This is a genomic window from Oceanobacillus halotolerans (genome assembly GCF_010993955.1).
Classification (GTDB): Bacteria; Bacillota; Bacilli; order Bacillales; family Amphibacillaceae; genus Oceanibacillus_A; species Oceanibacillus_A halotolerans.
Window position 1 is genome coordinate 1 of the sequence record NZ_WIXL01000011.1, and the last position, 57671, is coordinate 57671.

General features: G+C 37.1%; 55 protein-coding genes, 1 rRNA gene, 2 riboswitches and 1 other annotated feature (1 of these 59 running past the window's edge). Of the genes, 23 read left to right on the forward strand and 33 right to left on the reverse strand.

From position 1 onward, the window contains the following. Both GHC26_RS11990 and GHC26_RS11995 read right to left on the reverse strand, forming a co-directional pair. Positions 1–60: ribosomal RNA gene (locus GHC26_RS11990) — 16S ribosomal RNA — on the reverse strand; the annotation flags it as partial. A gap of 432 nt (positions 61–492) precedes the next feature. Beyond that, the gene (locus GHC26_RS11995) at positions 493–801 is read right to left on the reverse strand and encodes a rhodanese-like domain-containing protein (RefSeq protein WP_163971512.1); all 309 of its coding nucleotides are present in this window, start codon (positions 799–801) and stop codon (positions 493–495) included. Positions 802–919: 118 nt separating this feature from the next. Here GHC26_RS11995 and GHC26_RS12000 point away from each other — a divergent pair, with 118 nt between their 5' ends. Together GHC26_RS12000 and GHC26_RS12005 are read left to right on the forward strand one after the other, a co-directional pair. After that, on the forward strand, positions 920–1681 hold the full coding sequence (locus GHC26_RS12000) for a hypothetical protein (RefSeq protein ID WP_226376932.1): 762 nt from the start codon (positions 920–922) through the stop codon (positions 1679–1681). Between the two features lie 910 nt (positions 1682–2591). Next, positions 2592–3011: a hypothetical protein gene (locus tag GHC26_RS12005; RefSeq protein ID WP_163971513.1), complete on the forward strand. Its 420-nt coding sequence runs from the start codon at positions 2592–2594 to the stop codon at positions 3009–3011. Positions 3012–3249: 238 nt separating this feature from the next. Here the strand turns inward: GHC26_RS12005 and leuS are convergent, their stop codons facing one another. Then, the gene (gene leuS, locus GHC26_RS12010; protein WP_163971514.1) at positions 3250–5664 is read right to left on the reverse strand and encodes a leucine--tRNA ligase; all 2415 of its coding nucleotides are present in this window, start codon (positions 5662–5664) and stop codon (positions 3250–3252) included. Between the two features lie 208 nt (positions 5665–5872). Beyond that, positions 5873–6089 (reverse strand) — a binding site (T-box leader). A 454-nt stretch (positions 6090–6543) separates the two neighbouring features. On the opposite strand from leuS, the gene GHC26_RS12015 reads away from it, so the two are divergent. Further along, positions 6544–7113: a class I SAM-dependent methyltransferase gene (locus tag GHC26_RS12015; protein WP_163971515.1), complete on the forward strand. Its 570-nt coding sequence runs from the start codon at positions 6544–6546 to the stop codon at positions 7111–7113. Positions 7114–7344: 231 nt separating this feature from the next. Here the strand turns inward: GHC26_RS12015 and GHC26_RS12020 are convergent, their stop codons facing one another. Continuing rightward, positions 7345–8409, reverse strand: a complete 1065-nt coding sequence (locus GHC26_RS12020) for a tetraprenyl-beta-curcumene synthase family protein (protein ID WP_163971603.1) — start codon at positions 8407–8409, stop codon at positions 7345–7347. A gap of 90 nt (positions 8410–8499) precedes the next feature. Between GHC26_RS12020 and GHC26_RS12025 the strand changes: the two genes are divergently transcribed. Continuing rightward, complete coding sequence (locus GHC26_RS12025) at positions 8500–9018, forward strand: gamma carbonic anhydrase (protein ID WP_163971516.1); 519 nt, start codon at positions 8500–8502, stop codon at positions 9016–9018. A 244-nt stretch (positions 9019–9262) separates the two neighbouring features. Beyond that, the gene (locus tag GHC26_RS12030; protein ID WP_226376933.1) at positions 9263–10120 is read left to right on the forward strand and encodes a C39 family peptidase; all 858 of its coding nucleotides are present in this window, start codon (positions 9263–9265) and stop codon (positions 10118–10120) included. 339 nt (positions 10121–10459) lie between these two features. Here GHC26_RS12030 and asnB read toward each other — a convergent pair whose 3' ends face one another. Both asnB and metK read right to left on the reverse strand, forming a co-directional pair. Further along, positions 10460–12373 carry an asparagine synthase (glutamine-hydrolyzing) gene (asnB, locus tag GHC26_RS12035; protein WP_163971517.1) on the reverse strand — a complete coding sequence of 638 codons (1914 nt, stop codon included), beginning with the start codon at positions 12371–12373 and terminating at the stop codon, positions 10460–10462. A gap of 244 nt (positions 12374–12617) precedes the next feature. Then, on the reverse strand, positions 12618–13820 hold the full coding sequence (gene metK / locus GHC26_RS12040) for a methionine adenosyltransferase (RefSeq protein ID WP_163971518.1): 1203 nt from the start codon (positions 13818–13820) through the stop codon (positions 12618–12620). A 159-nt stretch (positions 13821–13979) separates the two neighbouring features. After that, positions 13980–14085: riboswitch (SAM riboswitch) on the reverse strand. 206 nt (positions 14086–14291) lie between these two features. Between metK and pckA the strand changes: the two genes are divergently transcribed. Continuing rightward, on the forward strand, positions 14292–15878 hold the full coding sequence (gene pckA, locus GHC26_RS12045) for a phosphoenolpyruvate carboxykinase (ATP) (RefSeq protein ID WP_163971519.1): 1587 nt from the start codon (positions 14292–14294) through the stop codon (positions 15876–15878). A gap of 491 nt (positions 15879–16369) precedes the next feature. On the opposite strand, the gene ytkD is transcribed toward pckA, so the two are convergent. From ytkD to GHC26_RS12065, 4 genes are all read right to left on the reverse strand, one after another. Next, a complete protein-coding gene (gene ytkD, locus GHC26_RS12050) occupies positions 16370–16852 on the reverse strand; it encodes an RNA deprotection pyrophosphohydrolase (protein WP_163971520.1) in 483 nt (160 codons plus the stop codon). A 121-nt stretch (positions 16853–16973) separates the two neighbouring features. Beyond that, positions 16974–17294 carry a hydrolase gene (locus GHC26_RS12055; RefSeq protein ID WP_163971521.1) on the reverse strand — a complete coding sequence of 107 codons (321 nt, stop codon included), beginning with the start codon at positions 17292–17294 and terminating at the stop codon, positions 16974–16976. A 123-nt stretch (positions 17295–17417) separates the two neighbouring features. Continuing rightward, positions 17418–18230, reverse strand: a complete 813-nt coding sequence (locus GHC26_RS12060; RefSeq protein WP_163971522.1) for an ABC transporter ATP-binding protein — start codon at positions 18228–18230, stop codon at positions 17418–17420. Positions 18231–18383: 153 nt separating this feature from the next. Beyond that, on the reverse strand, positions 18384–19349 hold the full coding sequence (locus GHC26_RS12065) for an iron-hydroxamate ABC transporter substrate-binding protein (RefSeq protein ID WP_163971523.1): 966 nt from the start codon (positions 19347–19349) through the stop codon (positions 18384–18386). 114 nt (positions 19350–19463) lie between these two features. Between GHC26_RS12065 and GHC26_RS12070 the strand changes: the two genes are divergently transcribed. The 3 genes from GHC26_RS12070 to GHC26_RS12080 are packed head-to-tail and all read left to right on the forward strand — an operon-like array spanning position 19464 to position 22528. Further along, on the forward strand, positions 19464–20477 hold the full coding sequence (locus GHC26_RS12070; RefSeq protein ID WP_163971524.1) for a FecCD family ABC transporter permease: 1014 nt from the start codon (positions 19464–19466) through the stop codon (positions 20475–20477). Positions 20478–20479: 2 nt separating this feature from the next. Further along, on the forward strand, positions 20480–21502 hold the full coding sequence (locus GHC26_RS12075) for a FecCD family ABC transporter permease (protein WP_163971525.1): 1023 nt from the start codon (positions 20480–20482) through the stop codon (positions 21500–21502). Between the two features lie 18 nt (positions 21503–21520). After that, on the forward strand, positions 21521–22528 hold the full coding sequence (locus GHC26_RS12080; protein WP_163971526.1) for an NAD(P)/FAD-dependent oxidoreductase: 1008 nt from the start codon (positions 21521–21523) through the stop codon (positions 22526–22528). Positions 22529–22990: 462 nt separating this feature from the next. Here GHC26_RS12080 and GHC26_RS12085 read toward each other — a convergent pair whose 3' ends face one another. The 5 genes from GHC26_RS12085 to GHC26_RS12105 form a co-directional block, all read right to left on the reverse strand. Then, positions 22991–24460, reverse strand: a complete 1470-nt coding sequence (locus tag GHC26_RS12085) for an o-succinylbenzoate--CoA ligase (protein WP_163971527.1) — start codon at positions 24458–24460, stop codon at positions 22991–22993. A gap of 156 nt (positions 24461–24616) precedes the next feature. Next, positions 24617–25435 (reverse strand): 1,4-dihydroxy-2-naphthoyl-CoA synthase, encoded by an 819-nt coding sequence (menB, locus tag GHC26_RS12090; protein ID WP_163971528.1) that lies wholly within the window; start codon positions 25433–25435, stop codon positions 24617–24619. Between the two features lie 37 nt (positions 25436–25472). Continuing rightward, positions 25473–26276 (reverse strand): 2-succinyl-6-hydroxy-2,4-cyclohexadiene-1-carboxylate synthase, encoded by an 804-nt coding sequence (gene menH, locus GHC26_RS12095; RefSeq protein ID WP_163971529.1) that lies wholly within the window; start codon positions 26274–26276, stop codon positions 25473–25475. An 11-nt stretch (positions 26277–26287) separates the two neighbouring features. Next, positions 26288–28024: a 2-succinyl-5-enolpyruvyl-6-hydroxy-3-cyclohexene-1-carboxylic-acid synthase gene (menD, locus tag GHC26_RS12100; RefSeq protein WP_163971530.1), complete on the reverse strand. Its 1737-nt coding sequence runs from the start codon at positions 28022–28024 to the stop codon at positions 26288–26290. A gap of 2 nt (positions 28025–28026) precedes the next feature. Then, entirely contained in the window at positions 28027–29412 is a 1386-nt protein-coding gene (locus GHC26_RS12105) for an isochorismate synthase (protein ID WP_163971531.1), read from the reverse strand. 187 nt (positions 29413–29599) lie between these two features. On the opposite strand from GHC26_RS12105, the gene GHC26_RS12110 reads away from it, so the two are divergent. Both GHC26_RS12110 and GHC26_RS12115 read left to right on the forward strand, forming a co-directional pair. Beyond that, positions 29600–30541 carry a 1,4-dihydroxy-2-naphthoate polyprenyltransferase gene (locus GHC26_RS12110; protein ID WP_163971532.1) on the forward strand — a complete coding sequence of 314 codons (942 nt, stop codon included), beginning with the start codon at positions 29600–29602 and terminating at the stop codon, positions 30539–30541. Positions 30542–30555: 14 nt separating this feature from the next. Next, a complete protein-coding gene (locus GHC26_RS12115) occupies positions 30556–30951 on the forward strand; it encodes a hotdog fold thioesterase (protein WP_163971533.1) in 396 nt (131 codons plus the stop codon). 1048 nt (positions 30952–31999) lie between these two features. Here the strand turns inward: GHC26_RS12115 and GHC26_RS12120 are convergent. Both GHC26_RS12120 and GHC26_RS12125 read right to left on the reverse strand, forming a co-directional pair. Continuing rightward, complete coding sequence (locus GHC26_RS12120) at positions 32000–32584, reverse strand: ECF transporter S component (protein ID WP_163971605.1); 585 nt, start codon at positions 32582–32584, stop codon at positions 32000–32002. Positions 32585–32755: 171 nt separating this feature from the next. Next, positions 32756–32901, reverse strand: a riboswitch (FMN riboswitch). 259 nt (positions 32902–33160) lie between these two features. Further along, a complete protein-coding gene (locus tag GHC26_RS12125; protein WP_163971534.1) occupies positions 33161–34219 on the reverse strand; it encodes a M20/M25/M40 family metallo-hydrolase in 1059 nt (352 codons plus the stop codon). Positions 34220–34420: 201 nt separating this feature from the next. Between GHC26_RS12125 and GHC26_RS12130 the strand changes: the two genes are divergently transcribed. Together GHC26_RS12130 and GHC26_RS12135 are read left to right on the forward strand one after the other, a co-directional pair. Beyond that, entirely contained in the window at positions 34421–34984 is a 564-nt protein-coding gene (locus tag GHC26_RS12130) for a thioredoxin family protein (protein WP_163971535.1), read from the forward strand. A 324-nt stretch (positions 34985–35308) separates the two neighbouring features. After that, positions 35309–36313 (forward strand): potassium channel family protein, encoded by a 1005-nt coding sequence (locus GHC26_RS12135; RefSeq protein WP_318937005.1) that lies wholly within the window; start codon positions 35309–35311, stop codon positions 36311–36313. Here the strand turns inward: GHC26_RS12135 and GHC26_RS12140 are convergent. Beyond that, entirely contained in the window at positions 36293–36706 is a 414-nt protein-coding gene (locus tag GHC26_RS12140) for a YugN family protein (protein WP_163971536.1), read from the reverse strand. The two genes, GHC26_RS12135 and GHC26_RS12140, sit on opposite strands and share 21 nt — an antisense overlap. A gap of 109 nt (positions 36707–36815) precedes the next feature. Here GHC26_RS12140 and yugI point away from each other — a divergent pair, with 109 nt between their 5' ends. The 3 genes from yugI to GHC26_RS12155 all read left to right on the forward strand — a co-directional run bounded on the left by yugI (position 36816) and on the right by GHC26_RS12155 (position 40419). Continuing rightward, positions 36816–37190, forward strand: coding sequence for a S1 domain-containing post-transcriptional regulator GSP13 (yugI, locus tag GHC26_RS12145; protein ID WP_163971537.1), 375 nt, complete (start codon positions 36816–36818; stop codon positions 37188–37190). Positions 37191–37353: 163 nt separating this feature from the next. Beyond that, a complete protein-coding gene (locus tag GHC26_RS12150; RefSeq protein ID WP_163971538.1) occupies positions 37354–38703 on the forward strand; it encodes a glucose-6-phosphate isomerase in 1350 nt (449 codons plus the stop codon). A gap of 534 nt (positions 38704–39237) precedes the next feature. Then, complete coding sequence (locus GHC26_RS12155) at positions 39238–40419, forward strand: MalY/PatB family protein (RefSeq protein ID WP_163971539.1); 1182 nt, start codon at positions 39238–39240, stop codon at positions 40417–40419. Positions 40420–41015: 596 nt separating this feature from the next. Here the strand turns inward: GHC26_RS12155 and GHC26_RS12160 are convergent. Then, the gene (locus GHC26_RS12160; RefSeq protein WP_163971540.1) at positions 41016–41588 is read right to left on the reverse strand and encodes a superoxide dismutase family protein; all 573 of its coding nucleotides are present in this window, start codon (positions 41586–41588) and stop codon (positions 41016–41018) included. A gap of 91 nt (positions 41589–41679) precedes the next feature. Next, positions 41680–41874, reverse strand: coding sequence for a hypothetical protein (locus GHC26_RS12165; RefSeq protein ID WP_163971541.1), 195 nt, complete (start codon positions 41872–41874; stop codon positions 41680–41682). 122 nt (positions 41875–41996) lie between these two features. Between GHC26_RS12165 and GHC26_RS12170 the strand changes: the two genes are divergently transcribed. Beyond that, positions 41997–42389: a kinase-associated lipoprotein B gene (locus tag GHC26_RS12170; protein ID WP_163971542.1), complete on the forward strand. Its 393-nt coding sequence runs from the start codon at positions 41997–41999 to the stop codon at positions 42387–42389. A 49-nt stretch (positions 42390–42438) separates the two neighbouring features. Here the strand turns inward: GHC26_RS12170 and GHC26_RS12175 are convergent, their stop codons facing one another. Then, positions 42439–42702 carry a phosphocarrier protein HPr gene (locus tag GHC26_RS12175; protein ID WP_163971543.1) on the reverse strand — a complete coding sequence of 88 codons (264 nt, stop codon included), beginning with the start codon at positions 42700–42702 and terminating at the stop codon, positions 42439–42441. Between the two features lie 264 nt (positions 42703–42966). On the opposite strand from GHC26_RS12175, the gene deoD reads away from it, so the two are divergent. The 3 genes from deoD to GHC26_RS12190 all read left to right on the forward strand — a co-directional run bounded on the left by deoD (position 42967) and on the right by GHC26_RS12190 (position 44996). Further along, positions 42967–43674 (forward strand): purine-nucleoside phosphorylase, encoded by a 708-nt coding sequence (gene deoD, locus GHC26_RS12180; RefSeq protein WP_163971544.1) that lies wholly within the window; start codon positions 42967–42969, stop codon positions 43672–43674. Between the two features lie 126 nt (positions 43675–43800). Next, entirely contained in the window at positions 43801–44397 is a 597-nt protein-coding gene (locus GHC26_RS12185) for a biotin transporter BioY (protein ID WP_163971545.1), read from the forward strand. Positions 44398–44522: 125 nt separating this feature from the next. Further along, positions 44523–44996, forward strand: coding sequence for a divergent PAP2 family protein (locus tag GHC26_RS12190; protein WP_163971546.1), 474 nt, complete (start codon positions 44523–44525; stop codon positions 44994–44996). 256 nt (positions 44997–45252) lie between these two features. On the opposite strand, the gene GHC26_RS12195 is transcribed toward GHC26_RS12190, so the two are convergent. The 3 genes from GHC26_RS12195 to GHC26_RS12205 all read right to left on the reverse strand — a co-directional run bounded on the left by GHC26_RS12195 (position 45253) and on the right by GHC26_RS12205 (position 47684). Further along, positions 45253–45948 carry a 3D domain-containing protein gene (locus tag GHC26_RS12195; protein WP_318937006.1) on the reverse strand — a complete coding sequence of 232 codons (696 nt, stop codon included), beginning with the start codon at positions 45946–45948 and terminating at the stop codon, positions 45253–45255. 73 nt (positions 45949–46021) lie between these two features. Then, positions 46022–46333 (reverse strand): YuiB family protein, encoded by a 312-nt coding sequence (locus GHC26_RS12200; protein WP_163971547.1) that lies wholly within the window; start codon positions 46331–46333, stop codon positions 46022–46024. Positions 46334–46466: 133 nt separating this feature from the next. After that, positions 46467–47684, reverse strand: a complete 1218-nt coding sequence (locus GHC26_RS12205; protein ID WP_163971548.1) for an NAD(P)/FAD-dependent oxidoreductase — start codon at positions 47682–47684, stop codon at positions 46467–46469. A 463-nt stretch (positions 47685–48147) separates the two neighbouring features. Here GHC26_RS12205 and GHC26_RS12210 point away from each other — a divergent pair, with 463 nt between their 5' ends. After that, positions 48148–49131: an NAD(P)/FAD-dependent oxidoreductase gene (locus GHC26_RS12210; RefSeq protein ID WP_163971549.1), complete on the forward strand. Its 984-nt coding sequence runs from the start codon at positions 48148–48150 to the stop codon at positions 49129–49131. A 607-nt stretch (positions 49132–49738) separates the two neighbouring features. On the opposite strand, the gene GHC26_RS12215 is transcribed toward GHC26_RS12210, so the two are convergent. From GHC26_RS12215 to GHC26_RS12230, 4 genes are all read right to left on the reverse strand, one after another. Then, complete coding sequence (locus GHC26_RS12215) at positions 49739–50446, reverse strand: Crp/Fnr family transcriptional regulator (protein ID WP_163971550.1); 708 nt, start codon at positions 50444–50446, stop codon at positions 49739–49741. A gap of 124 nt (positions 50447–50570) precedes the next feature. Next, the gene (locus GHC26_RS12220) at positions 50571–50927 is read right to left on the reverse strand and encodes a HesB/IscA family protein (protein ID WP_163971551.1); all 357 of its coding nucleotides are present in this window, start codon (positions 50925–50927) and stop codon (positions 50571–50573) included. 74 nt (positions 50928–51001) lie between these two features. Beyond that, entirely contained in the window at positions 51002–51865 is an 864-nt protein-coding gene (gene dapF, locus GHC26_RS12225; protein WP_404821794.1) for a diaminopimelate epimerase, read from the reverse strand. A gap of 23 nt (positions 51866–51888) precedes the next feature. Further along, positions 51889–52206 (reverse strand): YuzD family protein, encoded by a 318-nt coding sequence (locus tag GHC26_RS12230; protein ID WP_163971553.1) that lies wholly within the window; start codon positions 52204–52206, stop codon positions 51889–51891. Positions 52207–52387: 181 nt separating this feature from the next. On the opposite strand from GHC26_RS12230, the gene GHC26_RS12235 reads away from it, so the two are divergent. Beyond that, positions 52388–52612, forward strand: coding sequence for a NifU family protein (locus GHC26_RS12235; RefSeq protein ID WP_163971554.1), 225 nt, complete (start codon positions 52388–52390; stop codon positions 52610–52612). A gap of 53 nt (positions 52613–52665) precedes the next feature. On the opposite strand, the gene GHC26_RS12240 is transcribed toward GHC26_RS12235, so the two are convergent. Beyond that, positions 52666–53637 (reverse strand): 2-hydroxyacid dehydrogenase, encoded by a 972-nt coding sequence (locus GHC26_RS12240; protein ID WP_163971555.1) that lies wholly within the window; start codon positions 53635–53637, stop codon positions 52666–52668. A gap of 32 nt (positions 53638–53669) precedes the next feature. After that, positions 53670–54644 (reverse strand): protein kinase family protein, encoded by a 975-nt coding sequence (locus tag GHC26_RS12245; protein ID WP_163971556.1) that lies wholly within the window; start codon positions 54642–54644, stop codon positions 53670–53672. 89 nt (positions 54645–54733) lie between these two features. Here GHC26_RS12245 and GHC26_RS12250 point away from each other — a divergent pair, with 89 nt between their 5' ends. Then, positions 54734–55240, forward strand: a complete 507-nt coding sequence (locus tag GHC26_RS12250; protein WP_163971557.1) for a phosphatidylglycerophosphatase A family protein — start codon at positions 54734–54736, stop codon at positions 55238–55240. A gap of 728 nt (positions 55241–55968) precedes the next feature. On the opposite strand, the gene GHC26_RS12255 is transcribed toward GHC26_RS12250, so the two are convergent. The 3 genes in view from GHC26_RS12255 to GHC26_RS12265 are tightly spaced (at most 15 nt apart) and all read right to left on the reverse strand, a layout consistent with a single transcriptional unit that may run on beyond the window. Then, positions 55969–56739, reverse strand: coding sequence for a TIGR01457 family HAD-type hydrolase (locus tag GHC26_RS12255; protein WP_163971558.1), 771 nt, complete (start codon positions 56737–56739; stop codon positions 55969–55971). A gap of 8 nt (positions 56740–56747) precedes the next feature. Beyond that, positions 56748–57383, reverse strand: coding sequence for a helix-turn-helix transcriptional regulator (locus GHC26_RS12260; protein WP_163971559.1), 636 nt, complete (start codon positions 57381–57383; stop codon positions 56748–56750). A 15-nt stretch (positions 57384–57398) separates the two neighbouring features. After that, on the reverse strand, positions 57399–57671 hold the 3' portion of the coding sequence (locus tag GHC26_RS12265; RefSeq protein ID WP_163971560.1) for a DUF86 domain-containing protein. Its footprint extends 165 nt past the window's final position; only the last 273 of its 438 coding nucleotides appear in the window; its start codon lies beyond the right edge, outside the window; it ends in the stop codon at positions 57399–57401.

Here is a 57671-nt window from a genome sequence, read left to right on the forward strand (position 1 = left end):
TTGCATGTATTAGGCACGCCGCCAGCGTTCGTCCTGAGCCAAGATCAAACTCTCCATAGAAAAAGTTTGTGTAAGATTGACACCAATCAATCCTACGAAATTCTTAGCTTTCATTCGTACTTGACATACTGGTTGTTTTGTTCAGTTTTCAAGGAGCAAAATTTAAAGTGCTGCTTTAGCGACAGCTTATTAATTATATCATATCAACTAATTCAAGTCAATATGTTTTTTGTGATCTTGTGTCACCTTTTTCAGAGCGACTAAGTTAGTATACCATCTACCGACATCATAGTCAATAGTTTTTTTATTGCGCCTGCCTTTAGCGACAGGAATAAAATTATATCATCTGGTAATGATATTGTAAAGAGTTTCTATGAATTATTTTGTGGCTCGTTTGAGCAACAATTAGTATAATACAATCATAGGTATAAAAAGTCAACACAGTATACACTGGTATATTTTGGACATATTATACCCATGATATATACGTATTTAACTAATTACTTCCCCTTTCCATTCCAACATACCGCCAGTCATGTTGGCTACTTTAAAGCCATGCTCATCCATATAAGTAGCCGCAGTCATACTTCTTCTACCAGATCTACACACAAATATATATTCCTTTTCTTTATCCAAATTAGTATTATAAGGGATCTTCTCTAATGGAATATGCTTTGCATTTTCAATCATTCCCTGTTCCACTTCATCTTTTTCCCGGACATCAATAATGACGATATCATCATTATTATTTTCGATAAGATTTTCAACTTCGTATGGCGTATACTCTTTAATATGCTCCAAATCACTCATCCTTTCCGTATATGTTCCTTAGTTATGTATATAATAACAAATTGTACGTATAACATAACACTATTTTACACAAAATATGCCTATCTTAAAACCAATGGGGCGATTTATTGTGAAACGTACGTTCAGTATTATTATATGTTCATTAATCTTCCTCATCCTAAATAATGGAAATAGTATTGCTGTAGAAGAAACAGAAGATCAGGTATTAATTGAAAGTTACTATGAAGATATAACAGGAGATGGACAAAAGGACGAGATTCGATTAATGGGAGTTCCTTTTTCAGAGGAAACCTCATATTTTCATTCGATATGGGTGGATATTTCAACACCAAATGATCGGGAATGGAAAATTTCCTATGAAGGTGGGTATGATCCATCTCTTCAGTTTATTGATGTAAATCACGATAATATCAATGATATCATTTATCAAAGTGCAACAGGTGGAACTGGCGAATTATATCATTATAATGTGCATACATTAGCCAATGATAAGGTATCGGTGATCGAATTACCAAAGCCAGCTTATATTAGCGGTAAATTTCAAGAAGATTTTAAAGCAAGTTTAACAATAACACCAGGAAAAGACCCGATTATAGTTGACTTAAAAGACCGTGCAGATGATTATATACGCTTAGGCCTTTATAATACAGAAGGCGAATTACAAGAACAAAAAACATTAATGGTCGATCCAATTGCGTTTTTTGATCCTGTATTTATTAACAAAGAAAAAGGATATGGGCTAAAAAGTTACCAACAAATTAGCGGAGCTTATCATGCTGACCAACTCGGAACAATAGAAACACTTTGGTATTTAGAAAAGGATAAATGGCGCAATGTAAAAACGGAATGGGTTCCTTCTGATATAGAATAAGCTTTCGTTATTTATTGGAACCATCTTTACCAAACAAAATACCCTATACGAGATTACAAAGCTTAACTCATTCGGCGGGGGGTTCCGACGATCAGGAGTGATAGTACTGGCGTTGCGATTGACGTGAGTTCTTAATCAGCCTCCAAGTTAACACGTGACAAACCTCTATAGGGTACATTTTAATTATTACCTCTTAACTCCAATTCCATAATGCGACTTAAATCCATTACTACATCTTCCACTTATGGATCATTTTGTAATCTTAGTCTCTTGTTAGAAGTGAATTGTATACTAACGAGCAGCCTCGATTCACATCTGGTTACTCTTCATGCTCGTTTGTGTACTGACAAGCAATGAATCCCAAAACTTGTAGTGAACGTTCTTTACGTGCGAGAGTGCTCCAGCTCCAGCCCCACTAATGAAATTGACAAGTCTCCTTTGATTAGAGTTCAAATCATTTTTTTAATCGTCAGAGTTACTTCCGTTCATACGCATTATTTATAAAGTTTAACTCATTCGGTGGGGGTTCGACTCGACAGGACCGCTAGTGCTGATGTTGCTATTGAGAAAGAAAGCTACGATAGCGATACATCGCACGAAGCAAAAGCTTTTTTCTAGAGGACGTGGCGTTCTTCGTCATCCTGCCAGTTAACACGTGATAAATTTACCTCCAAGTCCCTTAATAATCATACTTTCAACCCCTGTATGAGAGTAACATATTGTAACATTTTCTCTATCTATTATTATCATCTCCTATAAATCTATTTTCGATGATGGTCTATTTATTTCCTGAAGCAGATCAATTTTGGGTGAATACTTCTATGTTTTTTAAAAAATTGATTTGCATCATATAAAACCTTCATTAACTTCATCATAATGGAGTTGGATAGGTTAAAGGAGAGTGAGCGATATGAAAAAAGTCGTGTTTATATTCCTTATCGTGCTGTTTGTATTGACACCTCTAGCAATGCAAATTCCAACTGGCACTAAAAATCTAGCTGATACATTCGATATTAATCCTAAAAACATAACAAAGCTAACGTTAAATATACCTTATCAAAATAACTATAAAAGTACGACTGACAAAAAGAAAATTAATGCATTCATCCATTACTTTAACCAGGTGACCTATGATAGATTACGAGGTGATGTAACTGCCTACATGCCCACCAAAGCAAGTATCATTTATGTTTATGGGAACGACAAATCAGATTTTATCGTCCCATATGAAAAAGAGGTGATGATAAGCCACAAAGTTTATAAGGTGGAAAATGGTGTAATCGAAAATGACTTTATAATCAAATTCTATAATTCACTTGATAGAAAGTAACCAGTCTATTAATTTTAGTGGGAGCTGTCCGATAAAATCCGAAGTCACCAATCAATTTCGATTGCTACTGTGTGTGCTTCTACAACAACACTAGAGAAATGAACAGCAATCCACTTTACAACAACCAAACGTCAAACTGATTTTTCTATATATTAATAAAAACCCCTACAGAGTGTATCCATCATTTTAGATCCACTCTATAGGGGCTATGAATTCAGATGTATTTTTTCCTGTAAGGCTAGTTCGCTACAATATTTACTAATTTCCCAGGAACAACAATTACTTTTCGTACGGTTTTTCCTTCTATTAATTCTTGGATTTTTTCATTAGCAAGTGCCTTTTCTTCCATTTCCTCTTTTGTTATATCTTTGGAAACATTCATCTTTGCTCGTACTTTACCCATAATTTGGATCACAACTTCCACTTCGTCTTCCACTAATTTAGATTCATCATACGTTGGCCATGCATCGTAACTGATCGTATTGGTATGACCTAATTTCTCCCAAAGCTCCTCTGCAATATGAGGAGATACAGGGGAAAGTAGCTTCACAAAGCCTTCCACATATGCTTTTGGTATTACTTCTGCCTTGTACCCCTCGTTAATAAATACCATCATTTGCGAAATACCTGTATTAAAGTGAAGATTCTCAAAGTCCTCTGTTACTTTTTTAACCGTTTCATGATAAACCTTATTCAAGGCAGTGTCCTCTGTTGTGTCTACTATTTTATCGGATAAGGTTCCATCTTCTTGAACGAATAATCGCCATACCCGATCAAGGAAACGCCGCGCACCATCCAGACCATTCGTTGACCATGCTACTGCAGCATCTAACGGTCCCATAAACATTTCATACAGGCGCAACGTATCTGCACCATGTGATGCTACAATTTCGTCTGGGTTAACGACATTTCCTTTCGATTTACTCATTTTTTCATTGCCTTCCCCCAAAATCATTCCCTGGTTAAATAACTTCTGGAATGGCTCTTTGGTTGGTACAACACCTATGTCATATAAAAACTTATGCCAAAAGCGAGCATAAAGCAAATGAAGTACCGCATGCTCAGCTCCACCAATATAAATATCAACTGGCAACCATTCTTTTAATGCCTCTGGATCGGCTAATTTTTCAGGATTATGGGGGTCAACAAAACGTAAGAAATACCAGCAGCTTCCAGCCCATTGTGGCATCGTATTCGTTTCCCGACGACCTTTCATTCCTGTTTTTTCATCTACTACATTGACCCATTCACTATTCGCTAGTGGAGACTCTCCTGTACCTGATGGCTTAATTTCGGTCATTTCTGGTAATTCCAATGGGAGCTCCTCTTCTGGAACTGCTGTCATTGAACCATCTTCCCAATGAATAATAGGAATTGGCTCCCCCCAGTAACGTTGTCTAGAAAATAGCCAGTCACGTAAACGATACGTTACTTTTTTCGTTCCTTTTCCTTCCGCTTCTAGCCATTCAATCATTTTCGTAATCGCTTCGTCTTTATATAAACCATTTAGAAAATCAGAGTTAACATGCTCGCCATCTTCAGTAAAGGCTTCTTTGGAAACGTCTCCTCCTTTGACTACTTCCAAAATTGGTAATTCAAATTTTGTTGCAAATTCATAATCTCGTTCATCATGTGCAGGTACAGCCATAATCGCACCAGTTCCATAGGTCATTAAAACATAATCGGCAATCCATATCGGCATTTTCTCTTGGTTTGCTGGATTAATTGCATAAGCACCCGTAAATACACCTGTCTTATCTTTTGCTAAATCAGTACGTTCTAGCTCTGATTTTTTCGTAACCTGATCTAAATAAGCTTCAACAGCTTCTTTTTGTTCACTAGTCACGATTTTTTCAACTAATGGATGTTCTGGAGCTAATACCGCATAGGTTGCACCGTACAATGTATCTGGTCTTGTTGTAAATGCAGTAAATTCCTCATCATATCCATCAATGGAAAACGTAATTTCTGCTCCTTCTGAACGGCCTATCCAATTACGTTGCATATCTTTAATACTTTCTGGCCAATCTAATTCCTCTAAATCTTCCAACAATCGGTCAGCATATGCTGTTATCTTTAACATCCATTGTTTCATTGGCTTTCGTATGACTGGATGGCCACCACGTTCACTTTTCCCATCGATAACTTCTTCATTTGCTAAAACAGTTCCAAGTGCAGGACACCAGTTGACTGGTACTTCATCAATATAGGCAAGCCCTTTTTCATAAAGCTTTGTAAAAATCCATTGTGTCCACTTATAGTAGTTCGGATCTGTTGTATTAATTTCACGATCCCAATCATATGAAAAGCCAAGCTCTTGAATTTGACGTTTGAAGGTGGCGATATTTTTTTCCGTAAATGCAGCCGGACTATTTCCAGTATCTAATGCATATTGTTCGGCAGGTAAACCGAATGCATCCCACCCCATTGGATGTAACACTTCATAGCCTTGCATCCGCTTCATTCGAGAAAAGATATCAGTTGCCGTATACCCCTCAGGATGACCAACATGTAAACCAGCTCCAGATGGGTATGGAAACATATCTAATGCATACACCTTCTCTTTCTCCGAATAGGTATCTGCTTTAAATGTCTTCTGCTCTAACCAATAGGTTTGCCACTTTTTTTCAATTTCTTGATGGTTAAAACTCATTTCTATATCCTCCTTTTAATCTCTATGTAATCATTATTATGGCGGTTCTAATGGTGCGTTGTAATTACTGGCAGGTAAGCTTTGAGGCCCCCTCAGTGTCTAGCACATCTAGCCCATATCATTACCAGTAAAACAAAACAGGTGAAAATCCCCCACACATTAACCTAAAGGAAAATTCATGCCTACTAAAAAAAGCTACTCATCCCACTAAAGGGACGAGAAGCTTGTATTTCCCGTGGTACCACCCAAATTAACGCAAAATTATTGCGCTCACTTGTATCCTTAACGCGGTTCTACGGCAAGAGCTACTCATGTTCACCCTTGCAACTTGAAGGGGAGTTCATAAATCATCAGGAACAGTTTGCACCAACCACTGTCTCTCTAAACCTGATTAATCTATTACTAGTCCTTCTCATTGTCGTTACCATATGTATAATCGCATTGTAATGATTGGTATTCGTTTTGTCAAGTACTTACCTAATTCTATTAGCTATAACTAAACAGGCCTTCTTCCAAAAAGGATCTATAAGAATTGGGGGATTATAGGAATCATTAGTAAACCGTTAACTCTCTGTTCACCTTTACAATCGTAAAAAGTCAGCAAAAAGTGGCATGTTTTTTTAAAAAAATTAGGTAAACTCGCCACTTCATCTATATTTTTTTCGATTAATAGGATAGAAAGAGGTGTTTTGAAAAGGGGTATAGGTCAACTCAGTTGACTTATTTGTTGACCTATCTGTTGACCTATCTGTTGACCCATCCGTTGACTATAAGAAAGAAAGAGAGAAAGAAGAAGAGGAGGTGGATATACAAATTCATTTTTGTAAATAACTCGTTCGTGCTAAAATGGCGATAATGAACCATAAGGGAGTTACGATGATGTTAAAAAAAGTCATACACAATGCACATGACCTAATACAAGAAGCTGTTCAGGAAGGGGATACTGTCATTGATGCTACTTGTGGAAATGGACATGACACTTTATTTTTAAGTAATCTAGTTGGCGAAACTGGAAAAGTGCTCGCGTTTGATATTCAGGAACAAGCACTAACGAATACTGCCGAACGATTACAAGTTGCTAAGTGGATTAATACAACATTAATCCAGGATAGCCACGCTAATATGGATCATTATTTATCCAATGACCTAAAAGGAAAAGTAGGTGCTGCTATTTTCAATTTAGGATACCTACCTAAAGGTGACAAGGCTATTATTACAAAAGGAAATACAACCATTAAAGCCATTCAGACACTTTTAGAATATCTAAAAATAAACGGACTAATTAACATTGTTATCTACTATGGTCATGAAGGTGGTCAAGAAGAAAAAGATGCAGTCTTAGAATTTGTAAAGAACTTAGACCAAAAACGGTTTAGCGTATTGCGATATGAATTTATTAACCAGCAAAATAATCCGCCATTTCTTATTGCTATTCAAAAAAGGCAATAATCTCAACTACATGGTTACTGAATAGCTCGCTCTGTTACCTTTTGGCGATCATTACTGCTGTTTTGAGCACTGAGAAGGCCGATCTGTTACCTCCCAATCACTTCTACTACTTCTTCTTCGTCACTAAGAAGCTCGCTCTCTTTCTCCTTGGCGAGCTTCTAACCTCATTTATGAACTGTTAACTGTATAACACGTCCTTTTCACCACACAACCACACAAACATCCATCTAATTATCGTTCCTTTTTCATTTTATGATATAACTTCGTGTTCCAATGAAAGAAACGAGCCTCTGGTCCACTAACCTTTAATAAAAATTGAGTCATTTCATTCCCACCATGTAGCTGTTTTACTTTTGGATCTGCTAAATATAACCCAACGAGTCCGTGGTGTATCATCTCGTGAAATCGTCTGTTTGGTAGACCTTTTACATGCTGATCAGCTTTTTCAATAAACCAAACTAAACGATACTTTAAGTCACCCTTATTTGCGTAGTAATGACAGAAATTTAGATCTCCTTCTTCCAAATCCTCATCCTGATCAATATAATAATCCAATAAAATATGTAACCCTTGCATATATGGGAAATACCCTTCATAAATAGATGCAACTAACTCACTTGACAGTTTGCCACCTAAAGCGTAGGACAAAATACAAAAAATACCTAGTGTGGAACCAGTAGCAGCGGAAAATTCATACCAAGTTAACGTAGGAGCTTCCTTTTTATACCCTTCATACCACGTCGTTAACCGCGGGATTCGTTCTTCTTTCTGCACATGTTTATATACCTGTAAATCTCCATAAAGTCCTTGGAGTTTTAATAAAATTGGTTGTATTTCCTGATAACTTGAAAGCTTCCTAATTGTTTTTTGACAGGTTCGAACAAGGTCAGCTAAATATTCCCCATCAATCTGATCCTGCCGAAATGCATAATAGTTTTTAATGGATGCATCTGGTGATAGTGCATCTGTCATGGCTTGATGTAATAACCTGAAATCATCAGGATCCATTGATGTACTCCTGTCACATAAATTGTCTAAATAATCACTAATGGTTTGGTAAGCGACGATAAACCGAATTGCCACTTTCCATTGATATCCTGCTAATAAAGCATAGACTCCACCACCTTGGCAATGGAATCGTTTCGACTGAATACTTGTAAGTGCTTGTGTACGCAATTCTACGTTCGGAATTTGTTCAGCACGTTTTTCCCATTTTTGTAATTCCACATCCACCGCGGGAAAAATCTTACGGTAAATAGTTGCCATTAGTGTTGTAGGTGTTTTTGGTATGCGTATAGCCAACCCTCATCCTCCGTTCAAAACATTCCTAGTCTATTCATGATTTGTTATACTTATTATAGTACCAAAAAACAGAGGAGGATAGGAATGATACATTCATATAAAAATTATCAACCAATCATACATAATAGTGTTTATGTTGCCAAAAATGCTACCATCATTGGTGATGTAACAATTGATGAACAATCAAGCGTATGGTTTAACACAGTAATAAGAGGTGATGTTGCACAAACAACAATTGGGAAACGGGTTAATATCCAGGATTTATCGATGGTTCACCAAAGTCCTGATACTCCCGTTATCATAGAAGATGACGTAACCATCGGACATCAAGTAACCGTTCATGGAGCAGTCATTCGACAAAATGCACTAATTGGCATGGGATCGATTATTCTGGATGGTGCAGAAGTTGGAGAAAATGCTTTTATCGGTGCTGGAAGTTTAGTTCCTCCTGGAAAGAAAATACCGCCAAATACATTGGCACTAGGACGGCCTGCTAAAGTAGTTCGTGACTTAACAGAAGAAGATTATCATGAAATGGAACGTGTCCGTAAATCATATGTGGAAAAAGGACAATACTATAAACAAAAAACCGAATTGTATTAAAGGGAAACTTCAATCAGTGGGGGTTTCCTTTCTTCCCCCACTGATGATTAGTTGAACGAATCGGACATTTACGGGCAGTTTGATCCCCCACTTATCTTTTTTGGATCTCCTAAGAAATCTTGAAGTGGGGGACTTACTTTCCGTTACATGCGGGATAAATGGTAGAAAAATGTCCTTAACATCTCCACATTTATACCGATATTAATATTAACATCATAAGAAAGAGATCCTTGGAGTGTATAAAATGCTAATAACGTTGTTTTTATTAAGTTCCATCATCGGAATCGCTTTTTTTATGTTTCTTCCAAAAATCCAGATAACATGGATCAAGAAGTCGTTTATAATTTATGGGATTTCCTTTTCGATAACGGCTGTTGTTCTTCTTAGTGTTTTTCTCTATGAACACCGTACACTCTACGTAAACGCACTAGACAGCTTTATAAATAAGTCAGAAGCTGCGCAAACGGTAGAACCTGCAACCACTTATGTTTCTGACAAACACATAGAAGAATCAGTGAAATTGGAAGCACCACAGGTAGAACAAATGCCAGAGTTGCCTCGAGGGTGTGAGGTTACCAGTTTAGCGATGCTATTACAATATCATGGACTTGATGTAGATAAAATGGAATTAGCTAAACAAGTGAAAAAGAACCCAACCCCTTACCGAGAAACAGATAAAGAAATTTATTTCGGGAATCCACATAATGGATTTGTTGGTGATATGTATACCTTTTCCAACCCTGGCCTTGGGGTGTATCACGGTCCTATTGCCGAGTTAGCTGCTTCTTATTTAGGCGAGAGGGTTCACGATTTTACAGGAGGCGACTTTCAAGAGATCCTCCAACACCTCAATCAAGATCGGCCTGTTTGGGTAATCATTAATGCAGCCTATAAAGAATTACCAAAAGAAGATTTCACAACATGGAAAACCGAAGATGGTGAAATTTCCATTACACGCAGACTTCATTCTGTACTTGTAACTGGTTATGATGACAACTATATCTATTTCAATGATCCGTTAAACAGAGAAGAGAAAGCACCAATTGACTCATTTAAAGCTGCTTGGAACCAAATGGGGAAGCAGGCAATTACGGTTTTTTAACCAATGCCCGCTTCCCCTTTTTTCAAAAGATAAGAGTGTATAAAAAACTTGGCTTTATTTTGTTCATGTACAGGAACAGCCACGTCCAGCTTTGAGCGATTGACGTCCTAGTGCCAATAGACATAAGGAAGCACGAGTTTTCATCGGCCAGCGCCTACCCCCGCGATGTCATAAGTCAATCCACATTACGCGCAAAAGCCGCCACGTCGAGGCTTGGCTTATGCTTGGCAGGTAAGAAAGAAAACGTTCTTACTGCATAAGTGCAACTAAGGCTTTTGCCACTTGGCGACAAGCCAAGTTTTCTAATCGGGGGTGATCAAGGCGCTTACGCTTTTGTTCTTATCCGATTGGCTGCATAGTTGCTGCTATCTCTATATCTGCTTTTTTCAATTCACTTACATCATATTTCTTTTCAACATATATTTGATGCCAAAGCATAAACATCAATACGGTCCAGATCTTACGGCTGTAATCCCCTTTTCCTTGACAATGTGCATCCAGCAAACTAAGGATATAGTTTTTATGCAGTAAGTGATTTGTTTGGCTTTCTTGAATTAAGTTTTTTGCCCAACTATTCAACTCATTTTTTAGCCAATGTCGAATTGGTACAGGAAATCCTAATTTTTTGCGGTCCAGTACATGATCTGGAATAATACCACGAGATGCTTCCCGTAAAATGCTTTTAGTTGTTCCATTTGCAATTTTCAAATCAACTGGGAGTTCACTTGCCACTCGGAATACTTCCTTATCTAAAAATGGAACACGTAGCTCCAATGAATTTGCCATTGTCATTTTATCTGCTTTTAACAAAATATCTCCACGCATCCATGTATGAATATCAACATATTGCATTTGATTAACCAGTGGCTCATCTGCTACATGATCAAACAACTTACCTGTTACATCACGATAGGATAAATCATCACGATAGTGTTTTAGTATTTTTTGTTTCTCCTCATCTTCAAACATTTTCGCATTCCCGATATAACGATCACGTAATGGTGTTGTACCACGTTCTAAAAAACTTTTTCCTCGTACTCCTTCTGGTAAAACAGCAGCTACTCTGTTCAACAAACGGTTTGCTGTGGAAGGCACATGTTGAAACATTTTTAAAGATTCTGGTTCACGGTATATATTATATCCACCAAATAATTCATCAGAACCTTCCCCAGACAACACAACGGTAACATGTTTTCGTGCTTCTCGTGCTAGAAAGTATAATGGGACACAGGATGGATCTGCTAATGGATCGTCCATATGCCACATAATTTTTGGCAGTTTTTCAATATACTCTTCTGGAGAAATAATATAAGAAATATTTTCTACATTTAATTTATCTGCTGTCTCTTTTGCGACGTCTATCTCAGAAAAGCCTTCTCGTTCAAATCCAACTGAGAAGGTTTTAATATTCGGGTTAAACTCTCTAGCCATTGAGACAATGATGGTGGAATCAATTCCACCAGATAAAAATGAGCCAACTGGAACATCACTGCGCATATGAACATTAACCGAATCATACATAACATCTTGGATCCGTTTCATCCAGCGCTGTTTATCCATTAAAAGTGGATGGAATGTTGCATGATAATAGCGTGTGAATTCTATTTCTTCATTCGGCTTCTTCATAAAGTAATGACCAGGTTCTACTTTTTGTATCCCTTGTGTCATTGTCATTGGTTCTGGAACAAACTGAAAGCTTAAATAATGCTGAAGCGCATCCAAATCAACCTCTTCCTGCTTCATCATTAAGGTAATACTCTTTTTCTCTGAGGCAAATACAGTACCAGCCTCTGTCTCATGATAAAATAACGGCTTAATACCAAAAGGATCTCTTGCACCATATAATGTTTCATTTTCTTTATCCCACACTAAGATGGAAAACATTCCTCTTAAATAGGAGAAGGCATTTTCTTTATACTTTGCAAATAGTGCAGCAATCACTTCTGTATCTGACTCTGTTTCAAAGGAGTATCCTTCTTTTAATAAGTTCTCACGTAATTCTACATAATTATAAATTTCACCATTAAAAATAAGCCATATTTTTTCATCGTCATAACATAATGGCTGTTGTCCACATTCAATATCAATAATACTTAATCTTCTAAAACCAAACGAAATATAGTCATCATGATAATATCCTTCATCATCTGGACCTCTATGGGTAATTATATTATTTTGTTCTTGAAACAGTCCAACTACTTCCTCATTAGGTGTCATTGACTGATTGCGGATCATACCAATAAATCCACACATATCTCTAACCTCTCTCTCTATTCCATATCATATCTAACTGAGTATACCATAAAAATAAACAATCGTTCTATTATTAATTTGTGAGTTTTTCCTTCCCTTATGTATGGGGCAAAAGCTCAACGTCAAAACTTATGATTTAGGTCATCTTCGCCACTGGAATAACATATTAAAAGCGTAGTGATAAACGAGAAAAAGTCACGACCATTCAATCGTGACTTAAAATCCAGTTTTACTTCTATTCCTATTAATCAGTTGTTGCCAGGGCTCTTAGCTCGTCTACTTTATCTGTTTTTTCCCAAGGGAATTGGATATCTGTTCTCCCAAAATGGCCATATGCTGCTGTATTCTTAAAGATAGGCTTTTGCAAATCAAGCATCCGAATGATACCCGCTGGTCGTAAATCAAATATGGCACGTACTGCGCTAACCAGGGCTTCTTCATTTACTTTTCCTGTACCAAATGTATTGATCGCAATGGATACAGGCTCGGCAACTCCAATGGCATAGGCTAGTTGTACTTCACATGTTTTAGCAAGTTCAGCTGCAACAATATTTTTGGCAACATAGCGAGCGGCATAAGCAGCAGATCTGTCCACTTTTGTCCCATCTTTTCCACTAAATGCTCCTCCACCATGACGAGAATAGCCACCATACGTATCGACAATAATTTTACGTCCTGTTAAACCTGCATCACCTTGTGGCCCACCAATAACAAAACGGCCTGTTGGGTTAATAAAGTACTTTGTTGTATCATCTAGAAGTTCACTAGGTACAACATGCTGGATTACATGCTCCATGATATCCTGTTCAATTTGTTCCAAGGTAATGTCTTGGTGGTGTTGGGTTGAGATTACGATGGTGTCAACACGAATAGGATTGTCCTGTTCATCATACTCTACTGTTACTTGTGTTTTGCCGTCTGGACGTAAATAGTCCAAAATCTTCTCTTTTCGTACATCCGCTAAGCGCTTTGCTAAATGATGTGCCAAGGAAATAGGAAGTGGCATTAATTCTGGCGTTTCATCAGAAGCAAACCCGAACATTAACCCTTGGTCACCAGCACCAATTGCATCAATTTCAGCATCACTCATTTTTCCTTGTCGTGCTTCTAATGCAGTATTCACTCCACCAGCTATATCAGGAGATTGTTCATCAATTGCTGTCAATACCGCACAAGTCTCTGCATCAAAACCATATTTCGCTCTTGTGTAGCCTATACCTTTAATAGTTTTGCGAACAATGGCAGGGATATCCACATATGTAGTTGTCGTGATTTCTCCTGAAACTAATACTAATCCCGTCGTTACTGTTGTTTCACAAGCAACACGTGCATTTGGGTCTTTTGCCAAAATTTCATCTAATATGGCATCCGAAATTTGATCACAGATTTTATCTGGATGTCCCTCTGTGACAGACTCAGATGTAAATAAACGTTGATTTGTAGCCATTTGGCTAAATCCTCCTCAATTGAATGGTACGGACCTCTATTTTTTCAGTATATGTTAAATTTGTTATTTTTAAAGGAAGGAAAACATAAATACCTTATGCTGATCCCAAACCAAAAAAACCTTTCCTTCAATGACGAGGAAAGGAGTTATAGCCTTTCGCTCTTATTGTTCAAGGACCATATCCTTGCACCAGATTAGCACCTTCCACTTGCGTGAGGTTGCTGGGCTTCATTGGGTCTGTCCCTCCACCAACTCTGAATAAGAGAGTATCCGCTCAAAATTAGCTTAACGAAAGAAATAAGGCATGTCAACTTATAGCGAAATTTGGTCACAAATTTTTAACAATAAATCTTATAAATAGTATGGACTACTATTTTCAATGTGTTATACTAATAATCAGATTAAAGAAACGGGCTAGAAAGGGAATTTCTTTTCTAGACAAAATCCATCAAAAAAGGCAGGTCATAAATAATGAACAAGGTGGAACCATCAACCTTAAACGCTCTAACAGAGCATGAAAATGTACACAAAAATTTATCTGTCCCACAACTTGTGGAGGAAATTTTAGCACGTAAAGAGGGGGTATTGACCGCAACTGGATCTGTTCGTGCTACAACTGGAAAATACACTGGACGGTCTCCTAAAGATAAGTTTATCGTAAAAGATGAAGTTTGTGAAGATGATATTAACTGGGGAAGCGTAAATCAACCTATAGATGAAGGAACTTTTAATAACCTTTATGAAAAAGTAATTGATTACCTTACAAAAAAAGATGACTTATACCAATTTAAAGGATTTGCTGGTGCTGATGAAAAATATCGCTTACCGATACAAGTGATTAATGAGTATGCATGGCATAACCTCTTTGCTAGACAATTATTCATCACTCCAACAAGTGAAGAACTTGCAACACACGAACCTGGATTTTCTGTTATCTCTGCACCAACTTTTAAAGCAGATCCAGAGGTTGACGGAACAAACTCAGAAACCTTTATTATCATTTCCTTTAAAAAACGTGTTGTCTTAATTGGCGGAACCGAATACGCAGGAGAAATTAAAAAATCTATTTTCTCTGTCATGAACTATCTACTACCGAAGCAAGATATTTTATCGATGCATTGTTCTGCAAATGTAGGCCAAGAAGGGGATGTAGCATTATTCTTCGGACTATCTGGAACAGGTAAAACGACATTATCCGCTGATCCATATCGTCGATTAATTGGCGATGATGAGCATGGTTGGAGCTCGAATGGTGTTTTCAATGTTGAAGGTGGTTGCTATGCAAAATGTATTAATTTATCAAAAGAAAAAGAACCACAAATTTATGATGCTATTCGCTTTGGATCTGTTTTAGAAAATGTCGTAGTAGACGATGCTACACGTTTGCCTGATTATGATGACACTTCCTTAACAGAAAATACACGTGCAGCATATCCATTAGAAAATATCGATAACATTGTATCACCGAGTGTTGCAGGACATCCAAATACGATTATTTTCTTAACTGCTGATGCTTCAGGAACACTACCACCAATCAGCAAGCTAACAAAAGAACAAGCCATGTATCATTTCTTAAGCGGATATACAAGTAAACTAGCAGGAACAGAGCGTGGTGTTACAGAGCCAGAAGCAACATTTTCAGCATGTTTTGGCTCCCCATTTTTACCATTACCACCTGCTGAGTATGCGAAAATGCTAGGGGAAAAAATCGATCAATACAATTCCAATGTCTTCCTTGTTAACACTGGTTGGACTGGTGGTTCATATGGTGTTGGAAAACGGATGAAACTTTCTTATACTCGTGCAATGGTTCATGCGGCACTAGAAGGAGAGTTAAACACTGTCGAAACAACACAAGACGATATCTTTGGTTTAAACATTCCATTGCATGTTCCTGGTGTACCTGATGAAGTATTAGTTCCAAAAAGTACATGGGAAGATAAATCAGCATATGAACAAGAAGCAAAAGAATTAGCAATGAAATTTCACGAGAACTTCAAACAATTTAATCAAGCAAGTAATGATATTAAACAGGCAGGACCTTTATACAAAGGATAATATTCGTATCCTCATCCCAAAAGGATTTATTTATATGAAAAACCGATCTCTACTTAGAGGTCGGTTTTTTCTTGTCTGTTGTTGCTTTATACAGTTTGAATCTTAAATACTGTCTTTACCCGCTTTGGAAATATACTTCAGTTAGTTGGAGATGGAGTACAATCGCACTTAAAGAACGTTCACTGCTGGTCTCGAGTTCTTTGGTAGTCAATACAGAAATGAATATGTAGAGCAGTCAAAAGTGAATCGAGGTGGTTTGTCAGTGCATAATCGAGTGTGAAATGCAGGCAAAAGCAAATCGAGGCCGCTTGTCAGTGCACAAACCACTGCTTCGACGTAGGAAAACAACAATATATGTGAAAAGAACCTTTCGAAAAGTATGCTGATATAAAGTAACTTTTGATAATAGTTGATGCCATGCATAAATTATTAGAGGGATGGCTAATTAAGTATACTGATCAATTGGTTTTGAATTCAAACGAAAAACCGCCTTAAACGGGGTGGTTTGGGGCGGTTTTTTGGATATAATTTAAACTGTGGGTCAAAACATCATCCTTCATAATAAAACTGTATGCCTTATTTTCTTTTATATTTTGTGGGATTGTTTCTATGACAACAGGACCTTCCGTTTCATAATAGGTATCTTGCCGATGTAGTTCATCCACTTCAGCTACATAGACATTTTTTGTAATTTGATCTCCCTTGCCCTTCACATAATATTGGCCAATATATTGTAGACTTTTTACATGACCACCAGTTTCTTCATATACTTCACGAACTGCTGCTTGTTCTGCGGTTTCACCGATTTCCACTTTACCACCAGGAAATTCTAACCCGCGTTCAGCATGCTTGGTCAATAACCATCTATTCTTATACATGCAAATCACAAAGACATGCAATGGATGAACTGAAAACGGATGATCCCGAAATGAAAGTCTTACTTCATTGTTATAATAATCCTTAAACGTATACATACCTTCGAAACCTCAAACTTTCTTTAAATGTAACCCCATTATTGCCAATAATAAAAATAATAATCACCAATATATGTGAAAAAGAATAAGATAGTACTATCTTATTCTTTACAACAGCATTTTACAAATGTTTATCAGGTAATATGTCCATTTCCTTAATATGTTGCTTCGTTGTCTCGTCTCCTAATTCATATAACATTTGAAATGCTCTCGTTTCATCAGCATCATAATCATCATTAGCATCATCTTCGTGATAAGGTTTTATCGGAACGTGTGACCGAAAAAACGCACGTATATCTGCATTATACATCGTATCCATTTTCTCACGTAATATACGAACTTCATCATCTGTAGCATAAATAACAAATTGATCATTATTATCGTACGGAATTTGCGAAATCTCTCTAGATCCTACATTAACATAAAATTTTTTCTTGTCCATTACTCACACCTCCTAATCCTTATGTTGACTCAACAAGCATAAAAGCATGTATGGGGGTTAAAAACAAACACATGAAAAAACCACCAATCACAAAAATTGATGGTTAATTAGCATATAGTGTTCCTAATTTAGAGTCCGGTTTGCAAAAATACAACGACCTTTTCCATGGGGAATACACATTGGTGTTCCAAACATTGGGTCAAACGTAACGTCACATTTCATTTGGAATACATCGTGAACTAAATTACAGGTTACAATTTCTTCTGGTTTACCTTGTGCATAAACATTTTTATCTTTCAGTGCTATAATATGATGTGCATAGCGACAGGCAAGATTTAAATCATGCAATACCATTACAATAGTACGCCCGTCTTTTTCATTTAAATCAAATAACAAGTCAAGTACTTCTATTTGATGGGTCATATCTAAATAAGTTGTTGGCTCATCTAATAATATCGTATCGGTTTCTTGAGCTAATGTCATGGCAATCCAAGCACGTTGACGCTGACCACCTGATAACGAATCAACCGTACGATCCTTTAAATCCATCATATTTGTCGCCCCAAGTGCTTTATTAACAGCATCTTCATCTTCTTTGGACCATTGTTTTAAAAACCCACGATGTGGATGTCTCCCTTGGTTGACCAATTCTTTTACTGTTAAACCTTCAGGCGTTACAGGACTTTGAGGTAAGATAGATAACTTTTTAGCAACATCTTTTGTTAATAATTTAGCTATATCGGTTCCATCTAAAACAACGTCACCTTGTTTTGGCTTTAATAAGCGTGCCAAGGAACGTAGTAAAGTGGACTTACCACAACCATTCCCACCAATAAGGATCGTAATTTCACCTTTTGGAATGGTAACATTTAAATTATCAATAATAATGTCTTCCCCATAGCCAAGTGTTAATTCTTTTGCTGTTAACGTCTGCATTGGAATCTCTCCCCTACAGTTGCATAAGCAACTAATACTATATGAAACGTTCGTTTAATTTGAATGTATTATCTTAAGTATATTGGGTAATGGCTTAATAGTCAATGATAATCGTTTTCATTTATTCCAAATGTGAACATCCTATGGTTTATCTTATTCATTACCGATGACGTCTAGTACAGCATCGATTGTTTTTTCAGAGGCAATTACCCCTTTATTTGTCCAATTGCTTGGATCCTCCATAATATATACTTGATCATTTTGTGCTGCAGGTGTATTTTTCCATACAGAACTATTTTCTAACGTATCTACACCTTGTTCGCCTTCTTCAGCTAATAAAAAGACATGATCTGCATCCAATTCAGATAGCTTTTCAAGCGAAATGGGATTCCACTGTGCCTCAGCCTCTCCTAGTGATTCAACTAAAGATGGTACATTTACCCCAAGTTCATTATAAATCACGTCCATACTGTGACGGTCTTTTTCAAATAAGAAGAACTCATCTCCAGTTGCCCAAATAGCTGCAATGGTTTCTCCGTTTAGTGCTTCTTCCAACTCCTTACTAGCGGTTGCAACTTTATCTTCGTAGTTCGCTAATGCTTCTTCTGCTTCAGTCTCCTTACCTAACAAAGTACCAAATACTTCGAGTTGGTTTCGCCAACTTGTCGTTGTTTCTTCTTTCATTACATAGGTAGGTGCAATTTTGTTATAATCATCATATGTGCCTTCATAACTATCAAGGTTATGCTCTAAGATAATCAAGTCTGGTTCATGCTGTAAAACTTGTTCTAAAGGCATATTCCATTCAATTGGGGGAATATCTTGTAAATCCGTTTCTAAGTAATCTTGTATAGATTCGCCGATTGCCCATTTCGCAACAGGAGTTACACCAAGGGCAAGTAATGCGTCTTCATGATATGGAGCAATGACACGATCTATTTCACTAGGTACCGTAAATTCGCCCATTTCAGAATCTAATGTGATGGAATCGGATTCATTTTTCGTATCATTTGTTTCATCCTGTTCAGTTTCATCATCACTTCCACAAGCTGTAAGTGCAAGTAATAAAATACTGATTACTAATAGTCCTAATCCGTAAAATGTTTTATATGACTTCATATGTATTCCTCCTATATGTTATAATTTATATCGCTAACTAGGTAAATGATAATCATTTTCAATTATAAAGTCAATTTTTTTTCGACTATTTTTCAAACAAATTAGGAGAAAGCTATGTTATCTCAAATTAATCATTCACCCATTTTAAAAATACTTATCAATCTGATTGCATTAAGCTTTTTATTTATATCGATAGCTGGTTCGATTGCAGTAGGTGCAGTAGATATTGACATTACCACTGTTTGGCAAGCACTTGTATCGTTTGATCCAAGTATTAATGCACATCAAATCATTCAGGAACTGCGATTGCCTCGTGCAATTGCTGCTGCTTTAGTTGGTGCATTTTTAGCAGTTTCTGGCGCGATTATGCAAGGAATGACAAGGAACCCATTAGCATCTCCTTCCATTATGGGGGTAACAGATGGTGCTGCTTTTGCACTTGTTATTACCCTAGCTTTTTTTCCAACTGTTTCTAGCTTTGGATCTGTTGCTTCTGGATTTATTGGAGCTGGTATAGCCACAACCCTTGTATTTATGATTGGAACCTTTTCCAAAGGTGGTTTAACCCCTGTGAAATTAGCTTTAGGTGGGGTAGCAATTGGTACCATGCTAAGCTCCATGTCATCCATGATCGCGCTACACTTCCAACTAGAAAAAGAGTTAGGCTTTTGGCTTGCAGGAGGCCTTTCTGGTACAAATTGGAATTCTGTTATAATTTTAATAGCTTCAGGAGTAATTGGACTAGCCTTGGCTATCGGAATTTCTAAGTCCATTACTGTCCTTAGCTTAGGTGAAGATATCGCAGTAGGGCTGGGCCAAAATAATCAGCGTATTAAAATAATAGCGATCCTTTCTGTATTAATCTTAACTGGAGCAGCTGTCTCCATTGCAGGTGCTGTTGGGTTTGTAGGTCTTATTGTCCCACACATTACACGTTTTATTATGGGGACAGATTATCGCTGGATTGTACCATCATCTGCCATATTTGGTTCTCTTTTACTAGTCTTATCCGATATTATGGCACGTATGGTTAATGCACCATATGAAACACCTGTAGGCGCAATCACCTCCCTAATTGGCGTTCCTTTCTTTCTTTACTTAGCTCGTGGTAGTGGAGGTGGAAAATAATCATGAGGCGATTAGAAGGACTTAAACGACAGAGATTTATACCAATAGTGGTGTCACTTATTTTACTAATCTTCATCATGTTATTTGTTAGCTTAAGTACTGGCGTCATTCAAATTATGCCAATGGATGTCATCAAAACATTAATGAATAATGGTACAGATCGACAAGAGTTAGTACTTTTTGATTTCCGTTTACCTGGAATCATTCTAGCCATTTTAATCGGTGCAGGCCTTGCTGTTTCAGGAGCCATTTTACAAGGTATTACCAAAAACGAGCTTGCCGATCCTGGTATTCTGGGGATTAATACTGGTGCAGGTTTGAGTGTTGTTTTATTTATTTTCTTTTTCCAAAATAGTTTAGATACATCTAGTACATTATCCATCTTCATCATGCCTGTATTTGCACTATTTGGAGCAGTTTTTGCTGCCATCTTAATTTACACAATTGCATGGAAAAAAGGGGTCAACCCGATTCGCCTTATATTAGTTGGGATAGGTGTTAATGCTGGATTTAGTGCATTTTTAATGATTTTTCAATTAAAAATGGATCCACAGGACTTCCGCCAAGCAACTGTTTGGTTATCTGGAGATATTTGGAATGCAAATTGGACCTTTGTTGCTGCACTATTACCATGGATGATTATTTTAATTCCGTTAGCACTACAGAAAGCCAATGCACTAAATGTATTACACTTAGGGGACGATATAGCATCAGGACTTGGTACTCGGGTAGAACATGAGAGAAGAATATTACTGCTTATTGCCGTTGCCTTAGCTGGAGCGTCTGTTGCAGCAGGTGGAGGAATTGCCTTTTTAGGTCTAGTTGTTCCACATATTGCGCGAAAACTAATTGGTCCTTTGCATCAATATTTAATTCCTATTTCGGCTTTAATTGGTGCATTACTCTTAATGGTCGCAGATACGATTGGAAAAAATATACTATCCCCAACAGAAGTTCCAGTTGGGATCATTGTTGCGATCTTAAGTGCACCCTATTTTGTCTACTTACTAATGAAAACGAGATAACATCAGGGAGGATTTAAAATGACCCAAAATCTTGAAATATACGATACAACCATTGTTGGTGGGGGTCCTATCGGATTATTCACAGCTTTTTACAGTGGAATGAGAGAAATGAAAACAAAAGTAATTGAATATCTCCCATTCCTTGGTGGGAAAGTTCCCTATTTTTACCCAGAAAAAATTATTCGCGATGTCGGTGGAATTCCAGAAATATCTGGGGAGAAATTTACCGAAAATCTAATTAAACAAGCCAAAACATTTGATCCTACTATCATCTTAGAACAGCAAATCACAGAAATGGAAAAGTTAGAGGACGGGACCTTTCTTTTAAAAAGTGCAAATGGAGATATACATCATACCAAAACAGTTATTTTGGCAACTGGATTCGGCGCATTAAAATCCATCAAACTTACCCTCCCAGATGCTGAAAAATATGAAAATAATAGTGTACATTATACGATTCATAAATTAGCAAGTTATAAAGGAAAAAAGGTGCTTATCTCAGGAGGTGGCAACTCAGCTGTCGATTGGGCAAATGAACTAGAACCAATTGCAGATAGGGTAACGCTTGTTTATCGAAAAACTACTTTTCCAGGGATCGAAAGCAATGTAACGAAGATGATGAATTCTACAGTACAAGTACTGAATCCATATGAGGTTATAGAATTAAAAGGTCATGATGATCAACTAACCAGCGTTATGACGAAACATGTTGAGTCTAATACGAAAAAAGAAATACCAATCGATGCTATGATTGTGAATCATGGGTTCCAAATTGATCTGGGGTCTATTGCAGACTGGGGTATGCAAATGCAAAATGGTGCCATTCAAGTAGACAATAAAATGGCAACGAGTATACCAGGTATATTCGCAGTGGGCGATATTGCTACCTATGACGGTAAGTTAAACCTGATTGCAGGTGGATTTAATGAGGGTCCTATTGCAGTTAACCATGCCAAATTACATATATCACCCACCGATTCATTGAAGCCAATCTATTCCACAAATTATGAGCCTTTTGTTAATTAGGCGCTTTTCACATACTCGGTATCTCCTTACCATCACATTTTATAATATAATACCGCCTGATTCCATATCAGGCGGTATTTTTTCACCAGGAAAGCATTAGAAAACCGAATACATTCGCTATAGGACGAGCGAATGCGAGTTATTCTAAAACGAAAACCGTTTCAGCTTACAATTAAACCTGCTTATCTGAGAAATCTTTTTGTTACTATTTGCAAATTTGGCACTGATGAGTCGGCTCTGTTTCTTTTTGTTGCTTTTCTTCCTAGTTTGGGCACTGAGGACCATGCACTGTTATCTTTTTTGAATTTTCTTGCTGGTTCAGCCACTAAGAAGAAAACCTTATCTTTTCTTACAAAAAGGCTGTTTTCTAAAAGATTGTTGCTTTCTAGTATATAAAACTCTCTACGACGCATAATATAGATTTATGCGACGTAGAGAACAACAAATACAAAAAGAGTCTTCTTATACCTCGTATCCATCCTTATTAATCAAGTCTATTAGCTTCCCTCTAACTAACTTGTTAGAAGCATTCCGTGGCAGCTCTTCTACAAAATACAATTGCTTTGGAATCTTATATTTTGCTAAATGCTCTTCTGCATATTGATAAATAGCTTCTTTGTCGATAGACTTTCGTAGAACAATAAATGCGACAGGAATTTTCCCCCATTGTTTATCCTCTATTCCTGTTACACCTACTTCCTTTATTTCCTCCATACCAGTAAGAACACTTTCGATTTCAGATGGATAGATATTTTCTCCACCTGAAATAATCAAATCCTTGCGACGATCCACGACATATAAAAAGCCATCCTTGTCAACATAACCTAAATCGCCTGTTTTCAACCATCCATTTTGTATAGCCTTTTCTGTTGCTTGTTCATTACGGAAATAGCCATTCGTAACCATTGGACCTTTTACCGTTATTTCCCCGATCCCATCCACATTTGGATCGGAAATTTTTAATTGTGCTGGCATTAACGGTTTCCCTGCAGAACCAACCTTTTGAAAAGCATCTGTCGGACTAAGGGTTACAATCTGAGATGCTGTTTCTGTCATGCCATACGTTTGGAATATAGGAACTTGCTTTTTCTTTGCTTTTTCCAGTAATGGTTTTGGAGCAGAGCCACCCCCTAGTAACATACAGCGAAACGTCTTCGGATAAGATGTTCCCTCTGGAAGCTTTTCTAATAATTGTTGACACATTACTGTGACAACCGAAACAGTGGTCACTCCTCGATTCATGATCGCATCATGAACATAATTTGCTTCAAATTTTTCCAATAAATAAACAGGCATTCCATAAATAACACTTCTCATTAAAATGGATAATCCCGAGACATGGAATAACGGTAAAGTAGCCAGCCATTTATCTTGATCATCAATACCTAAATTCAACACAGACCCTATCGCACTCCACCAATGATTCCCATATGTATGGACAACCCCTTTTGGAAAACCAGTTGTGCCTGATGTATACATAATGGTGAATGTATCTTCTAAGGCCAATTCTGCACATAAGGTAATATTTGTTTCTGGTTGCAATTCAATCTCTTGAAAGGTTTTGACCTTCTCTACATCCAGTTGCTTTGCATCCTGTAGTAATTCTTTTCCACATAATAGTGTAAACACATTTGCATCATTAATTTGATAATTTAGTTCGTTTTTCGTTAATCGTGTGTTCAATAAAACACCTATTGCACCCAGATAACTTAAGGCATGTATTGTAACAACCATCTGTACCTGATTAGTCGACAAAATACCAATATGGGCTCCCTTTCCTACCCCGATAGTAGCTAACTTTTTTGCAAATTGCTGACTCATTTCTTTTAACCCAGAGAAAGTTATCGTTGTCCCATCACAGTGTTCAATAGCGGTTTTATCTGGTGCTAAATCTGCTTGTTTGGTTAACCAATGTGGGATTGTTTCAGCCATCTATATGTTTCTCCTTTCATCATCCTACATTAGAAAAATCGGCTTTTCTCCATGCCTTTATGGCAAAAACCTTAGCTGCACTTATGCAGTAGGAAAGTTTATAATATCCTATCTACCATGGAAAAACCTTTGCCAAAAGCAAAGGTTTTTGTTCTTCTATGGAAAGCGTGGAAATTGTTTAAAGTCAGGTTTTCTTTTTTCTTTAAATGCATCTCTTCCTTCTTTTGCTTCATCTGTTGTGTAATAAAGAAGTGTCGCATCTCCACCCATTTGCTGTAGTCCTGCTAATCCATCTGTATCTGCATTGAAGGAAGCTTTTAGGAAACGTAGTGCTGTCGGTGATTTTTCCAGCATTTCCTCACACCATTGAATGGTTTCTTCTTCTATTTTTTCTAGTGGGACAACCGTATTAACAAGTCCCATTTCATAGGCTTCCTCTGCGTTGTATTGACGGCATAAATACCAAATTTCACGAGCTCGCTTATGTCCAACCATACGTGCTAATAGTCCTGCACCATACCCAGCATCAAAGCTACCTACTTTTGGTCCAGTTTGGCCAAAGATGGCGTTATCTGCAGCAATGGTTAAATCACAAACAACATGAAGAACATGTCCACCACCAATTGCATATCCCGAAACCATGGCAACAACTGGCTTTGGAATAGTACGGATTAATCGTTGTAAATCCAATACATTTAGGCGAGGTACTTGATCTTCTCCAACATACCCGCCATGGCCTCGTACAGATTGGTCTCCTCCAGAACAAAATGCTTTGTCACCCGCTCCCGCTAACACAATGACACCAATTGATGAATCATCTCTAGCATCGGCAAATGCATCAATCATTTCATTCACTGTTAGCGGTGTAAATGCATTGCGCTTTTCTGGTCGATTTATCGTTACTTTTGCAATTCCATTGTATTTTTCATAAATAATTTCTTGATAATCTCGAGCATTTTCCCATTGAACTGTCATATTTAATTTCCTCCTTTTGTCACTCTTATGTATTATCTTATTGGTTGTTCTTCAAAAACTCTGTTACTAGTTTATCAAAAAAAGCTGGTTGTTCCACATGAATTGCATGGCCACTTTTCTCTACCATTTTTAATGTACTATTGGGGAACACTTTTTGCATCTCAACATTGATCTTGATAAACTTGTGATCCATTTCACCTACTAATAATAGTACAGGTCTTACAAAAGTTTGTAAATCATTCCACCATGACGGCTGTTTTCCTGTACCCATATAGCATAGAGATTGTGCCAATCCTGCTTCATCTTGTTCTAGGCGTTCCATTCGTATAGCTGCTTGGATATTTTCTGGTAATTGCTTTTGGGTAGCAAACAATGGAATGTTTTCCCAAAAATCGACAAACGCAATGATTCCCTCTCTCGTAATCTTGGAAGCTAATTTATCATCACGTTCGATCCGAGCCATTCGTTCCTCAGATGTTGATAAACCGGGGGAGGCACTCTCTAATATCAATGATCGAACATGATTCGGATATAGCATGGCAAACGACAAAGCTGTTCGACCTCCCATAGAATACCCTAACAGATGGACAGATTCTAATTGCAAATGATCAAGTAACTGGCGCAGGTCCTCACAACAATCCTCCATTGATCTTGGATGTTCTACCTTTGTCTTCCCATGACCTGGTAAATCGACCGTAATGACTTGAAATGACGCTTGCCAACTTGTAAGAAATGAACTCCAAGTCTGGCTTGTTCCTGTAAATCCATGTAGACAAACAACTGGAACCCCTTCGCCATGTACTTCATACCAATAGTTTGCATCATTCAGCGAAAAATACAAAACATTCGCCCTCACTTCGTTAAAATTTCTTGTTCAATTGCCTGCCATTTTTCTTGATGCCATTTCCTATTCGTCTCTCGATCTGTTTTGACTTCAATAACGGAAAATCCATTGTGTTGATAGCTTTCTGCGAGTTCCTCTTTTAATTGGCCTTCCGTTTTTGCCAGACGATATTCACCACCATACATGTTAATAGCCTGTTGAAAGTCAATATCTAATGGTGTCCCAAACAAGGCTTCAAAATGTTTGGTTGATGTTGCTTGTGGAAGAAATGAAAAGATTCCACCACCATTATTATTAATTAATACGATCGTGATATTTATGCCGTAATGTTTGGCAGCTAATAAGCCGTTCATATCATGGAAGAATGATAGATCTCCTAGTAACAATGTAACAGCTTGATCTGATGCTGCTGCTGCACCAACCCCACTAGAAATCATGCCATCAATTCCATTAGCACCACGATTTCCTAATATAGTCAATTTTTTATCTGTTGTCATAAAAAAGGTATCGAGATCCCTTATTGCCATACTGTTCCCTACATAAAGGCTACTTTTATCTGGAATAACGTCCATCAATCCTCTAACTGCTTCCCCTTCTGTAATCTCTGACTGCGACCGTTGAAGCAAGTGTTTTTTTGCAATTTGATTGTAGCTTATCCATTGTTCTACCCATTTTTGATTACCATGAATGGTATGGGAAAAAGTACTTAAATCACGACAAAACTGTGTTGAATTAGCAACGATAATTTCGGTTTGATTTCCAGCTGGTTCTCGATAGCCAATATGATCTTCTACAATAAACTGTGGGACTTCCTCGTTTTCTTTTATATAAAACAAGTATGCTTTGGATACAGGCATTGCACCAAATCGAATAACAAAATCAGGTATTAATTGTTCACGGATTGATTGATTACGCAAAAAGGCATCATAGCCTTCAATAATCAAGTCCTTCTCATGATTACCAGCACGTATTTGTGAAAGTGGGTCAGCTAATATAGGAACATTCCACTTTTCAGCTAGTTGTGTGATTGCATCTCCTAATTCCTCATCAACTTGTGGTCCACATACAAAAATTCCATTTTCTTTGGATTGTAATTTTTCCAAGAGTAGGTTTAATTGTTCCTCATGTAATCGATTGTTCCCAGGAATTGTTTCATGAAAAGGTGACGTATTCTTCTTTTCCCATACCCCTTCTAACGAAAAATCAGGTACCAGCGGTTCTCGGAATGGAAAATTCAAATGAACAGCACCTGCATTTCCTTCTTGTGCCATATACACTGCTCGTGATGCTTTACTTCGTGCATATGCTAGCATGGACGGACTTGCTTCTGGTAAAGCCATCTCTTCAAACCATTTGACATGTTCTCCATATAGTTTCACTTGGTCAATTGCTTGTGGAGCACCAACATCCCGCAACTCATGTGGCCTGTCTGCTGTTAATATAATAAGTGGCACCCTACTATAACGTGCTTCTATAATGGCTGGAAAGTAATTAGCAGTTGCCGTTCCTGAGCTACATATCAACGTAACAGGCCGTTTGGATTGTTTCGCCATTCCTAAAGCAAAAAAAGCTGCAGAGCGTTCATCAATCACAACCCACTCTTTCAGCTCTGGATGCTCTGTGGCGGTTAATGCTAATGGAGTTGATCGGGAACCAGGGGAAATGACAATATCCGTCACCCCATTTTGATATAGTTCACTTATGAAACTCGTTACATAATAGGTTAAATTTTCGGTATAATTCATCATTATTCTCCTAATACAGCTAACATTGGTGAAAACTTAATATTAGTTTCTTCATATTCTGTCTCTGGATCTGAGTCTGCTACAATACCACACCCTGCAAATAAGGATGCATGATCACCTTGTATCAAACTAGACCGAATTGCTACTGCAAATTCGCCATTTTCGTTATGATCTAACCATCCAATTGGTGCACCATACCAACCTCTATCAAGTAACTCCTGCTCTCTAATAAAATCCAATGCTACATTTCTTGGAGCCCCACCTAATGCGGGTGTTGGGTGTAGCTTTTTCATTACTTGAAAAATACTATGTTCTTCTTTCAGTGTTGCCGCTACTGGTGTGAACAAATGGTGCATGTTTCGTAGTGAGTAAACAATCGGTTCTTCTGGAATCTCAATTGCTTCACATGAAGACATTACTGCTTGTTTTATCATTTGGACAACATAATCATGCTCTTGACGGTTTTTAGAATCATACCAGAGTTGTTCACTTATTGCTTCGTCTTCTTCTTTTGTTTTCCCTCTAGGAGCTGTACCTGCTAAACATGCAGAAAACAACTGATTCTCCTCCAGCTTCACTAATCGTTCTGGAGTGGCTCCTACAAAACAACGATCCTCTTTTTCAAATGCAAATACATAGCTAGTTTCTTGTGTAGCCATTAATCGTTGTAAGACAGCTGCGATGTTCGCTTGTTTCGTTAACGTTAATTGTAACTCTCTAGCAAGTACAATTTTTTCGGCTTTTTTTTGCTTCATCATCTCTGTTGCTTGTTGCACTGTTTTTTTCCATTTAGCTGGTTCTACTTCTAGCTTCTCTTTTATGCTAAAATCAGCATTTATCTCACTGGTGTTTTCAAGTAAGTTCGACTCAACATCTCTTATTTCTTTAGCTAATTGATTTGGATCATCTGTCTTTTTCACGTGACGTGTAATTGTAAAGTAATAGGTATCTTCCTGCTTCGTCAATAAATAAGCCGGTACTGTAAAATGACTTGGATGGAAATGGTTCCACAGATCTGTTGATTGCTTCTCTGGGTCAAACGACATCCCGCCTATTATAACAACACCTGTACCTGGTGCTTGGTAGGGGTTATAAGCCTTCACATGTTGCAACAGATTCGTCCACTTATCCTCGGTCATATCAAAGACAGCTTCTTCAGCAATAATGTCATAAGCATTTCCTACACTAGCCAGCGTGAAATGGTCTTTTGGACTTGTCCAAAACATTCGATTATTTCCTAGTTGTTTAGCATTCGCAAAGAATTGTACAGGTTCTATTGCATCTATCTTTTTCGTTATAGCCACTAATTGAATATCGTCCTGTGCACCTATTTGGTTTATAGCATCCTGAAATATATGTTCCATCGTTTGTTCTTGTACCTCTATCATTTATGTAACCTCCGTAACAAACATACCGATTATCATAGACTATAATCTATTTTAATGCCATTTTTATGGATTCTCAAGAACTGAGAACCGAGATTAGAATGTTATCCACAAATTAGGGAATTGACACCTTTTAGGGAATTCTCTAAACTTGATATGATATAGATTCAACTCTAGGAGGAGAACTTCCATGGAATCGAATGATAATCATTCAAACATAAAAAAAGCATTAAATGAAAAGAGTGGCTTTCAAGTTTGGTGGCGCTTATTAAGGCCTCATACCTTAACGGCTTCCTTTATCCCAGTATTCGTTGGTACTATGATAGCATATATGGATGGTTCTATTCATTTTTTCGTATTTTTAGCAATGTTAATAGCATCTATGCTTATCCAAAGTGCTACCAACATGTTTAACGAATATTACGACTTTGTCCGTGGATTAGATACAGAGGAGTCAGTTGGAATTGGCGGAACCATTGTCCGAGATGGAGTCGCACCTAAAACCATTTTACGCTTAGCACTAATTTTCTTTGGAATTTCCATTTTGCTAGGGGTATATATATGCATAATGTCTAGTTGGTGGATTGCAGTGATTGGCTTAATTTGTATGTTATTTGGTTATTTATATACTGGCGGACCATTTCCAATTGCCTATACACCGTTTGGGGAGCTGTTTTCAGGATTCTTTATGGGAACGGTTATTATAGGGATTAGCTATTATATCCAAACGGACGTACTAACTGGAGATGTTATTTGGCTATCCATCCCGATCGCCATTTTCATTGGAACGATTATGCTGTCCAATAATATCCGTGATTTAGATGGAGATAAAGAGAGTGGCCGTAAAACCATTGCTATTTTACTAGGAAGAGAAAATGCCATTACTTTCTTAGCAATCTTATTTATTAGTGCTTACACCTTAACACTCATTTTTATCGGCTTAGGAATGTTACCAATTATTTCCATTATCACCCTAGTTAGTGCCATCAAAGCACGCCAAGTTATTAAACAATTCCGCGGAAAAACAAAACCACTGGAAATGATGCCTGCAATGGTTGCAACTGGAAAAACAAACACAATGTATGGCCTGTTGCTTGGGTTGTCATTACTTGTAGATACATTGCTGATGTAGTAGGAGGTGTACTAATGGATTTCAAACATACCTTAATGGAAGCACTAGGCATAGAAGCAGTCACCTTAGAAAAAGACATGGTTGTCATGACGATGCCTGTCGATCACCGAACCCATCAGCCAGCCCAATTTTTACATGGTGGTGCTAGTGTCGCACTTGCGGAAACGGCTGCAAGTATTGGTGCTTATTTGAATGTTGATCCAGAAAAAGAAAATGTATTTGGTATTGAAATCAATGCTAACCACATCAAAAGTAAACGTGAGGGGATTGTTACTGCAAAAGCCACTCCTCTTCATATTGGAAAATCGACCATGGTCTGGCAAGTTTCCATTACTGATGAAGAAGATCACCTAATCTGTTCATCTAGATGTACGATTGGTGTTGTTCCAAAAAAGCGTAAAAAGGATTAGAGGAAGTGTATCATCACTTTCCCTAATCCTTTTTTTAATTGTAAGTGTTCGTTACTTGATGATATGGTATATTGTACAATTCATCAATACCCTGGTTTGTAAGTAATATTATAAAAAGGTAATCAATCATACTTCTCTGTTACCAAACTGACACCAAAACTCGTTAAATGGTAACAGAACATGCCTGTCTGTTACCGAATGAATTAAAAAACGCGTTAAAAAGTCACTGATACCCCCTTCCTATTCCCTTTTCAACTGAGTAAGCCTTTAAAAAGGAATTGAGCATGCTTCTCTGTTACCGAAATAACCTACAAAAGCGATAAAAAGGAACTAATAGAAGAGATTAGCTTATTAGGAGAAATCTTAACGGCTACTAGGACGAGATAAGGGGATTAAGATCACAATGACACGACCAGGCTGTTTTACACTCTCTGTTGCTTTCTAAGGTCGCAACATCTATATGATACGTCGAAAAATTGCGCATTGTTTTCCGCTTTTGATATTAGGCAATGAGGGATAATATACTTAAATCGTTCCGGCAGAATACTTCGCTTTCACCATTGGCTTAAGTGCAACATCTATTCAAACTATTCGTTTTCATTCACAGTATCTACTTTACCATGGACACGGCCTCAGCCTCCTCGGAAGAAAATCACTTTCCTGTGGGGTCCTCAGACACGTGCTGTTCCTTCAGGAGTCGACTATCCCACGCTCCAATCAACTATCATATTAGGCAATAATAGGAATGATAATATACAAAATCAGCGGAAGAAAAATACGAAGACTCCTGCGGAAAAACGAGCCTAAGAGACCCCGCAGTGTGGGTTTCACGAGGAGGCTCGTGGGGAGTCCGCGGAAAATCTAAAGCGGTAATTATAAATTATAACTATCAGTTACTGCGCATAATATATCAACTATTCAATAAGATATATACTTGAAAAGCAGCGATCTTTTGAAAAAACAGCCTCCGACTAATACAAATAAAAACACACGTTTTTGCAATTAGACAATAACGTGTGTTTGTGTGTTTGTGTGTTTGTTTCGTTTACTATACAAATTTTGCTTGTTGTTGTTCAATCCATCTCCGCATTTTAACAAATAATGGAACAAATAACAGGCCAATAATTATTCCCTTTATAACGTTAAATGGAATAATCCCTGCTATAACAGACCACCATTTCGCTTGGTGACCCATTTCGCCCCAATCCATTAGTAAAGCATAAGCTGGCAAAATCACAAAGTAATTTAAGACTCCCATACCAAGTGCCATAATAACTGTTCCAGTGATAAGACCAGAAATAATACTTTTTACATTTTTGAACTTATGGTATAACACGCCAACTGGGACAACAAACATAACCCCTGCCAAGAAGTTAGCCGTTACACCTACAATTTCTCCTCCACCAATTGCTAGATAAAGAATATTTTTTATTCCTACTACAATCACACCTGCAAGTGGTGAGAAAATTAACGAAGCCATAATTGCTGGTACATCACTAAAATCAATTTTTAAGTAAGATGGTAGTAGTGGTAATGGAAAGTTCACGAAAAATAAAATAAGTGATACGGTTCCTAGTAATGCTAGAATGATAAGTTTTAATAATTTGGATGATTGCACATTGGATTGTTGCATCATCGATCTCCTCCTTCATCTTTTTATCGATTCACATCTCGTGATGAAGGATAAGCCTATTCCTGTAACACGTATAAAACATCAAAAACCCTAAAGCCTAATCGGGGCTTTAGGGTATACATATCCACAGGAAATAATAGGCGTACAGTATAATACACCAATTTTTCAGCTCTGCATCTTCTCCCATCCAGACTTTAACTGTCGGTCCTGGACTTGCACCAGGTCAGCCGTAAAGCAAATTTGCGATACGGGTCACGGACTTAGAGGGAATCCTCCTTACCGTCGGTCGGGAATTGCACCCTGCCCCGAAGATGGAATCGATATAATATTGTTACATTACATTATACATATCATTATTTAGTTTGAAAAGGGGTTTGCTTAAAAAAAATAAAGCTTAACTCATTCGGTGTGGGTTTTCGTCACACAGGATGTGCTAGTACTGGCGTTGCGATTGACAAGAAAAGCTACGAAAGCGACACATCGGACGAAGCAAAATTGTTTTTAGCCAGCCTGCCAGTTAACACGTGATGAGCTTCCTGTACACCTTTATTGTTATAACAAGTTAGAGCTTATTGGTTAATCATCCAATGGATTTAAACTTTCTTCCCCTGTCAAATCCGATATCATCGTTACTAACAGCTCAATCTCTTCATCAATATCTTTTAAACTAACTGTTTCGACTGGTGAATGCATATAACGTAATGGTAAGGAAACAAGTGACACGGGAACACCACGCCCTGTTAAACGCATCTTATCGGCATCCGTTCCAGTCATTCTTGGCGTTAATTCATATTGTACATCCATCCCTAATTTCCTTGCCGTACGCTCCAGCCATTTATTAATATTGCGGTTAATCGGAGCCCCTTTTGCTAATACTGGTCCTTTTTCTAACTTCACATCTCCATGTTTATTTCGATTGACGCCAGGATAATCGGTTGCAAAGGTCACGTCACAGGCGATCGCCATATCTGGTTCAATCCCAGCAGCAGCAAAATAGGCACCACCCATATTGGTCTCTTCATTCACCGTACTTGCTGCATAAACACCTACTTCACACCCCTTTTCAGATAAGCGTCTCAATACTTCAGCGACAATAAATGAACCTGTCCGATTATCTAATCCTCTTCCAGCTAAATAACGATCCATTAATACCTCAGGCTCCGTATCATAAACTGCCAAGTCCCCAATTTGTACGTACTTTTCTGCTTCCTCTTTTGATTGATAGCCACAATCAATAAACAAATCCTGCAAATCAAAATCATCTTTTAATCCACCATGATGCTGTGCATTTACACCAATAACACCTTTAACATTTCCATGAAGTCCAAGAACGTTTACCTTCATCCCAACAGCTGCTTTTGGATTTATTCCACCCATTTTATCAAAGTGTAAAAATCCATCTGCATCAACGCGATTAATCACAAGTGCAATCTCGTCACTATGACCTGCCAGCAGAACTTTAAATGGAGCATCAGGATTAAGAACCCCAATAACATTCCCTGCATGATCTGTCTTAATTTCATCGGCAAAGTCTTTTACGTACTTCATCCACTTCTTTTGAATTTCCATTTCCTGACTAGATGGGGACGGCGTATGTAATAATTCTAATAAAAATTCACGATTTACCTCTTTCATTTTTCTTCCTCCTTTTCCTTTCATCATAGCAAAAACACCGATAAATCACATTTGTTTACGATTCCCCCTCTCTACTATACACTTAAATAAACGTTATTTTCTAAAAGTTTGTTGTTGTTCAATCCCAGTATTTGTCGGTGGTACCTACTGATGACGTTAGAAAACAACGGTTTTTCGAAAGTATAGAAAGGTGTGATGGTAATGGATTTGAATCAATGGTATGTTAAAGGCATGTCAGTCGATGACTACATAGAATCGATGGAAAAACACAAAGAGAATCTGCTACACATTTATGATCATTTCACCCCACCAGCTGATGATGCATTTTTCCAACAAGTAAAAGAGAAAAACTTGCGCGTTATTATCCTGACAGAAGACTGGTGTGGCGATGCAATGCTGAATATGCCAATTCTTTTGCATATTGCAGCTAAAGGAGGTATTGACACTCGCATCTTGTTACGGGACGAGAACCTTGAATTGATGGATCAATACTTAACAAATGGAAAATCCCGTTCAATTCCAATTTTCATTTTTATAGACCAAGATGGGAATGAGGTGGCGAAATGGGGACCTCGTGCACCGAAAATCCAGCAATTTGTCGATGAGTCACGCAGCAACTTGCCTGCTAAAGATGCACCTGATTATGATGAAAAAATGAAAGAGTTATTGTTCTTTATGACTAAATCATTCCGTGACAATACAGATTTTTGGGATGAAGTGTATGAAAGTATTAGGCAAACATTACGTAACGCAATTGAGAATTGAATTACCTATTGCATGAATCCTCATTCCGCTAAATGCTAAAAAACTGTTTTTATTAGCTGAAATGGATTCCTCGTTCCGTTAAGTAGCCCAAATCGGTGGATTTTAGAGCTAAAAAGAGTTAATAACGGAACGAGGACCATCAAACAAGCTTAAAAAGCACATTTTGATACAAATAACGGAAAGAGGAACCCCCCCAAAATTGAATCAGCTCCATTTCCTTTATGTAGCACCTTATTAACCCCGTAACCAAACTTTCTCGCGTATAACCTGTTCCCATCCTTGTCCATACTATGTAAATACGAATAATAATGACAAGGTGAGAATATGAATATAAATTTTGAGTTAGTAAAAACCGTTTATTATCGAATTCCTAAAGTAATTAGATTACTAATGACCGTGTTTATCCTCATGTTTTTATTTGGGAGTGCAATTCACTTTGTTGAACCAGCACAGTTCCCCACAATCTTTGATGGAATTTGGTGGGCATTTGTAACAGGTGCTACTGTTGGTTATGGGGATTATGTTCCACTTACAGTAAGGGGCAAAATTGTTGCTGTTTTGCTATTTCTTACAGGAGGCGCATTGCTTGCCTATTATATATCCACCCTTTCTGCTGTTACAGTAGAACGTGAGCGAAATTTAGCAAAAGGGAAGATTGCATTTAGAGGGATGAATCATCTTGTTTTTATTGGCTGGAATGACCGTACACGACAACTAATTGAAATGACGACAAAAAATGAAACAGTAAAAGTCGTCTTAATTGATCGGACATTACAGCATCTTCCTAACCAAGATCATCCAGTTCATTTCATCCATGGAGATCCAGCAGAAGATGCTGTTTTAGAAAAGGCCAATATTTCTAAGGCAAAGCGAGTTGTGATCACTGCAGATATCTCCAAAAAGGAAAAACAAGCTGATAATTTAGCAATTTTAACAACCGTTGCCATTCGCGGAAATAATCCAGATGTTCCGATCATCGTAGAAATATTATCCAAATCCCAAGTAGAAAATGCATTACGTGCTGGTGCCAATACGATTATTCGTTCCAATGATTTTATGAGTGCACTACTTTTTCATGAATTACTGCGTGTCAAAACGGCAACGCCATTTGAAGATATATTACACTTACTAACGAAGCAACAATTCCATCATAGCAAGGTATCAGATAAACTTGCGGATAAAACATTTTATGAAATTGCTGCCGAGTCTTTAAAAGAACAGCGAATTATCCTGGGAATTTTACGTGGTGATGAGTGGAAAATGAATCCCTCGGGAAATCTAAAACTGCAAAAGGGAGATATTATCATTTCACTCACTCCCTGGAACTAAAATTTGCTCAACCTTTTCGAGGATTTCTCTTCCTTTATAAACATACCGATCTGGCACATTTGCATCTTTGTCAACTGGTGACTGAAACTGATTAAATGTGCCTTGTATTGGTCCATTTATTCCTTCTCTATCTGTATCTGCTTCATATTGATGTGCTAGGAGAAATGGTTTTTCCACACGAACGGTGACACCTGGATAATCTAATGATCCAGCAACAGCATAAAATGGGATACGTAAAAAGTAATAAATCCCTTGGTCGTCCATTTTTAAATCGAAATGGCCACCATCATAATCCCAATTTGAACCAATCACAAACCCTTCAGGTTTCAGTAAATCTTCTAATACATGGAGTGGATAAATCTTTTCTTCAATTACGGAGTCTAAAGGTACCACGTATCTCTTCCTTTCTTTACTTTTTTATTATCTTTTGCCTGATATCAGAATTTATGCTAAAATGTTTTATTGTGTATAAGAATCGAATAAGATATAGGAGTTGTTCAGCATGTCAGACAAGTTTGAATCTGGTCAAATATTAGAAGGAAAAGTTACAGGAATTCAACCCTACGGTGCCTTTGTTGCATTAGATGATGATAGCCAAGGGTTGGTTCATATTTCAGAAATTACACATGGATTCGTAAAGGATATTAACGAACATTTACGTGTTGGGGATCAAGTTAATGTAAAGGTACTTCATGTTGATGAAGATAGTAATAAAATTTCTTTATCAATTCGTGCAACTGAAGAAACACCAAAGAAAAATGTTCCCTCTCAAAAAAGTCAAACCATAAAACAGGAAGATAATGTTAATCCAGGATTTAATACATTAAAAGACAAACTAGAAGAATGGATTGAACAATCAAAAGAAACATCTAAATAAGTTTATTTAAAAAAAGGTTTCTCCGATTAATATGAATAACTTGTATCATATTATAGGAGAGGCCTTTTTTTAACGCTTAGATTTTCTTGAATTCAATAGGTCCTTTCGATAAAGTGAAACTTGTACATGAAAGAATGCTATATTCCTAACTAGGAGGGTCATTATGTCACATTTATCGTTTACATACGATAACGCAACACCATTTTTTTCAAACCATGAATTAGACCACTTAAAACCATACATTCGTACAGCTCACGAGCAACTACACCAAAAAACAGGGCCTGGTAATAATTTCTTAGGATGGTTAGGTTTGCCAAAGGCTTATGATAAAGAGGAATTCCAACGTATTAAAGGAGCTGCGAAGAAAATTCAACAAGACTCCGATGTACTACTTGTCATTGGTATTGGAGGATCATATTTAGGTGCTCGCGCCGCCATTGAGATGCTTACCCATTCCTTTCAAAACTTGTTATCAAAAGAACAGCGTAATACGCCACAAATTATATTTGTCGGCCATCACTTAAGCAGCACTTATATGAAAGAGCTTTTTGATATTCTCGAAAATAAAGATGTTACGATCAATGTTATTTCTAAAAGTGGGACAACCACTGAGCCAGCTATTGCATTCCGGATATTCAAGCAATTCTTACAGGATAAATACGGGACAGAAGAAGCAAAAAAACGCATTTATGCCACAACAGATAAAGAAGAAGGTGCCTTAAAGATGGTGGCAGACAAGGAAGGCTATGAAACTTTTGTTATTCCAGATGATGTAGGTGGGCGTTTTTCTGTCCTAACAGCTGTCGGTTTATTACCAATCGCGGTAAGTGGTATTTCAATTGATAATATGATGGAAGGTGCAAAACAAGCACAAAACGATTTAGAGAATCCTAATCTTTCCGATAATCCAGCTTATCAATATGCAGCAATACGCAATATCCTATACAACAAAGGAAAAACAATCGAAATGCTTGTCAATTATGAACCACATCTACAATATGTATCAGAATGGTGGAAACAACTATTTGGTGAAAGTGAAGGAAAAGATCAAAAAGGGATCTTCCCAGCCTCTGCAAATTTCACAACAGATCTCCATTCATTGGGACAATATATCCAAGATGGACGTCGTGACCTATTTGAAACGGTTTTACACGTTTCAACCTCCGCAAAAGAACTGACATTAAAAAAAGATGATCAAGATTTAGATGGACTAAATTACTTAGCGGACAAAACAATCCATGAAATTAATCAAAAGGCATATGAAGGAACATTATTAGCACATACTGATGGAGATGTTCCGAATCTTGTTATCGAACTGCCAGCACTAGATGCATATACATTTGGTTATATGGTATATTTCTTTGAAAAAGCATGTGCTATTAGTGGATACTTACTAGGTGTGAATCCGTTTGACCAACCAGGTGTCGAAGCGTACAAGAAAAATATGTTTGCACTACTAGGTAAACCTGGTTTTGAAAAAGAAAAAGAAGCATTAGAAAATCGATTGAAATAAGTAGGAGCTACGTTATGATCGTATGAGAGGAAAAACTATCTACACACGTTTGAAAAGTTATATATATTTTAAAAAAACATGTTTATATTTTTGATGAGTGGGTATAACTATAAATGTAAGACTTTCTCGTATTCCCCCTGTAAGCAAGGCGTTATTACGCTTTGCTTTTTTTTTGCACGTTAGGAAAGATAAAGTGAAACTTTAATCAGTGGGGGTTTCCTTTCCTCCCCCCACTGATGGTTAGTTGAACGAATCGGACATTTACGGGCAGTTTGATCCCCCCACTTATCTTTCTTGGAACTCCTAAGAAATCTTGAAGTGGGGGGGCTTACTGCCCGTTACATACGGGATAAAATTTTAGCTAAGAAGTGGATTCGACGTGGCTAAATTTTAATATCCCAAGTATAAGAAAAACTAACACATTCGCTAAGGACGAGCGAATGTGTTAGTTTTTCTAACCTTTTACTAAACAGATAACAACATTTCTAATCATATATTCGATATAATAATTAATTAGAAGGAGGGTTCGAAAATATGAGTATTTTTGATACTGTACACGATCGTAAAAATACACGTTCAGTCAAATGGGATCTCGCACCAACCATTTTCCAGGCTGATGATGTATTACCAATGTGGGTAGCAGATATGGATTTCAAAGCACCAGAAGAAGTCAATAGCGCGCTGATGGAGCGAGCAAAACATGGGATTTATGGGTATACTGCCATTGATGATGATGTTAACGATGCTGTTATGAATTGGTTACAAAAACGGCACCAATGGGAAATTAAAAAGGAGTGGATTTCCTATAGTCCAGGGGTTATAACAAGCTTACACATGGCAGTTCAGGCATTAACAGAACCCGGAGACGGTATTTTGATCCAAACACCAGTGTATACACCCTTTTACAATGTCATTGAACAACATGATCGCAAAATCGTTAAAAATAAGCTTGTTTTAAACGATAATTATTATAAAATTGACTTTAAAGACTTTGAAGAAAAATTAAAGCAAGGCGTAAAAGCATTTATCTTGTGTTCTCCACATAATCCAGTCGGGCGTGTATGGAAAAAAGAGGAGCTAGAAGAAATGGCAAGACTCTGTTTAAAATATGATGTCATCATTTTTTCAGATGAAATCCATGCAGACCTCATTTATCCAGGTGAAAACCATATACCAATTGCTTCTCTCTCACCAGAAATAGCAAAAAACACAGTAACATGTATGTCGCCTTCTAAAACATTTAATTTAGCAGGATTACAGGCATCCTATATTGTTACAGCAGACAAACAAAAGCGGGATGCGGTCAATAAACATTTAGGTATACAAGGCCACCACATGCTGAATACAATGGGAAACACTGCAATGGAGGCAGCTTATCGCTATGGTGAGTCATGGCTTGATGAATTAAAACAAGTATTGTACAACCATAAAAATTATGTAACGGAAATGTTTGAGAAAAACACAACAAAATTAAAGGTCATTCGTTCAGAAGGTACATACCTACTTTGGATCGACTGTAGTCGCCTGCAATTAGATAGTAAGCAGCTAAAACAATTTATGATTCAAAAAGCAAAAGTTGGCCTCAATACGGGCGTGGATTACGGTTCTGAAGGGGAAAAATTCATGCGAATAAATATCGCATGTCCACGTAAAACACTAGAAGACGGAGTAAACCGAATTATTAATGCAGTAAACAACCATACTAAAAAAAGCTAGTTAATTATGCTAGCAGAGCACGTAGTTCATAGTGTTTTTTTACAAACAAACTCACTCAAGCCAAAAACGCTTGGAAAAATTTGAACTGCACCTCGATTGTTTGAAACCTAACAATTGGAGGTGCAGTTTTTCTATGTTTATTTTTATTTTGTTTTTCCATCGCCATGAACATTTCAGAAACTGAGCGGACAGATACTTTTTCAGGCCTTATCTGCTATTTGATGAATCCTCTTTCCGCTATTCCCTGCAAATCGCTTGTTTGGAGCATGGATTAAGTTCCGCTATTCGCCTTTTTTACCCTCATATTACAGGGATTTTATGCAACTAACGGAACCTAAATTCATCTAGACCTCTAAAGTACCCCTTTTCTTAACAATAACGGAACGAGGATCCGCACTACGCGTTTATAAAGTGAAATTTCAATCAGTGGTGGTTTCCTTTCCTCCCCCACTGATGGTTAGTTGAACGAATCGGACATTTACGGGCAGTTTGATCCCCCACTTATCTTTCTTGGATCTCCTAAGAAATCTTGAAGTGGGGGTTTTGCTGCCCGTTACATGCGGGATAAATCGCTCTTCCCCCCAATAAGCCTTTCATTATTCTTGCTGTTCTTCATTTGATTGTGTTGGATCAGTAGGAGAGTTAGTGGAATCTCCTTGATCCCTTTTAATTTCCCCACAAGCAATTCGAGCACCAGAATTACCACCAGGTTGACTTACACCGTCATCCTGATTTTCATGAATAACGATTGACGTTCCTTCACCTTCAAGAAGCGAGTTCTTCCCATCTAATAATGTAGCTTCAGGTATCGTCAAATCAGCATCCACTAGTCCGCCGCCATCTGCCTCTATATTTGGCATATCGCCTAAATGGGACCCTTCAGGATGCATTAAGCCATGTTCACTTCCATCTGGATTAAAATGATTTCCTGCACTTTTAAATTCTGGTCCTTCACATTTAGGGAATTCATGAACATGTATACCATGATATCCTGGCTTTAGTCCTTCTAACTTCAGTTTGACTTCTACACCATCTGGACTTTCTTTTAATGCAGCTGTTCCAATCATATCTCCATCACTATTATACATATCAATCGTTCTTGCAGTTTCCCCATTACTTTGACATGACATAAGAAAGATCAAAACAATAAGAAAAAACAGTCGTCGCATAAGGGTTCTCCTTTGTAGTTACTTTTAGTATAAGTATCTACCGGACGTAAGAAAGTTATGCTCTATACCTGAAGCAAGCAAAGAATCTCTTCTATGTTGACTTTTTATCTCGTTGTGTATGATCTAATTTATGCTCGTACTCCTTATCAATACGTGCTGCTTCTTTTTTGGAATTTTTATAAAAAAGATACATGACAACCGCAGCTCCGATAACAAAAACAATTAACATCAGAATATCTGGAATATATTCTGTTTTATCTTCAGGGAAATAAAGAAATTCCATCATACTTGATCACTTCCTTTTCCACAAAATTATACCAAACTTTATTGTTTTTCTAAATGAGAAAAGGTTAGATTCGCGATTTAAACCTATTTCTGGCAAAATATAAACTAAAAGGAGGTTATGTTATGGCTGAAGTAAACATAGGAGAAACAGTTCGTGCCCATTATAATTCAGGTACTTACATTGGAGAAGTGTTAGAAGATCGAGGTGATCGCTACTTAGTAAAAGTACTTGCAGTCGATAAACATCCAATGCAAGGCGATATTCATCATCCTGGAGAAGTAGAGGGTGTATTTTTTCATGAGCGGAAAGCGTTAGCACAATATGAAAAAATGAACGTCAAAAAACCTGCCGTTAAACCGTATACAGGTGAAATACCATCATATAGTGATTCCCTTAAAGATGCAGTTAATACATTAAAAGAAAAGCTAAAAAAAGAAGATACATTGTTTAATCAAAAAGCGTTAGAAACCATTGAAGGATTAGAAGAGAAATTTTATACGAAAGGCTACTATTAAAACGTTAATGTAAAAAGCTAGAGGCAAATCCTCTAGCTTTCATATTTACCTACTCGCCCAAATGCTCTTTAATTACCTCTGATATTCCGTTCATAGCTTCCTCTTCATCACCACCATCCGTCTTAATGGTGATTTCTGCATCTTTTGGAATTCCAAGTGACATAACACCCATAATGGATTTTAAATTAACAGACTTTCCATTGAATTCTATTTCCACTTCACTTTCAAATTGACCTGCTTTATTTACAAGCAATGTAGCTGGCCGTGCATGAACGCCAGTATCTGCAGTAATCCTAAATTTTTGCTCTTTCATAGTAATTCTTCATCCCTTCAGCAATAATTTCATTGTATGTACGAACAAAGCTTGTACATTTCTTATCGTTCCCAGTCTCTTTTAAATAAAACATAAAATTATCCCACCTAAAAGTAAAAGGCTAACGAATATTATTATATCCAATAACAATTTGTTTGGAAACAAAAAACCCTTTTATTCGACATAATTTTTGACCCCATTTGTTTTTACAAAATCAATATGATATTTTAAACAAGAAAGCACTATGAATAAGGAGGAACTGTTATGAGTGTACATATTGGAGCACAACAAGGTGAAATTGCAGATAAAATTTTATTACCAGGCGATCCGTTACGTGCAAAATTTATTGCCGAAACATTTTTGGAAGATGTCACACAATATAACCAAGTTCGTGGCATGTATGGATACACAGGTACTTACAAAGGAGAACGTATCTCCGTTCAAGGCACTGGAATGGGTGTTCCGTCCATTTCCATTTATGTCAATGAGTTAATTCAAAGCTATGACGTACAAAAGCTTATTCGTGTTGGAACATGTGGTGCTCTTCAAAAAGATGTAAAGGTACGTGATGTGATCTTAGCACAAGGATCCACTACTGATTCTCAAATAAATCGAATGATATTTAATGGTATTGACTATGCACCATTAGCTAATTTTGATTTGCTAAAAAATGCCTATGATGTTGGGGTAGAAAAAGGACTAAACCTCAAAGTTGGAAACGTATTTACAAGCGATACGTTCTATCGTGACAATGCCCAAGAAGTAAATGAGCTACTCGCTAAATATAACGTTTTGGCCGTTGAAATGGAAACAACAGCATTGTATACACTTGCAGCAAAGTTTGATCGTCAAGCACTTTCTGTATTAACCGTATCGGACCATATTTTAACTGGGGAGGAAACAACAGCAGAAGAACGTCAAACTACCTTCAATGATATGATGGTGGTTGCCTTGGATGCAGCGATTAAATAAGGAGAAAACAAATTGCAGTTTTCGTCATGAAAACTGCTTTTCTTCACACCGTTTGTTAACCACAAAAATATTAAGTTGACAATTTTTGGCCATGTAGCTATGATAGGATGAAAGGAGTGATATATTATGAAAAAATTAAGGCCTATTGAACTGACATTTTGTGCTGTATTTGTATGTCTAATGGCTATTGGTGCCAATATCACTGTTTGGTTCCCTATGTTAGCGATTCCAATTGGAGGAGCTACTGTTCCACTTTCATTGCAGACATTTATCGCAACCATTGCAGGGGTTATGCTTGGCCGTAAGCTCGGTAGTCTAGCAATGATAACATACATATTAGTTGGTATAGCTGGGGTTCCTGTATTTGCAAAAATGGCTGCTGGTCCAATGGCACTTATTAATCCAACAGGTGGCTTTATCCTTTCATTTGTATTGACAGCGTTCGTGGTCGGAGCAATTACACAGTATTGGCAAAAAGCATCAATTGCGATATATTCCTTTGCAGCATTAACCGGATTAGTGATTAATTATATTTTTGGAGTTACCTATATGTATATTTCAATGAATACGTGGCTAGGACTAGATATATCCTATATGCTTGCATGGTCAGGAATGATTCCTTTTCTAATAAAAGATGCAGCATTAGCTGGAATTGCTGCTTTCTTTATGGTCAGCATTACAAAACGAATACCTAAACGTTGGTTACTAACAAATACCCCTTAATCATCTTAAAGCAGGTTGTACGATACATCCTGTTTTTTTGTTGTATATGTTTTTTACATACTATGCTAAAATGAGACTAGTTTTTCAGCTAACAAACACTTGCATGAAAGGATGTAATCGCACGAATGGAACTATTTTCAAACTACCCACTTTGGGCTGCTTTAGTAGCGATAATCTTTGCACAAGTCGTTAAAATTCCTCTACGCTACATCGTTACACGTGAATTTGATCTAGGACTAGCATTCAGCACTGGTGGAATGCCCAGTAGCCATTCAGCTGCAGTCGCAGCACTTTCAACAAGTGTAGGGATTATAGAAGGCGTTACATCAACCTTGTTTGCTATTTCATGTATATTCAGCATTATTATCATGTTTGATGCATCAGGTGTAAGAAGACAAGCAGGCGAACAAGCCGTTGTTTTGAACCAGTTAGCAAAAGATTTTCAATACTTTTTAGAAGAAGCAAAACAATGGAATCATAAAGCAGAATATGAAAAGAAAGAGGAACTGAAGGAATTATTAGGTCATCAGCCAATTGAGGTATTTTTTGGTGGGGTTACTGGAGTGATCATCGCTTTCCTATTATATCCTTTATTTTAGAAAATTAGAAAACTTGGTATCGCCAAGCCTTTTCGGCGATAACCCTAGTTGCACTTATGCTTATGCTTTTCTATCTGCTTAGAAAAACTCGCATTCGCTCGTCTTTTAGTGAAGGTGTTAGTCTTTCTTATACTTGGGATATTAAAATTTTGCAACGTCGAGTCTACTTCTTGGTTAAAATTTTATACTTTCCTAACGTGCAAAAAAAGGAAGATGAATCCTTGCTAGAAGGTTCATCTTCCTTTTTATTATTCCACTATTCTTTTAAAATTTGTTCCCGAAACACTTGTAATGATTCGGTTTCATTAAGCTGCACAAGCTCTTCTTCTGTTAAACTACCGTCACCCCATTCAACGATATATACCTCAACTTCCTTTTTTCCCCATTTGGAATACACATCTTCAACCGTTGGGTAATATAAGTCTATTTTGTTTCCTTTAATTGCGCCACCTTTATCAGCAACTATACCATATCCATAATCTGGTATATACATAATAGTTCCGATTGGATATATGCTTAAATCAGCTGCAATAGTGGAGTATAAGTCTCGTTTTACTTTTACTCCAGAAAAGGTGATTCCATAATGTGGGTGGTCTGGTGTCTTTCCAGTTGATTCAACACCAGCGGTATAACCGGTTGCAACAACTGTTGCACTAGGATGCTGTTCTACATTAACAGCTTCTTCTAATGTTTTAGGTCCTTCTAATTGCTCACTGGAAATATATCGTTCTTTTTGTTTTAATGTATTTAAACCTTTTTCTTCTATAGCTAGCTGTCTATGACTGACAGAATGTGGGTATTGATGTGATGATGTGTATTGTACATCATCCTCTACTACCCATGCTTGTACATCCCCAATGGTAAGATTCGAAATGGAATTCATTGTTGTATAGAATGCTCCACAAAATAACAAAGTCATTCCAATTCTTCTTAAATATTTTTTAATATTCACTGATAACACCTCTCTGGATGTCATCATTTCCAATCTAGCAATTTTTTATACAAATAATTTTGTAAAACTTGCTTTAAAACATCTGATAGCCACTTTTTCGCAGCATTTTAATAACAATACCAGATACAATTGTTCCTAGAAAGCCAGAACCAATGGCAACGTAATCAAATACAGAAAGGTTTATGATTCGCTCAAATGCAGTTGGAAACGCATCGCCTGGACTGGTTATATACTCCATCGTACTAATATTATCTACAATAATGACCATTATGACAATATAGAAACCTGCCATTAACCATGTACGTCTTAATAGCATGTTTAAAATAAATGCTAAGCCAAAAAAGATAACAAAATATAATAATACAGCAACAAATGCTTGGATCATGGAAAACACTCCTTTTCATCGCAAGTCCAAATCTTACCCAACCATTATTATATCGTATAGAAAAAGCAAAGGCACTTATATTACCTTTGCTTATGACATTAATAAAGGCTCCTTTCAAAAGCAAGTACTGTTATTAATAGAAAATATTAAACTTACCCTTCTTCATTAATAATCCGATTCCACCTAACTTAACCAAATAGCGATTATCAATTATTTTTTTCATTATAGTTGCTTTAAATCCAAATAACTTAGAATTCCCAACAACACCGATCGCATCATTGTGTCCCAAGGATGCAACAGTTCCCATTATGTTCGGTTCAAATTCTTCTAAGTCATCACTGTTCTGTGCTAGTGCTTTAACATTATGTGCAACCACTTCTGACTGTTGTATTGCAATTTGAGCAGTTGGTGGGTATGGACGACCACTCTCAGGATTCATAATTAACGCACAATCCCCAATCACAAACACATTATCGTAATCAGGGGCACGCATATCTTTTCGAACTTCTACTTTTCCACGATTGGTTTCAAAGCCAGAATTTTCAACAATGGAATTGGCACGAACGCCCGCCGCCCAAACAGTTGTAAACGTAGGAATTTCATATTGTTTTCCATCTTTTTCATATACGACAGCATTAGATTTACATTCCTTCAACATTGCTCCATTTATAAATTCAACGCCTCTTGACTCTAAGGAATTCATTGCATACTCGACCAGATCTGGGTCAAACCCTGCTAATATCGTTTCAGACCCTTCAATATTTATAATTCGAACTTTTGACTTATTAATATCATATTCTTCACATAACTCTGGAATTCGATTTGCTAATTCACCGATAAACTCAACACCGGTAAAACCTCCACCACCAACTACTATGTTTAGACGTGCCTGATTTTTCACTTTTTCATTATGATATTTTGCAAAATTATACTCAATATGCTCTCTTATTAAACGAGCACTATTTATGCTATTAATTGTAAATGCATGTTCCTCTAGGCCTGGTATTCCAAATGTAGCAGCCTCAAATCCTAATCCAATGACTAAAATATCATACGTTATTTCACCGTTTTCTAACTTAACTTTTTTCTCATCAGGTTTGATGGAAACAACAGTATCCTTAACAAAATTTATTTTATTTAAATCTAAAACATCTTTAATAGAAATCCTCGTTTGATCGTGATGTAAAGTACCTGCTGCGTTCTCATGTAACCATGTTGTTTGATAATGATAAGTATGTTTATTAACGAGCGTAATGGAGGATTTATTTACACCGAGTGACTTCTGTAATTTCGTAGCTGTCATCATTCCACCGTAACCTGCTCCCAAAATGACGATTTCTCTTTTTTTCATTTTCATCACTTCCAATATACTAGTTTAATAGAATATGTACCTCTTCACCTGTTATTTGTGACATATTTCACGTACTAAGTGAAAATAAAGTGAAACTTCACTCAGTGGGGGGTTCCTTTCCTCCCCCACTGAGTGTTAGTTGAACGAATCGGACATTTACGGGCAGTTTATCCCCCACTTATCTTTCTTGGATCTCCTAAGAAATCTTGAAGTGGGGGTCTTACTGCCCGTTACATGCGGGATAAAAGGGAAAAAATCATTACATTGTCACATAATCGCAATATTATTTCCAGCCTATATATTAACCGTTTCCATACCTATTTTCAACCCGAATTTTTATATTTATAATAATTAATTTTTTAAATGTCCACATGATGAGTTGAAGTTCATAATTACACAAAGAATGACGGTTTATGATACTATATCCTTAGTGTGTGAATTCATTTTTATGGGGGTAATAACCATGTCAGATAAATTATATGATGTAACCATTATTGGTGCAGGACCTACTGGCTTATTTACTGCCTTTTATGGTGGTATGCGACAGGCTAGTGTTAAAATAATTGAAAGTTTACCACATACAGGGGGACAGCTAACCGCGCTTTACCCAGAAAAATATATTTATGATATTGCAGGTTTTCCAAAGGTACGAGCTCAAGGCTTAATCGATAATTTAGAAGAACAGGCTAATTTATTTGAACCAACAATCGTTTTAGGTCAATCGATTGAAACGGTTGAGCGCTTAGAAGATGGTACATTTAAATTAACGTCGAATGAAGAGGTTCATTATTCGAAAACAATCATTATTACAGCTGGAAATGGGGCTTTTCAACCAAGACGTTTAAATGTAGATAATAGTGAAGCATTTGAAGGGAATAACCTTCATTACCACGTAAAAGATATGAATCAGTTTCAGGATCAACACGTTATGCTTTTAGGTGGTGGTGATTCTGCAGTAGATTGGGCATTGATGTTAGAACCAATTGCTAAAAAAGTAACCTTGGTTCACCGTCGCGATAAATTTAGAGCCCACGAACACAGTGTTAACCAACTAATGGAATCAAATGTTGAGGTATTAACGCCATTTGTGCCTAGTGAGATTATAGGCCAAGATCGAATTGAAACTGTAGTTCTAGAGGAAGTAAAAGGCGATAAAAAGTATGAAATCGATGTCGATACAGTGCTATGTAATTACGGGTTTATTTCTACCCTTGGGCCAATTAAAGATTGGGGACTAGAGATCGAGAAGAATAGTATTGTGGTTAATTCTAAAATGGAGACCAATATTCCTGGTATCTATGCTGCAGGTGACATTTGTACCTATCCTGGTAAAGTTAACCTAATTGCAACTGGATTTGGAGAAGGGCCAACCGCTATTAATAATGCAAAACAATACATGGATCCAAAAGCCCGTGTCCAACCGAAACATTCCACTAGTATGTTTTAAGTGCGTGTTCAAAAAGGAGGATAAAAAGGACCGAGTCGGCTAAGGTCTCAGGCGTCCTGTTACAACGCCGACACTAGTACGTCCTGTACGTCGGAAGTTCGAGGCGGCGAAGCCTTGAGCAGCGGAGCGTATGCAATTAATACGTGAGCACAGGGAATGCTCACTAGAATCTACATCGCACGCAGGAAAAGTGTAATTCTTTTCCAAGGAGCTAAAAATGCAAGCCAACGAAGAAATTAGATGTGTCATTTTTACCGGACTTTTTGAACATCCTCTTTAATAAGATTTAGTCAATGCAGGGCTGGCTTAGCTAAACATCAAGAATCTAATCATGCATTGATCACCGTATTAAACAGAAAACAACGCTTGGATCAGGCGTTGTTTTTTTGAATGGGCTTTTTCGAATACTTTATTAAAAAAAGCTATTTTTGTTGATGAATCGTCATTCCGTTATTTGCTCAAAATTTGGTTTGGATCCATCTTGCGTTGATAGACAAACATTGATAGCACATCATCTAGCAAGTGCTCATTAAAATCCATACGAGAAAAAGCAACAATCTTTTGTAAAACAGCCTTTGAATATCCTACCAGTTAACACAAGTATTTTCTATGCATCAGAGGCAACCTCCATTAATGCCTCCATGTTTACTATTTTGATTTGCCGGTGACCTTTTTGTTCAATCCACCCTTTTGTTTGAAAACTGGATAGACGTCTACTAATCGTTTCCTGTGTGGTACCTAGATAGGATGCAAGATCCTTTTTGCTCATTGGTAGTGTAATATCATAGGAATCCATATCCTCAGCCGTTGCAATTAAATAATGAGCAACCCTTGCTTCCACATCTTTTGCACTAAGCTGACCAACAAGTTGCTCAGTTTGTTCTAAACGAGAACTAAACTGCTCTAAGATTTTTACTGCTATAGTTGGATACGTCTGCATTAGTTGTTGCATATCATCCCGATGAATGGCACATATCTCGGTTGTTTTCATCGCCTCTGCATAGCTATCCAATGTTTTTTCAGTAAACAAGGCTAACTCACCCATAAACTCACCTGGTTCTAGGATTCGCAATAGTTGTTCCTTCCCAGAATCAAATAACTGATAATTTTTTACACGACCTTGATGAACAATGTATAAATATTCTAAGGGATCTCCTTCATGGAAAATGATTTCCCCTTTTTCATAATGCAGACTTCTACTTAAAGCTACAATCTTAAGCATTTCATCTTCATTTAAATGATTAAAAAACGGTACTTTTCGTACACATAGGTCTTTTCCATTACTACTGGCTGTATGTCCACAACTTTTACTCATGTTATCCCCCTCTATAATAGTAGCAATTCATTATCCCCAACCCTAATTACATACGAAGCATTCTATAGTAATTTTTACCAAGAAAAAGCTAGAACGCCTCTTCATGCATTCTAGCTAAATCTCACTAACATTTTTCAGGTGCACCTTCACGTTCTTTCGCTTTAAAAGAGGACCCACATCCACAAGATACAATGGCATTTGGATTATCAATACTAAATCCGCCACCCATCATATTCTGTTTAAAATCAATTGTGGTTCCTTCCAAGATTGGAATGTCCTGTTTAAAAATAACAACTGGCACGCCATTTATTTCATCTACCATATCGAGTTCATCATTTACATCATAGTCAAAACCTAGTTTATAAGATAATCCACTACAGCCGCCACCTTGTATCCCAAAGCGTAAGCGAACTCCCTCTGATTCTTCCTGCATCATTTCATGTACTTGGCGTGATGCATCATCTGTGATTGAAATAACCATCTCATGCCCTCCTTTATTTTCTGACAGGTTAGTTAAATCATTATCTTCTAGTATACAAACTATTCAACAAGGATTCAAACATTTGAGTAGTAAAAAACACCTGATGCAATTATTTCTGCTTCTCCAGTCATCCATACTTTCCCATCGTCATCCCATTTTATTTTTAAATCGCCACCCTGTAAATGAACAAGTACTTCTTTATTTCGTTGTATTTTTTGGTTTAAAGCAGCAGCCACCACCGCTGCACATGCACCAGTTCCACAAGCTTGTGTTACACCTGAGCCACGTTCCCACACACGGAAATTGATTTCATCCTCAGAAACAACCTCAATAAATTCCACATTGACACCATTAGGAAATAACGGATCTTTTTCAATAATGGGGCCAAATTCATATAATGGCGCTTCTTCAATCCGATCTACAAAAAAGACCGCATGTGGATTACCCATTGATAATGCAGTCACTTCTAGTTGTGTTTCATTCACAATAAATGGTTCTTGTAAAACTTGAGGATCATCATTCCCAAGCATGGGAATTTGAGATCGTCTTAAAATTGGCTCCCCCATATTAATCGTAATTTCTGTTACGATACTTTCTTCCACCCTTACAGTAGCTTCAACAATATTAGCACGTGTTTCAATGTTAAATGACTCTTCCTGAACAATTCCAGACTCATAGGCATATTTTGCAACACAACGCAGGCCATTTCCACAGCTTTGTCCTTCTGAACCATCTTTGTTAAAAATACGCATTCCAACATCTGCTTGTTCAGTTGGGTGAATTAGAATCAGTCCATCTGACCCAATTCCAGTATTGACATTTGAAACACTTTTTGCTAAATCAGCTAAAATGTCTTCTTCCAGATCATATTCAAATAAATCGATATAAATATAATTATTGCCAAGTCCATGCATTTTGGTAAATGGTATTTCCATTATACATACCTCATTTCGTTAAGTCTTTACTGTACTCCTTGTTTCTCCAATTCCTGGTATATTGTTTTTAATTTTGGTATTCCTTCTGCTACCATTACTTCATTCACAAACACAATGGGATAGAACAAATCCTCTTCAAAAATACGTTCGACAAACGCTTGATGTTTTTCTTCTTTTGGTGGGTGATCGATATCGATATATTCATATTCCACAGATGGGTCATCATATTTTCTACCAATAGCTGCTTGTAGCCATTCATACGTATCCTTAGACCCAGGTGCACCTACACAACTTGCACAAATTTGTTCTGCTCCATAAACGGTAATTTTTATATTTTTTTCCATTTTCATGATCCCTCCACCAGTATAATTACTTTCATTTTACAAAACCTTTTACAAAAGATACAATAAAAAATAACATAAAGAAAAAATCCTATTTCATAAAAGAGAAATTTTCCAATAGACACATATAGATTTTTTTTGTATTTCATTTTATAATGATATTAAGGAAAGGAGACGATGGTTCATGCAAGAGCAAGTACAAGAAGTGTTAAACAAACTACGTCCATATTTACTACGTGACGGTGGAGATGTGGAATTAATTGATGTTGATGATGATGGCATTGTATTACTTCGTCTTATGGGTGCTTGTGGAAACTGTCCAAGTTCCACCATCACACTAAAAGCTGGGATTGAGCGTGCACTAATGGCTGAAGTACCTGGTGTAAGAGAAATCGAACAAGTATTTTAATTTATATATGCTATGTAAGGCAGACGAGTCGTATTGATCGTCTGCCTTTTTTATTATTCTATCCTTACTGGTGTTTTTGGCTGTTGCCCTTGTAGAACGGCATCAATATTGTCTAAGCATAAGGTTATCATTTGACTACGTGTTTTCATACTACTTGAGCCTATGTGTGGTAGGCATACCGTGTTATCAAGTTTCAAAAGCGGATGATCTGAGCTAATTGGTTCTTCTTCAAAAACGTCTAATCCCGCTGCTTTTATTTCTCCAGATTGTAATGCTTCATATAACGCAATTTCATCCATTGTCCCACCACGAGAGACATTTATAAATATGGCAGATTCCTTCATCTTCTGGAACGCCGCTTCATTAAATAAATGTTTTGTCTCTTTGGTTAACGGAACAAGTGAAATGACGTAATCAGACTCATCCAATAGTGTTTCAAAAGGAACATACGTAACACCTACCTCTTTTTCTGCTTGGTGTTTTCGTGTTCGATTATGGTACAAAATGGACATATTAAATCCTGTTGCTCGCTTTGCAACCGCCTTTCCTATTCTTCCCATTCCTACTATACCGATTGTTTTATGGTGGATATCCGAACCCGCTAGTAAAAAGGGTGACCAATTTTTCCAACGATCCTCTTTAATATAATCACTTGCCTCCGTAACACGCCTTGCTGTTGCCATCAATAACGCGAATGTCAAATCAGCAGTTGTTTCGGTTAACACATCTGGTGTATTGGTCACCCATATTCCCTTTCTATTCGCTGCTTCTACATTGATATTATCATATCCAACTGCCATATTTGCTATAATCTGTAAATGAGCATTCTCCGATAAAAAGGCTTCATCTATTTTTTCTGTTAACATACATAATACACCATCTGCTTCTCTTGCTTCTCTTCTCAAAATTTCACGCGGCACAGGTGTTTCTGATTCGGGCCACATTCGAAAATCATAACGGTCTTCATAAGGTTTTAGTAGTTCCACTGGAATTTTCCTTGTTATGTAGATGATCGGTTTGGTCATGAAAGAACACCTCACTTCTTCCTTATCTTGGTTTATAACCAGTTTAACACAGGAATTGATAGGGATTCAGTATCTAAACCTACTACATGGAAAAAGTCCCGTAAACGGCTTTCATAAACAGTTTGTTGCTTTAACATATAGTCGAGTTTGGCGTAATGATCTTCCGTAGACTGTGCAAGAAAACTCTTTGCGATCACATCAAATAGATGAATCGGGAATAATAATCGTGCATAGATTAACCGCCAACTAAAAATCGATAATGGCCGAACAGTTTGATAGTCGTTTAGAAATTGTATTACTTCTTGATTAGGATTTTCTGTTCCCTCTAACCACTTCACTCTTATAAATTCTGCCAAATCTCTTGTGGGATGGTCATATATTAAGTCATCAGGCCAAATAATTTGCTGCAGGACATTTGATTGATAACGATGAAATGTGATAGTTCCCTGGTCCACTTCATGAAAACGCTGTTCTTGTTCACTCTCATGTAAATATTGAATAGCATTTTCACTAATCCCGATAAGATATGGTAAACTATCCATCAATAAGCGAGCATAGTATGTGGATCGTTCTGTAGTATATTGTTCAATTTGATTCTCGAATATCGTTAGCTTATTAATCCAAAGCTGTTCCCATTGCCCATAACTTGAAATGGTTTGTGGTTGATATTGATAGGTAGCCCCTATGTTATGGAAGTTAGCTAGCTCTTCTCCATGGGGCAAATGAGAAGTCTCTTTCATATGATTGACTTGAAGTACCATATACTTTTTGCCTTGATAGGTAGTAAACCAATCTCCATGTATATTTTGTATCGGTTCAGCTACATAGGGATAATGGTGCTTAGCCAAATAGGAAGAAAGGACTGCCTGCTCCATATGGATGATTTCATTATTATTTGCATCCATGATAAAATAAATAGAATTATCTGCTATGATTCCTTTTCTCTGATTAACTAGCAATTCTTCACCATTTTGGATACCATAATACGTATGAAGTAACTGTTCCACAAATATCTCCTCCTACTAGAAGAGTGTATGTAGGTAAAGGTCATATTTTAACTAGTAATGGTAAATTTTAATAAAGAGGTGATCGTAAAATGGAAACAAATCAAAGTGTATTAGAAAAGACTGCAAGACAATGGTTACGTGAACGCGGTGTAACGGTAGATGATATAGCAGATCTTGTCTATTATTTACAGTCAAAATATCATGAGGATTTAAAGATGGACGACTGTCGTCATAATGTAGATCGTGTGTTAACTAAACGGGAGGTTCAGAATGCCATTTTAACTGGTATACAGTTAGATCGGTTAGCAGAACAAAAAAAATTAGATGAGCCGTTACAACGTACATTAGAAACTGATGAAAGTTTATACGGTATTGATGAAGTTGTTGCATTTTCCATCGTGAATGTATATGGTTCGATTGGGTTTACGAATTATGGGTACATTGATAAACAAAAGCCAGGAATTTTAAAACACCTTAATGATAAAACAACGGGAGAATGTCACACGTTTCTGGATGATATTGTAGGTGCAATTGCAGCTGCTGCTTCCAGTAGACTGGCACACGCAACTGAAGACGATAAGCTATTAGATGATTAGAAAATATGGGCCTTTTCTCATCGTACGTTATTTATATAAACTATTTATCCCGCATGTAACGGGCAGTAAGACCCCCACTTCAAGATTTCTTAGGAGATCCAAGAAAGATAAGTGGGGGATCAAACTGCCCGTAAATGTCCGATTCGTTCAACTAACAATCAGTGGGGGAGGAAAGGAAACCCCCACCGATTGAAGTTTCACTTTATTAAGATTCATACTTGAAAAGCAACATTCTGTTAGAAAACAGCTATATTTACAAAGAGTATTACGTAAGATGATACTTTCTAGGGTTTTAATGTCAAATGGGACAGGGGTCTTTTACAAAGAGATGCAGATGAAAAAGATCCTGCCCCTTCATCCTTCTGTGATTATTCGTCTAGATTAATCCATGTTTTTCCATCTTTATTATTGTTCATCCCGACCTCAAAAGTACCGCTTTTCTTATCAACAGCGGAATGAGGGACCGCCTAGTTCTTTTGGATGAATCGTCATTCCGTTATTTCCTCCAAATCCCGTGTTTGCCGCATGGTTTGAAATCCTCGTTCCGTTATTTATATGTAAACATTGATAGCACATTAATTCCTGTCGATGGTGAACTTCTTATCCGAAGCGGAAATCAACTACGCTTGCTTTAAATATCAACTATCATTAGGACTTGAAAGGTAACAATCCTGTAGAAAACATCCAAAAACATAAAACAGTCCTCCTTTCTTCAAGGAAGACTGCATTTAAATCTTACTAATCCACTCATCTAAACGATTGACATAATAGGTTGGTTTCGTTTCCAGTGTAGGATAATCCGATTTTGGCGTTACACCTGTAAAGACCATTAATGTATCAACCCCAGCCTTTATTCCAGCCAAAATATCTGTATGATAATTATCTCCAACCATTAATACCTCTTCTTTTTCGAGACCAAGTAAATATAAACCTTCCTCCATAATAATAGATGACGGCTTTCCAATAAAAATGGGTTCTATTCCAGTACTGACCGTAATAACGGATGTTAAAGCACCATTCCCTGGTAATAAGCCCCTTTCAGTAGGAATTGCAACATCACTATTAGTTGAAAGAAATGTTGCACCATTTCGTATCAAAAGGCATGCCTTCGCTAACTTCTCATAAGAGATATTTCGATCCATTCCGATCACAACGTAATCACAATTCTTATCATCTAATGTAAGATCTTTTTGCTCGAGTGCCGAAACAAGGCCTTCCTCTCCAATAACATAACAAGTGGCATTTGGTTTATGTTTGGAAATATAATTAGCTGTAGCAATACTAGAAGTTAATACCTGATCTGATGTTGAGGGTATGTCTAACCGATTAAGTTTTGCTGCGACATCCTCTTGTGTTTTCGTTGAGTTATTGGTCACATATAGATACGGAATTTCCTTTTCCTGTAATGCCTGTACAAATTCACTTGCTGACTCAATTCGATCTGTTCCACGATACATTGTCCCGTCTAAATCAATCAAATACCCTTTATATGTTTTCACAAACAAGTTCACCCTTTTACTGGTTTCTTAATCGTCCATTTACAACAATGATCTCCATTTGTAATACAAGAGTGGGAGATAACTTCACTCGTTGAAAAGATTTGCTCAAAAATAGATTTCTCATTACTGCACATTTGTTTATAGCATGAAGCAATATTGGCGATTGGACAATTATAATGTTTCATTTCATAATCGCCTGCTTCGTTTTTTTTCAACTCAACCATATACCCTTTTTTATCTTGTATTTTGGCAACGGTAGCAACTTTCTCTTCAAAATCATTCGAATGAATTTTTTGTTCTAAGTCTTTTCTTTCTCGCTCCATCCGCTTGGACAATAACTTTGTAACAGCTTGTTTTCCTTCTAATTCTTCTAAATCACGCAATAATTCCAGTGGTAATTTTTCATATTGATTTGGAAACGTATCATGTCCCTTTTTTGTTAAGGAATAAGTGTGATATGGGCGGCCCAATTGCTGTTTTCTTTTTTCAACATTAATTAATCCTTGTTGCTCCAATTCATGAAGGTGTTTACGAACAGCAATTTCCGATATAGTAAAATAAGCCATTATTTCTTCTATTTTTAATTCATTATCCTTCTTAAGGATATTCAGTAATTTTTGCTTTGTTTGGGATCTTTTCTTCACGACTCATCACCTTCATTATTCTTTTGAAAATGCATTTGCTACGCCTAATTCATTATCTAAGTAGGTTCTAATATGGTTACTGAATTGATCAAATTTCTGTTTATAGTTTAGAAAACTGGATAATAAAGTATCATGATCAATTGCTAAATAATTTTTTATAATTTGATGACGTAATTGAATGAGTACTCTGTACGCTTCTTTATCATCTATTGGCAATACTTTTTCATCAATCAATATATCAATAATATCATCAAAGCTACCTGGATCACGCATAATAAATCCATCTAT

What these genes read in the sequence shown, in the direction of transcription:
- GHC26_RS12230 (WP_163971553.1), bottom strand. Translation starts at nt 52,206, where the DNA reads ATGGAAAAAAATATAAAAATTACCGTTTATGGAGCAGAACAAATTTGT.
- GHC26_RS12120 (WP_163971605.1), bottom strand. Translation starts at nt 32,584, where the DNA reads ATGCAACAATCCAATGTGCAATCATCCAAATTATTAAAACTTATCATT.
- GHC26_RS12005 (WP_163971513.1), top strand. Translation starts at nt 2,592, where the DNA reads ATGAAAAAAGTCGTGTTTATATTCCTTATCGTGCTGTTTGTATTGACA.
- GHC26_RS12030 (WP_226376933.1), top strand. Translation starts at nt 9,263, where the DNA reads ATGCTAATAACGTTGTTTTTATTAAGTTCCATCATCGGAATCGCTTTT.
- GHC26_RS12215 (WP_163971550.1), bottom strand. Translation starts at nt 50,446, where the DNA reads ATGAGTAAAAGTTGTGGACATACAGCCAGTAGTAATGGAAAAGACCTA.
- metK (WP_163971518.1), bottom strand. Translation starts at nt 13,820, where the DNA reads ATGGCTACAAATCAACGTTTATTTACATCTGAGTCTGTCACAGAGGGA.
- GHC26_RS12235 (WP_163971554.1), top strand. Translation starts at nt 52,388, where the DNA reads ATGCAAGAGCAAGTACAAGAAGTGTTAAACAAACTACGTCCATATTTA.
- menD (WP_163971530.1), bottom strand. Translation starts at nt 28,024, where the DNA reads ATGAATTATACCGAAAATTTAACCTATTATGTAACGAGTTTCATAAGT.
- asnB (WP_163971517.1), bottom strand. Translation starts at nt 12,373, where the DNA reads ATGTGTGGATTTATTGGTATGATCCGCAATCAGTCAATGACACCTAAT.
- GHC26_RS12155 (WP_163971539.1), top strand. Translation starts at nt 39,238, where the DNA reads ATGAGTATTTTTGATACTGTACACGATCGTAAAAATACACGTTCAGTC.
- GHC26_RS12210 (WP_163971549.1), top strand. Translation starts at nt 48,148, where the DNA reads ATGTCAGATAAATTATATGATGTAACCATTATTGGTGCAGGACCTACT.
- GHC26_RS12200 (WP_163971547.1), bottom strand. Translation starts at nt 46,333, where the DNA reads ATGATCCAAGCATTTGTTGCTGTATTATTATATTTTGTTATCTTTTTT.
- deoD (WP_163971544.1), top strand. Translation starts at nt 42,967, where the DNA reads ATGAGTGTACATATTGGAGCACAACAAGGTGAAATTGCAGATAAAATT.
- GHC26_RS12070 (WP_163971524.1), top strand. Translation starts at nt 19,464, where the DNA reads ATGTTATCTCAAATTAATCATTCACCCATTTTAAAAATACTTATCAAT.
- GHC26_RS12175 (WP_163971543.1), bottom strand. Translation starts at nt 42,702, where the DNA reads ATGAAAGAGCAAAAATTTAGGATTACTGCAGATACTGGCGTTCATGCA.
- GHC26_RS12060 (WP_163971522.1), bottom strand. Translation starts at nt 18,230, where the DNA reads ATGCAGACGTTAACAGCAAAAGAATTAACACTTGGCTATGGGGAAGAC.
- GHC26_RS12170 (WP_163971542.1), top strand. Translation starts at nt 41,997, where the DNA reads ATGGCTGAAGTAAACATAGGAGAAACAGTTCGTGCCCATTATAATTCA.
- yugI (WP_163971537.1), top strand. Translation starts at nt 36,816, where the DNA reads ATGTCAGACAAGTTTGAATCTGGTCAAATATTAGAAGGAAAAGTTACA.
- GHC26_RS12220 (WP_163971551.1), bottom strand. Translation starts at nt 50,927, where the DNA reads ATGGTTATTTCAATCACAGATGATGCATCACGCCAAGTACATGAAATG.
- pckA (WP_163971519.1), top strand. Translation starts at nt 14,292, where the DNA reads ATGAACAAGGTGGAACCATCAACCTTAAACGCTCTAACAGAGCATGAA.
- GHC26_RS12085 (WP_163971527.1), bottom strand. Translation starts at nt 24,460, where the DNA reads ATGGCTGAAACAATCCCACATTGGTTAACCAAACAAGCAGATTTAGCA.
- GHC26_RS12150 (WP_163971538.1), top strand. Translation starts at nt 37,354, where the DNA reads ATGTCACATTTATCGTTTACATACGATAACGCAACACCATTTTTTTCA.
- GHC26_RS12135 (WP_318937005.1), top strand. Translation starts at nt 35,309, where the DNA reads ATGAATATAAATTTTGAGTTAGTAAAAACCGTTTATTATCGAATTCCT.
- GHC26_RS12165 (WP_163971541.1), bottom strand. Translation starts at nt 41,874, where the DNA reads ATGATGGAATTTCTTTATTTCCCTGAAGATAAAACAGAATATATTCCA.
- GHC26_RS12130 (WP_163971535.1), top strand. Translation starts at nt 34,421, where the DNA reads ATGGATTTGAATCAATGGTATGTTAAAGGCATGTCAGTCGATGACTAC.
- GHC26_RS12160 (WP_163971540.1), bottom strand. Translation starts at nt 41,588, where the DNA reads ATGCGACGACTGTTTTTTCTTATTGTTTTGATCTTTCTTATGTCATGT.
- GHC26_RS12025 (WP_163971516.1), top strand. Translation starts at nt 8,500, where the DNA reads ATGATACATTCATATAAAAATTATCAACCAATCATACATAATAGTGTT.
- GHC26_RS12110 (WP_163971532.1), top strand. Translation starts at nt 29,600, where the DNA reads ATGGAATCGAATGATAATCATTCAAACATAAAAAAAGCATTAAATGAA.
- menB (WP_163971528.1), bottom strand. Translation starts at nt 25,435, where the DNA reads ATGACAGTTCAATGGGAAAATGCTCGAGATTATCAAGAAATTATTTAT.
- GHC26_RS12240 (WP_163971555.1), bottom strand. Translation starts at nt 53,637, where the DNA reads ATGACCAAACCGATCATCTACATAACAAGGAAAATTCCAGTGGAACTA.
- GHC26_RS12015 (WP_163971515.1), top strand. Translation starts at nt 6,544, where the DNA reads ATGTTAAAAAAAGTCATACACAATGCACATGACCTAATACAAGAAGCT.
- GHC26_RS12250 (WP_163971557.1), top strand. Translation starts at nt 54,734, where the DNA reads ATGGAAACAAATCAAAGTGTATTAGAAAAGACTGCAAGACAATGGTTA.
- GHC26_RS12105 (WP_163971531.1), bottom strand. Translation starts at nt 29,412, where the DNA reads ATGATAGAGGTACAAGAACAAACGATGGAACATATATTTCAGGATGCT.
- GHC26_RS12115 (WP_163971533.1), top strand. Translation starts at nt 30,556, where the DNA reads ATGGATTTCAAACATACCTTAATGGAAGCACTAGGCATAGAAGCAGTC.
- GHC26_RS12065 (WP_163971523.1), bottom strand. Translation starts at nt 19,349, where the DNA reads ATGAAGTCATATAAAACATTTTACGGATTAGGACTATTAGTAATCAGT.
- GHC26_RS12055 (WP_163971521.1), bottom strand. Translation starts at nt 17,294, where the DNA reads ATGGACAAGAAAAAATTTTATGTTAATGTAGGATCTAGAGAGATTTCG.
- GHC26_RS12205 (WP_163971548.1), bottom strand. Translation starts at nt 47,684, where the DNA reads ATGAAAAAAAGAGAAATCGTCATTTTGGGAGCAGGTTACGGTGGAATG.
- GHC26_RS12125 (WP_163971534.1), bottom strand. Translation starts at nt 34,219, where the DNA reads ATGAAAGAGGTAAATCGTGAATTTTTATTAGAATTATTACATACGCCG.
- GHC26_RS12075 (WP_163971525.1), top strand. Translation starts at nt 20,480, where the DNA reads ATGAGGCGATTAGAAGGACTTAAACGACAGAGATTTATACCAATAGTG.
- leuS (WP_163971514.1), bottom strand. Translation starts at nt 5,664, where the DNA reads ATGAGTTTTAACCATCAAGAAATTGAAAAAAAGTGGCAAACCTATTGG.
- GHC26_RS12190 (WP_163971546.1), top strand. Translation starts at nt 44,523, where the DNA reads ATGGAACTATTTTCAAACTACCCACTTTGGGCTGCTTTAGTAGCGATA.
- GHC26_RS12185 (WP_163971545.1), top strand. Translation starts at nt 43,801, where the DNA reads ATGAAAAAATTAAGGCCTATTGAACTGACATTTTGTGCTGTATTTGTA.
- ytkD (WP_163971520.1), bottom strand. Translation starts at nt 16,852, where the DNA reads ATGTATACGTTTAAGGATTATTATAACAATGAAGTAAGACTTTCATTT.
- GHC26_RS12080 (WP_163971526.1), top strand. Translation starts at nt 21,521, where the DNA reads ATGACCCAAAATCTTGAAATATACGATACAACCATTGTTGGTGGGGGT.